This window comes from Amycolatopsis dongchuanensis (assembly GCF_039542405.1).
In the GTDB taxonomy this organism is placed as follows: domain Bacteria; phylum Actinomycetota; class Actinomycetes; order Mycobacteriales; family Pseudonocardiaceae; genus Amycolatopsis_E; species Amycolatopsis_E sacchari.
In genome coordinates, this window is sequence record NZ_BAABIB010000075.1 from 338,091 (window position 1) to 394,493 (window position 56,403).

Here is a 56,403-nt window from a genome sequence, read left to right on the forward strand (position 1 = left end):
TCAGCACGGACATCGTGTAGCGGGCCAGCGCGCGGGCGTCGGTGTCCTCCGGCAGCCTGCCTGCCGCCACGTCGGCACGGACCTTGGCGGCGAAGGCGGTGACCTTGCTCTCCCGCAGCCGCCGCAGGCACCCGATCACGTCCGCGTCCGTCGTACCCCCGTCGCCGCTGATGACGAGGCAGCCCTTGGGCAGGCCGCGGCGGGTGTAACGCCCGGGCGCCTCCGCGAACACGCGTGCGGCCGCGCGCTCCGCCGTCGGCTCCTCCGCCAGCGCCGCCTCGATGAAGCCGCCGTACTGCGCGTCGTACACCCGCAGCGCCTCGGCGAACAGCCGCTGCTTGTCCCCGAACGCGGAGTACAGGCTGGGCGCCCCGATGCCCAGCTCCTCCGTCAGGTCCCGGACCGACGTCGCCTCGTACCCGCGCCGCCAGAACAGCCGGATCGCCTTGTCCAGCGCCGCTTCCCGGTCGAAGGAACGCGGCCGGCCGCGGGTTTTCGTCACCATGGCCGCCATTTTATAGCGATCGTTAGCGAACCTGGTACGGTCATTTGTGTAACGACTGCTAGGGAAAGGAGCGACCGTGGGCAGGACCGCACTGGTGACCGGGGCGGGGCGCGGTATCGGCAGGGCGATCGCGCTGCGGCTGGCGCGCGACGGCGTCCGCGTCGGCGTGCACTACGGCAGCAGTGCCGACGCCGCGAAGCAGACCGTCGAGGAGATCACCGCGGCGGGCGGCGAGGCCTTCGCGATCCAGGCGCGGCTCGGCGCCCCCGGCGACGCCGACGCGCTGTGGACCGCGTTCGACGAGCACGCCGACGGCCTCGACATCCTCGTCAACAACGCGGGCGTCCTCGGCGGCCGGATCCCGTTCGCCGACGTGACCGAGGCGACCTACGACGAGGTCTTCGCCGTCAACACCAAAGCACCGTTCTTCGTGACGCAGCAAGGCCTTTCGCGGCTGCGGGACGGCGGCCGGATCGTCAACGTCTCCACCCGGATCACCCACGGGGCGCACACACCCGAGCTGATGGCCTACGCCATGTCGAAGGCCGCCATCGACACCTTCACCGCGACGCTGGCGAAGGAGCTGGGACCGCGCGGGATCACGGTCAACGCCGTCGGGCCCGGCGCGACGGACACCGACATGAACACCACCCGGCTCGCGACCGAGGAGGGCCGCGCCGCGATCGCCGCCCAGTCCCCGCTGCGGCGCGTGGCACAGCCGGCCGACATCGCGGACGTCGTCGCGTTCCTGGCGAGCGACGACGCCCGCTGGGTGACCGGGCAGTGGCTCGACGCGAGCGGGGGGTCGATGCTCTGATGCCCGTCGCGGTTCTCGTGCTCGGGTTCGCGATCTTCGCCCAGGGCACCAGCGAACTGGTGCTCGCCGGGCTGTTGCCCGAGCTCGCCGCCGACCTCGGGGTGAGCATCCCGCAGGCGGGCCTGCTCGTCTCCGGGTTCGCGCTCGGCATGCTGGCCGGGGCACCCGTGCTGGCCGTCCTCACCCTGCGCTGGCCACGGCGGCGCGCCCTGCTCGCGTTCCTGGCCGTCTTCGTGCTCGTCCACGTCGCCGGGGCGCTGACCACGAGCTACGCGGTCCTGTTCGCCACCCGGTTCGCCGGCGCCTTCGTCTACGCCGGGTTCTGGGCGGTCGGCGGCAGCACCGCGATGGCGCTGGTCCCGGCCGACCGCCGTGCGCGGGCCATGAGCGTCGTCGCGGGCGGGCTCACCGTCGCGACCGTCCTCGGCCTGCCCGCCGGGACGTGGATCGGGCAGCACGCCACGTGGCGCGGCGCGTTCTGGGCCGTCGCCGCACTCAGCGCGCTCGCCGCCATCGGTGTGCTGCTCGCTGTGCCGGACCACCGGCCGGCACACCCGCCGCGCGTGCGGGACGAGCTGCGCGGGCTGCGCACGGGCAGGCTGTGGCTGTCCTACGCGATGACCGCCGTCTCCACTGCCGCGTTGCTGGGCACCTTCACCTACCTCGGCGCGATGCTCGTGACGACCACCGGCCTGGCCGAGCGCTGGGTACCGGCCGTGCTGCTGACCTACGGCGTGGGCGCGCTCGCCGGGATCACGTTCGGCGGGCGGCTGGCGGACCGGCACCCCCGCGGCGTGCTGGTAGCGGGCTTCACCGGCCTGCTCGCCGTCTCGGCCGCGCTCGCGCTGACGGCGGCGCACGCGGTCGCGGTCGTGGTCCTGGTGTTCCTGCTGGGGCTGGCCGGGTTCGCCACGAACCCCGCGCTCAACTCGCGGGTGTCGGTGCTCGCACCCGGCGCCCCGACGCTCGCCGTCGCCGGGAACATCTCCGCCTTCAACACCGGGATCAGCGTGGGCCCCTGGCTCGGCGGCCTCGCGCTCGGCGCGGGCCTCGGCTACCCGTCGGTGGCCTGGCTCGGCACCCTTCTGGCGGCGGTGGCACTGGTCCTGGTGGGCGTTGACGCGACCCGGCAGCGTGTCCACAATGTGGGAAGCGAGTTCCCTCACATGGCGGAATCTCGCCGGGTTTCTTAAGGTCCGGTGGTCCAGTCCAGACAGACCCGCAGAGGAACAGTTGTCCGACATGCTGTCGCCGGGCGGCGCGCCCGTGCCCGCCGCCGCTCCGGCGTCACGCGGCCTGTGGCGCTCCCTGCGGCGTGACCGGTGGGCGCAGGCCAGTGCCGTCGTCATCGTGCTGGTGATCGTGACCGCGCTCGCCGCGCCGCTGCTCGCCATGATCGAGGGGCAGGACCCGTACACCTACCACACGGACCTGCTCGACCCCGCCGACGGCACGGGCGCCGGCGCGCTCGGCGGCATCAGCGGCGCCCACTGGTTCGGCGTCGAGCCGCTGACCGGGCGGGACCTGTTCTCGATCGTCGCCTACGGGGCACGCACGTCGTTCCTCATCGGACTCGCGGCGACGGTGGTGTCGGTGGTCATCGGGGTGCTGCTGGGCGCGAGCGCCGGGTACACCGGCGGCTGGTGGGACACCGCGGTCAGCCGCGTGACCGACGTGCTGCTCGGGTTCCCGCAGCTCATCTTCATGATCGCGGTCGGTGCCGTCGCCCCGGCCTCGATCCCCCGGCCGCTGCTGCTGATCGCGGTGATCGGCCTGTTCGGCTGGCCGCGCGTCGCCCGTGTCGTGCGCGCCCAGACGCTCAGCCTGCGCAACCGCGACTTCGTGCGTGCCGCGCGGGCGCTCGGCGCGGGCGGGGTGCACGTGTTCCGCCGCGAGCTGCTGCCGAACCTGTGGGCGCCGATCATCGTGCTGACCACGGTCACCATCCCGGCCAACATCGGCCTGGAGGCGGCGCTGTCGTTCCTCGGGGTCGGGATCCCGCCGCCCACGCCGAGCTGGGGCCGTTCCATCAGCGACGCGATCAACTGGGTGCAGACCGATCCGATGTTCCTGATCTTCCCCGGCGCCGCGCTGTTCCTCGCGACGCTGGCGTTCAACATGCTCGGCGACGGGCTGCGGGACGCGCTCGACCCGAAGACGGCGGTGCGCCGGTGACCCGCACGCTGCGTTTCGTCGGTGCCCGGCTGGGCGGCATGGTCGTCGTCCTGCTCGTGGTCAGCTTCGGCATGTTCGCGGTGTTCTACCTGCTGCCCACCGACCCCGCGATCATGTCGTGCGGCAAGCCGTGCACGCCGGAGAACCTCGCGCTGGCACGGCAGTTCATGGGCTTCGACAAGCCGTGGATCCAGCAGTACCTCGACTTCCTCGGCGGGATCTTCACCGGCCGCACGTTCGGCACCGGCGCGACGGCGATCGTCTGCGCCGCACCGTGTTTCGGCTACTCCTTCCAGCAGAGCGAACCGGTGCTGACGCTCATCGGCGACCGGCTGCCGGTCACCGTGTCGCTCGCCGTGGGCGCCGCGGTGCTCTGGCTCGCCACCGGGGTCGCCACGGGTGTGCTGTCGGCGCTGCGGCGGGGCAGGGCGACCGACCGCATCGCGATGACGGTGACGCTGGCCGGGGTGTCGGCTCCGGCGTACCTGGTGGGGCTGCTGGGGATCCTGCTGTTCGGGTTCACGCTCGACGTGGTGCCGGTCAACGGGTACGTGCCGCTCGCGGAGAGCCCGGTCGACTGGGCGTGGCACCTCGTGCTGCCGTGGCTGGTGCTGGCGTTCATCAACGCCGCCGTGTACGCGCGGCTCTCGCGCGGCCAGATGCTGGAGGTCCTCGGTGAGGACTTCATCCGCACGGCGCGGGCGGTCGGCCTGCCCGAGCGGACGGTCGTCGGGAAGTACGCGCTGCGCAACGTGCTGCTGCCCGTGGTCACGGTGTTCGCCATCGACCTCGGCTCCCTGCTCGGCGGCGCGGTGATCACCGAGCGGGTGTTCGCGCTGCCCGGCCTCGGCGGGCTGCTGGTGGACGCGGTGCACCAGGTGGACCTGCCGCTGCTGATGGGCGTGTCCGTGTTCGCCGCCTTCTTCGTCGTACTGGCGAACTTCGTCGTCGACGTCCTCTACGGAGTCCTCGACCCGCGCGCGCGGGTCAGGTGAGGAGGAGGGAAATGGTTGCTTGGGTGGCGGAGCCGGCTGACGGCCCGCAGCAAGCGGCTCCGCCGCTTCGAAACCAGGAAGGAAACTTGATGGATCGCAGGGATTTCCTCAGGGCAGTGGGACTGGCCGCGGGGGTGTCGGGCGCCGGCGCGCTGCTGGCCGCCTGCAACGCCAACGAGCGCTCCGGTGGCGGCGCGCTCACCGTCTCCCCCGGTGGCACGCTCCGCATCCTCTACGACGGCACCTCCCAGCGCCTCGACCCGGCCAGGAGCCAGAGCCTCGCGATCACCTTCTCCGGGCTCATCCACCGCCGCCTGACCGCGTGGAAGACCTCCGCCGACGGCCCCACGACCGTGGTGCCCGACCTCGCGACCGACACCGGCCGCGCGAGCGCCGACGGGAAGACGTGGACGTTCACGCTCAAGGACGGCCTCAAGATGTCCGACGGCACGCCGATCACGAGCGCGGAGATCAAGTACGGCATCGAGCGCTCGTTCGACCCGGCGTTCGCCGGCGGCCTGGGCTACCACAAGACCCTGCTGGAGGGCGGCCCGTCGTACTCGGGGCCGTTCAAGAGCGGTGACCTGGCCTCGATCGAGACGCCCGACGCGAAGACGATCGTGTTCCACCTCGCACGGCCCTACGGCGACTGGCCGTGGATCGTGAGCATGCCCGCGTTCGCCCCGGTGCCCAAGGGCAAGGGCACCGACGCGACGTACGACTCCAGCCCGGTCGCGTCCGGCCCGTACCAGGTCGCCTCCTACACCAAGGGCGTCGAGATCCGGCTGACCCGCAACCCCAACTGGGACCCCAAGACCGACGTCGCCCGCACCGGCCTGCCCGACGAGGTCGTGATGCAGCTGGGCCAGGACACCGGCGTGATGTCCCAGCGGCTGCTCGCCAGCGGCGGGGACGACGCCCACGCGTTCGGCGCGGCGTTCGTCAACCCCGCGCAGCTCGCCCAGATCCGCACCAACCCCGCGGCGAAGGACCAGCTCGTCACCTCGAAGTCCGGGGCGCTGGCCTACCTGGCGCTCAACACCCGCCGCGGCCCGCTCGCGAACCCCAAGGTGCGCCAGGCCTTCCAGTACGCGGTGGACAAGACCGCGTACCAGATCGCCACCGCGGGCACCGCCGACCTCGCCGGCCCGGTCGCCACCACGCTGATCACCGAGGGCATCGTCGGCCGCGAGGTGTTCGACCTCTACCCCGCCCCGCCGACCGGTGACGTGGCCAAGGCCAAGCAGCTGCTCGCCGAAGCCGGGTACCCGGACGGCATCCAGAACCTGGACTTCCCGGTGTCCACCGCGAACAACTACGCCGACAAGGCGCAGGCGATCCAGGCCGCGCTGCGGCGGGCGGGCATCGAGACCAAGCTCCGCCCGCTGGACGACGACGCCTGGCAGGCCGTCGCCACCGGCAACGACGACAACGCCTACGACCTCACCCTCACTTCCTGGCAGCCGGACTTCCCCAGCGCCAACGCCAACATCCAGCCGCTGTTCGGCACGTCGGAGATCGGCAACAACGGGTACAACATCTCGCGCTACTCCGTGCCCGAGGTGGACGCGCTGATCGCGCAGGCGCAGGGCACCGTCGACCCGGCGGCGGCCGGGAAGCTGTGGGCGCAGGCGGACCGGCGGATCCTGCAGGACTCCCCCATCGTGCCGCTGATCTACACGCGCAACTCGTTCCTGCACGGCTCGAAGGTGGGCGACTTCGCCATCGGCGAGTTCCCCGCCTACCCCAACTACCTGCAGATGGGGCTGGCGAAGTAAGTGGCCGACGCGCTGCTCGCACTCCGGGACGTCTCGATCCGCTTCGGGGACACCGAAGCGGTCCGGGACGTCGCGTTCGACGTGTTCCCCGGCGAGGTCGTCGCCCTCGTCGGGGAGTCCGGTTCCGGCAAGTCGGTCACCGCGCTGTCCCTGCTCGGGCTGCTGCCGGACACCGCGACGGTGACGGGATCGGCGACGCTGTCCGGCCGCGATCTGTACACAGTGGACGGTGGTGCGCTGCGTGCGGTGCGGGGCGGCGAGATCGGCATGGTGTTCCAGGAGCCGATGAGCGCGCTCAACCCGGTGTTCCGCATCGGCACCCAGCTGGTGGACGCGGTACGCGCGCACCGGAAGGTGTCGCGGGCGCAGGCCCGGGAGCGCGCCAGGGAACTGCTCGAACTCGTGGAGCTCGACGCCACGCGGGTGCTGCGGTCGTACCCGCACGAGCTGTCCGGCGGGCAGCTGCAGCGCGTCGTGATCGCGGCGGCGCTGGTGCACGAGCCGGCGCTGCTGATCGCCGACGAACCGACCACGGCGCTGGACGTGACGGTGCAGGCCGGGATCCTGCAGTTGCTGCGGTCCCTGCGGGACCGGCTGGGCACGGCGATCCTGCTCGTCACGCACGACATGGGCGTGGTCGCCGACCTCGCGGACCGGGTGGTGGTGCTGCGCGAGGGCCGGGTGGTCGAGCAGAACACGGCCACGGGGCTGTTCGCCGCCCCCAAGGCGGACTACACGCGGGAGCTGCTGGATTCGGTGCTGTCACTGGGTTCCGGCTCGCCGGGCAAGGCGGTGCCCGAGGCCGGGCCGCTGGTTTCGGTGCGGGACCTGGAGGTCACCTACCGCGGCGGTGTGCGTGCCGTGGACGGCGTGTCGCTGACCATCGCGGCCGACGAGGTGCTGGGGCTGGTCGGTGAGTCGGGTTCGGGCAAGAGCACGATCTCGTCGGTGCTCACCGGCCTGGTGGCGCCGTCGGGCGGTGAGGTGCGGATTGCCGGGGTGGACCTGGGGCGGGCGAACGCGCGGCAGCGGCGTGAGGTGCGGCGGCAGATCGGTGTGGTGTTCCAGAACCCGGCCTCGGCGCTGAACCCGCGGGCGACGATCGGCGCGAGCATCGCGGAACCGCTGGTGGTGCACGGGGAGCGTGGCGACCACCGGGCGCGCGTGGCCGAGTTGCTGGAGGCGGTGCGGCTGGACCCGGGCTGGAGCGGGCGGTACCCGCACGAGCTGTCCGGTGGCCAGCGGCAGCGGGTCGGCATCGCGCGGGCGCTCGCGCTGCGGCCACGGCTGCTGATCGCGGACGAGCCGACGAGCGCGCTGGACGTTTCCGTGCAGGCCTCGGTGCTGGCGCTGCTGGCCGACCTGCAGCGGGAGCTGGCGTTCGCGTGCCTGTTCATCTCGCACGACCTCGCGGTCGTCGAGCGGGTGGCCGACCGGGTGGTGGTGCTGCACCAGGGGCGGGTCGTGGAGGAGGGCCCGGTGGCGGCCGTGCTGGGCGCCCCGAAGCAGCCCTACACGCGACGGCTGGTGGCGGCCGCCCCGGTCGCGGACCCCGCGCGGCAGCGGGAACGCCGGGAGGCGTGGCGGGCGCTGACCTCCTGAGGGTGTGTGCCTTCGGGGCCGGGCGGCGTTGCGCTTACCCTGTGGGGCGGGCGGTCTCCTGAGGCAGGGGTCGCGGCCCTCGTGGCGCGGTGCTGGCCCTGGCGAAACCGCACCGTCCTCTGAACGGCGGAGCCGCGCTCTCCCACGGCGCGCCTTGTCGGCCTCCCGGGCTGGGCCGGGCTGTCCCGCGGCGCGCCTTGTCGGCCTCCCGGGCTGGGCCGGGCTGTCCCGCGGCGCGCCTTGTCGGCCTCCCGGGCTGGGCCGGGCTGTCCCGCGGCGCGAGTGTTGGCTCCCCGGGGCCGGGCGGCGAGCCCACCCGCCGCTCGAAGGCACACGCGGCCTCCTGAGACGCGCGCTCCCTGCCAACGCGCCGCCTCCCCCGTCCCGCCGCCGCCCCCAAGCCGCGCCGCCGCCCCTCTCCCACCGCCCCTCCCGCGCGCCGCCTCCCCCGCGCCGCCGCGCTGCCGCCCCTCTCCCGCCAAGCCGCCCTGCCTCCCGCCGCGCCGCTGCCCCTCCCGCGCGCACCCTCGCCCGTCCCGTCTCCCCGGCCAAGCCCTCCCCTGCGCCGCGCCGCTTCCCGCCAACTCCTCCCCGGCCAAGCCGCCCTGCCTCCCCGGCCAAGCCCTCCCTGCCCCACCCCGCCACCGCCCACCCGAAACTCCCGACCTTCGTCGGGTTGACGCTCCCCTCCCCGGCCCGAAAGGATCAAAGCACGCAGATTGACAACGTTGTCACAGGAGGAAACGGAATGAGAGCGCGCAAGCGCGTCCTTGCCGCCCTGCTCGCCGGGGTCGCGACCGTCGCCGTCGCGACGCCCGCCGTCGCGCAGGAGCGGGGGCCGCGGTTCGCCGGCGACCCGACCACGCTGGTCGACACGTCGATCGGCAACAACGGCGACGGCACCACGTTTCCCGGTGCCACCACCCCCTTCGGGATGGTGCAGCTGAGCCCCGACACGCAGCTCAAGAAGTACGCGTCCTACGACTACGCGCAGGACACGATCCTCGGCTTCAGCCACACCCACCTCTCGGGCGTGGGCTGCCAGACCATGGGCACCTTCCGCTTCATGCCGACCACCGGCGCGGTCACCACGTCCGACCCGGCGCAGTACGGCGCGAAGTTCAGCCACGCCAACGAAACCCGGCAGCCCGGCTACTACGGCGTCAAGCTGGACAACGGCATCACCGCCGAGCTGACCGCCACCCAGCGCACCGGGCAGCACCGCTACACCTACCCCACGGGCGCCGCCGAGAACGTCCTCATCGAGGTCGGCGAGGCCAACGGCTACACCTACGCCGGCGACGTGCACGTGGTCGGCGACGACACCGTCGAGGGCTGGGTCGAGGGCGGCAACTTCTGCTGGGAGACCCAGAAGGAGCGCTACAAGATCTTCTTCAGCGCGCACTTCGACCGGAAGTTCACCGGTTTCGGCACCTGGACCGACTCGACGCTGACCGCGGGCAAGCGGGACGCCTCGCTCGGCAGCCAGCGCACCGGCGCGTGGCTGAGCTTCGACCCCACCCGGAACGGGCAGGTCGGCGTCTCCGTCGGCGTGTCGTACACCTCGATCGACGGCGCCCGGCTCAACCGCACCGCGGAGCAGCCGAAGTCCTTCGACCGGGCGCGGAACGCCGCGCACGACACGTGGCTCGACGAGCTGAACCGGATGCGCGTCGCGGGCGGCACCACCGCCGACCAGCGCACCTACTACAGCGCGCTGTACCGGTCGCTGCTGCACCCGTCCGTCGGGTCCGATGTGGACGGTTCCTACCGCGGCTTCGACGACCGCGTGCACCGCAGCCGCGACACCTACTACCAGATGTTCTCGCTGTGGGACACCTACCGCTCGCAGAACCAGCTCGTCGCGCTCCTGCACCCGGACAAGGCCGCGGACATGACGAAGTCGGTGCTCAAGATCTACTCCGACGGCGGCTGGCTGCCGCGCTGGGCGCTGGCCAACGGCGAGACGAACGTGATGAGCGGCGACCCGGTCACCCCGTGGGTCGTCGACAACTACCGCCGCGGCCTGCTCGACGACCGCACCGCGCGGCAGCTGTTCGACGCGCTGTGGCGCAACGCCACCGAGGTGCCCGCCGACCAGTCGATCTTCCGCGGCCGGGACGGCAATCCCAGCTACGTCCAGAACGGCTGGATCGGCTACCAGGACGTCCCCGGCTACACCTTCGGCGACACCCGCCAGGCCGGGTCCGCGACGCTGGAGTACGCGCTCGGCGACTGCGCGCTGGCCACGATGGCGCAGGGCCTCGGGTACGCGGACAAGGCGAAAACCCTGCGCGGCCGCTGTGACGACTTCGCCAACCTGTGGGACCGGAGCGTGACCTCACACGGCTTCACCGGGTTCCCGCGCGCCCGCGCCGCCGACGGCACCTTCGTCGGTGACGCCGACCCGGCGCAGTCCGTCGGTTTCCACGAGGGCACGCCGTGGCAGTACCAGTGGCTGGCCCAGCAGGACCCGGCGACGTTGTTCGGCCTGATGGGCGGTGCGGGCCAGGCGGAGCAGCGGCTCGACACCTTCTTCGACATGCCGCTGCTGCTGACCGACCCGGCGAAGGCCGCGAGCGAGTCGTGGGTGCACGGCGCGTACGACTACCACAACAACTTCGCCTTCAACCCCAACAACGAACCCGACCTGCACGCGCCGTGGATGTACGCGTGGACGGGCGCGCCGTGGAAGACGTCGGCCGTGCTGCGCGCGGCGCGGACGCTGTTCACCGACACCCCCTACGGCATGCCCGGCAACGACGACCTCGGCACCATCTCGTCGTGGCTCGTGTTCGGCATGACGGGGATCTTCGAGGCGCAGCCCGGTTCCGGTACCTACCTGCTGAGCACCCCGATGTTCGAGAAGGTCGAGATCCGGCCCGCCGGCGGCCGGCGGATCGAGATCGAGGCGCCCGGCGCCGGCGCGTCGAAGTTCCAGTACACAAAGGACGTCCAAATCGGACACCACGACTACGACCGGTCGTGGATCTCGCACGCGGACCTCCTGCGCGCGGGCAAGATCCGGTTCGAGCTGAGCGGCACGCCCACGAACTGGGGCACCCGCTCGGCGCCGCCCGGCGTCTGAGGCGTCAGCGTGGTCCCGGCCGGAACGACCCGGCCGGGACCACGTCAGCCGTCGGAACGCGCGCCGGGCGACAGCCGGAAGACCGGCCAGCCGATCTCCGTGCGCCACGAGTCCGGGTCCGGGTCGTCGCGCGGGCCGCACAGGTAGGTCTCGTGCACCGGGCCGTCCACGGCGAGCGCGTGCTCCACCACCCACTCACCGAGCCTGCCGTACGTCACGTCGATGTCGTCGTGGGACCCGCGGTGCACCGTGACCGCCAGCTCCACCGCGGGCAGGACGTGCCTCGCCACGCGCCCGGTTTCCGGGGCGTCGGCGACGGGGCGGTAGACCAGCACGCGCCCGCGTCCGGCGGTGAACAGCTCGTTGTCGTACAGGCCGCCCGGCGGTCCGGCGGGCTCGTGCCCCCGTACGGCCGTGTCCAGTTCCGCCATCGCGCCGTCGTACCAGGCCAGCACGTCCTCCTCGGCGACCGTGCCGCTCACCGCCGCGACGGTCCGGGCGGGCACCGACCGCAGCTCCACCTCCAGCCGCTCGACGTCGGGGCGCAGCAGCTGCCGCAACGACGTGACCGCGGCCCGCGTGCGGTCCAGCCGCTCCTCCAGCCGCCGCAGGTGGGCCGCGGTCAGCTCGGCGCGCGCCTCCGGGTCCCCGGTGGCGAGGATCTGCTTCACGTCGGCCAGCGGCATGTCCAGTTCCCGCAGCCGGTGGATCACCTGGGCCTGCGGGATCTGCGCCCCGGTGTAGTACCGGTAGCCGCTCGCCGGGTCGACCGACGCGGGCTCGAGCAGGCCCGCCTCGTGGTAGCGGCGCAGCGTGCGTACGCTCAGGTGGGTCAGCTGGGCGAACTCCCCGATCGTCAGTCCGTGGCGCATACCGTCCACTGTGCACCCTCTCCCCGCGGGAGACTCCAGCCGGTTTGACCCTCTCCCCGGGAGAGGCCACACGCTGGCGGCATGACACACCAGAAGACCGACCGCCTCGACGGCAGGCGGGCCGTGGTCACCGGCGCCGGACGGGGCACCGGCGCCGCGATCACCGCCCGGCTGCGTGCGGCCGGCGCGACCGTACTGGGGGTCGCCCGCACCCGCCCGCCGGACGCGGGCCTGTTCCTCCCGGCCGACCTCACCACTGACGAAGGCATCGCCGCCGTCGCCGACGGTGTGCGCGAGCACCTCGGGGCCGCCGACATCCTCGTGCACACCCTCGGCGGTTCGAGCTCCCCGGCCGGCGGGTTCGCCGCGCTGACCGGCCGGCACTGGGATGACGAACTGCGGCTCAACCTGCTCGCGGCCGTCCGCCTCGATCGCGCCCTGCTGCCGGGGATGCTGGAGACCGGATCCGGTGCCGTCGTGCACGTGTCGTCGATCCAGCGCCGCATGCCGCTCTACGACGGGACGCTCGGCTACGCGGCCGCGAAGGCCGCGCTGACCGCCTACAGCAAGGGGCTGGCCAACGAGGTCGGACCGCGCGGGGTGCGGGTCAACGTCGTCTCCCCCGGCTTCATCCGCACGTCGGCCGCCGACGCCCTGATCGAGCGCATGGCCGCCACCCACGGCGTCACCCCCGGGCAGGCGCTGGACCGGCTCATGGACTCCCTCGGCGGGATCCCGCTCGGCCGCCCCGCCGAGCCCGCCGAGGTCGCCGAACTCGTCGCGTTCCTCGTGTCGGACCGCGCCTCCGCCATCACCGGCGCCGAACACACCATCGACGGCGGCACCGTGCCGACCGTCGGCTGAAAGGAGAAGGACCTTGTCCCTGCCCGAAACCATCACCGCGTACCTGGCCGCGCACGAGGCCCACGACACCGATGCCGAGCTGCGCCTGCTCGCCCCCGACGCGACGGTCACCGACGAGGGTCACACCTACCGGGGCCACGCCGAGATCGCGGCCTGGCTCCGGCGCTCGGCGAGCGAGTACACCTACACCTCGACGCTCACCGGCACCGAACGCGTGGACGACGACCACTACGTGGCGACCCACCACCTGGAGGGCGACTTCCCCGGCGGGGTCGTCGACCTGCACTTCCGGTTCACCCTCCACAACGGACTGATCGAGCGGCTGGTGATCGGACCCTGACGTCACGGGGCCGCCGGGTGCGGCTCGCCGGTGGTGACCAGTGCCGCCAGCACCCGGCCCACCACCGGCAGGACCGGCAGCCCGCGCCCGGCGAGCCCGCACGCAACGACCACCGGGCCACGCCGGTCCAGCACCGCGTCCGAGACGAACTCGCACCGCGGGGCGGACAGCGTCACCGAAGCGGGGTCCGCCCCCGGCAGCCACTCCTCGACGTAGCGGGCGAGCGCCCGCGTCCGGGGCGCGTCGGCGCGGCAGTCCACCTCGGCCGCCGCGGGCTCGGCGAAGTCGACCTCGGTGCCCGCCCCGCGGACGCCGCTCGCGTAGCCGTGCGCCGCCAGCGCGGGCGGGTCGAGGTAGTGCTGGAACACGGGCCATTCCAGGTCCGGCCGCACCGGCGCGAACCGCACCGAGCGCGTCCACATCGGACGCAGCGGCGGCAGACCGGGGACGAGCGCGGCGGAGCGCACCCCGGCCGCGACGACCACCCGGCGCGCCCGGTAACACCCTTGACCCGTCCTGACCTCCACCAGATCGGACTGCCGGGGGCGCACCTCGGTCACCGGTTCCCCGTAGCGGATGATGCATCCGCTCTGTGCTGCCGCGCCACGCAAGGCCCGCAGCGCGGCCGACGCGTCGAGCCGGCCCGCGAGCGGGTGGAAGAAGATCCGGTCCTCGCACCGGAGCCCGGGCCAGCGCTCGACCGCCTCCTCCGGCGGTACCCACCGGCCCGGTTTCCCGACCGCGTCGGCCGTCCACGCCAGCACGTCCAGCTCCGCCGACCGCCCGTGGGCGACCGCGCCGGTCAGTGTGAGCACCGGGACGCCGGTCTCCTGCTCGGCCTCCCGCCACAACGGCAGCGACCGCAGCGCGGCCCGGTTGCCCGCGAGTTCCCCGTCCGCGACGCGGAAGGCGAGCGTCCCGGACGCACCGCACCCGGGACGACCCGCCTCCAGCACGACCACCCGCGCCCCGCCGGCGGCGAGCTGCCACGCCGCGGCGGAACCGGTGCCCCCGGCTCCCACCACGATCACGTCGGCATCCCGCCCGGCCACCGCCAGCACGACCTTCCCTCTGCTGTGGATTGTCCGCACAGCATGGGGCAGCCGGGCCCGGTGTGCCCAGCCCGGTCCACATCGTGAGCGCGCTACTCCAGGTGCCGCGCGAAGAACCGGTTCACGTCGTCGCCCTCGAACCCCGGCACGCCGGTGTGCCCGCCCATGTTGGCGTGCAACGTCTTTTCCTTCGAGCCGAAGGCGTCGAACAGGTCCAGCGCCAGTTGCCGGTCGTTGTTTTCGTCGTCCCACTGCAGCAGGACGAGCAGCGGGATGGTGACCCGCCGGGCCTCCTCGAACATGCGGCGCGGCACGTAGCTCCCGGCGAACAGGACGGCGGCCGCGACGCGCGGCTCGACCACCGCCAGCCGGAGACCGATGCCGATCACCCCGCCGGAATACCCGACCGGGCCGCGGATCCCGGGCAGCGCGAGGAGGGCGTCCAGCGCCTCCTGCCATTCCGGGACCGCCGCTTCGACCAGCGGGAGGACGAGCCGCTCGACGATCCCGTCGTCGACCGGTTTCCCGGCCCGCACCGCCCGTTGGAGGTCGGCGCGGGCCTGCTCGGCGGCGTCGGAACGGGGCCGCTCCCCGCTGCCGGGGAGTTCGAGGGTGGCCGTGGCGTAGCCCTGCGCCGCGGAATGCCGGGCCCTGGCCGACAGCAGGGGGTACATCCTGGCCAGTCCGCCGGGGTGGCCGAGCAGGATCAGCGGGGCTGGCGAGGAATCCGGCGTCCAGAGGATGCCGGGGATCTCGCCGAGGGTGAATTCGCGTTCGAGGACGCCGTCTTCGAGGCGGCGTTCGGAGGTGAAGTGCATGGTCGTGCCTTTCGGGAGTGCTCGGAAACGGCGCTCCCGGACGACCTACCGCCCGACCGTGACCCCTGAGGGGAGCACCCATGTCGCAGTGTTCACGGGTACCACCTCCTCGGTCTCTCGCACGGCCTCCGGCAAGGTAGCAGCGGCGGGTCCGCTCCGCCAACGGGTTTTCCGCTACGCGTGGGCGGGGCTCATCTCCCACGGCGCCTGGGGCAGCACGTCGCCGGTTTCGAGCAGCGACTTGAGGTTCGCCAGCACGGCGGGCCAGCCGCTGGAGATCCCCTTCAGCATGTCGTGGTCGGGCAGCTTCTCGTGGGTCACGGTGAGGCGCACGATCTCCGCGTGCGGCTCGACGAGGAACGTCACGACCGACGGTTCCCGCGAGCTGTCCGGCGAGTCCTCGAACGTGATCACCAGGCGCGTCGGCGGTTCGGCTTCGAGCACCTTGCCGACGACGTCGACGGCACCCGAGCCGTCCGCCCGCCGGTGCTCCCAGTCCGAACCCGGCTGCCAGTCGGAGACGTTGTGGTGCCCCCAGTAGCGCGCGGTGAGCTCGGCGTCCGTCAGCGCCTGCCACACCTGCTCGGCACTGGCGTGGATGTAGGTGACGTAGACGTAGTCCGGGACGGTCATGGCGTACTCCTCTGCTCGGGTCTTGATGGCGTGCAGCGCCCGCAGCCGGGGCTGGTCGAACTCGGAGATCCAGCGCCGCTCGATCTCGGCGAGGGGTGCCGGGTTGAGGTAGTGCAGCCGTTCCCGCCCGCGCCGCACGACGGTCACGAGGTTCGCCCGCACCAGGACGTCGAGGTGCTGGGTCACCGACTGCCGTGCCATGTCCAGGTGCTCGCACACCTGGCGCAGCGTCTGCCCGTTCCGCTCGCGCAGCCGGTCGAGCAGCAGCCGACGGGTGGGGTCGGCCAGTGCCTTGAAGACGGCGTCCAGCTCTTCGGCACTCACCCGGCCATTATGCAGGTATTTGCCTGCCTATTGTCAAGGACGGGCGGTCAGCGCTCCTTGCCCGCCAGCGCGAGCCGCGCCGCGAGCTCGGCAACGCCCTCGGGGCCCAGGTTGCTGTAGCTGACCCGCACCGTGCCCGGGTCGCCGGGCCAGAACGCCGTGCCGGGGATGACGAGCGTGTCGTACTCCGCGATGAGCTGCCGCACGACTTCGCCGGTGGGGCGGTCGCGGAACGGGTGCCGCACCCAGCCGAAGAACGCCCCGGCCGACAGCAGCGTGAACCCGCCCGGGCGGTCCGCCATCACCGCGGCGAACGCGTGCCGCCGCCGGGCGATCTCCGCCACGCGCTCGCGCCGCCACGCCCCGGCGGAGGTGAGCCCGGTCAGCACGGCCTCCTGCCCGGCACGGGGCGCGCAGATCGCGGCGCAGTCGAGCAGTTTCAGCACCTCGCGGTTGAGCGCCGGAGACCCCACGATGGCCCCGACGCGGTAGCCGGGGATCGCGAGGTCCTTGGAGAAGCTGTGCAGGCTGACAACGGTGTCCTCCCAGCCGGGCTCGGTGAACAACGCGTGCGCGGGCCCGTCGTCCTCCCGGAAGGACCGGTAGGTCTCGTCGACGATCAGGGCAATGCCGTGCCGGCGCGCCAGCGCGGCGAAGGCGGCCAGTTCGGCGCCGCCGATCGTGGCACCGCTGGGATTTCCCGGCGTGACAAGCACTATGGCCCGCGTACGGGAGCTCAGCAGTGCCTCCGCCGCCTCGGCGCGGGGCAGCAGGTCCGGCCCCGGCTCCAGGTACACCGGCACGATCTCGTTGAGGCGCAACCACATGTCGTGGTTGAAGTAGAACGGCAGCACCAGCACGACCTCGTCGCCGGGCCCGGCGAGCGCGGAGATCGTCATGGCGAACGCCTGGTTGCACCCGGACGTGATGACGACGTTCGCGGCGTCGACCTCGGCCCCGTAGTCACGGGAAAGCTCGGCGGCGAAGGTCTCCCGCAGCAGCGGCAGCCCCGGCACCGGCGTGTACGCGGCGCCGTGCGGGTCGGCCGCGACCCGTGCCAGGCGCTCGGCGACCTCGGGCGCGGGCGGGTACGGCGGTGCCGCCTGCGCCAGGTCGAGCAGGTCACGCGCGCCCCCGCGCTGCGCCAGCAGCGAGTAGGCCTCGCCCATCGGCGAATCGACTTGCTGCCGCGTCACCTCTCGCAACCGCATGTGTGCTGTTCCTTCCCTCCGTGCCGGAGAGTTCAGGAAAGCACACCGAAGTCGACGTCGGCGCTGTCCACGGTGCCGGCGGTCCGGCCCGGCGCGCGGTGGTAGCGCCAGTACAGGTTCGTGTGCGCGATGACCTGCTCCGGCGGCGGCGCACCCCAAGCCGAATGGTCCTCGGTGGTGTGCGCGTCCGCGACCAGGAGCGCGTCGTACCCCTTCACGATGGCGGTGTGCAGCGTCGCGCGGATGCACTCGTCGGTCTGCGCCCCGGCGAGGACGAGCCGCCCCGCCGCGAGACCGGCGAGCTCGTCCTCGAGGGTGGTGCCCTCGAACGCGTCGGCGTAGTTCTTGCCGAGGCACGGCTCGCCGTCCCGCGGCGACAGCTCCGGCACGATCTCCCAGTCGTCGCTGCCGTACACCACGTTCTCGTCCGAGTGCTGCACCCACACGACGGGCACGCCCTCGCGCCGCGCCTTCTCGACCAGCCCGCCGATGGTCGCGACGACCTCGTCCCGGCGGTGGCAGCCGCCCACGACGCCGTTCTGCACGTCGACCACGAGCAGGGCGGTGTTCGGCCGGTTTTCCAGTGTTGTCATGGTCCCCCCAGCGCCTCCGGCGAAGACCGCAGCTTATCGCCGGGGACGCTCAATCGGCCACCGGCGCCGCCTTCGCCTCCACCACCGCCGCGTCCTCCGCACGCGCCCGCCGCGTCAGCGGAGCGGTGTGCGCGAGGAACGCCGCGACGCCCGAGACCACGGTCAGCCCGGCGAGATAGACCCCGATCAGGAACGAACTGCCGCTCCCGGCGAGGATCCCGGTCGCGATGATCGGCGCGAAGGACCCGCCGACGATGCCGCCGATCTGGTAGCCCAGCGACGATCCGGTGTACCGCACGTTCGTGGGGAACAGGTCGCTCATCACCGCGGGCAGCGGCGCGTACTGGGCCACGTTGGAGGCCGCGCCGAACGTGCAAGCCAGCAGCGCGAGCACCCACACCCGCGTGTCCAGCAGCGGGAACAGCAGCAGCGACGCCGCGACCTGCAGCACCGTGCCGATCACCATCGTGCGCCGCCTGCCGAAGCGGTCGGCGACCGAACCCGCCCACGCCATCGCGAAGATCTGCACCAGGCTCGCGAGGATGCCCATCAGCAGCACGTCGTTCCGGGTGAAACCGTCCGCCTTGGGCGCGTAGGACAGCGTGAACGTCAGCACGGTGTAGCCGATCGCCGAGGACGCCGCCGTCGCCAGGACGGCCGTCACGACACCGGCCGGGTACCGGCGCAGCACGTCCAGCAGCGGCACGCGCGCCGGACCGGTCCGCACCGCCCTGGTGAACAGCGGGCTCTCGGTCAGCCGCCGCCGGACCACCAGCCCGTACACGACGAGCACGATGCTGGACACGAACCCGATCCGCCAGCCCCAGTCGGTGAACGCCGGGCCGGTCAGCCAGGACAGCACGAGCATCATCAGGTTCGACAGGATCGCGCCCGCCGGCACGCCCAGCTGGGTGGACGAGCCGTAGAGCGCCCGCCGCTTCGGTGGCGCGTGCTCGACCGCCATCAACGCGGCGCCACCCCATTCCGCGCCGACGGCGAGGCCCTGCGCCAGCCGCAGCAGCACGAGCAGCACCGGGGCGGCGACGCCGATCTGCGCGTAGTTGGGCAGCAGGCCGACGAGCACCGTCGAGCCGCCCATGACCAGCAGGGACAGGATGAGGATCCGCTTGCGGCCGAGGCGGTCGCCGAAGTGCCCGGCGATCACGCCGCCGAGCGGCCGGGTGAGGAAGCCGATCGCGAACGTGGCGAACGAGCCCAGCTGGCTGACGACGGGGTTGCCGACCGGGAAGAACTGGGGGCCGAAGACCAGCGCGGCCGCCGCTCCGTAGAGGAAGAAGTCGTACCACTCGATGGTGGTGCCGAGGAAACTCGCTGTGGCGACCTTGCGCGCCTCGCGCGTGCCGCCGGAGTGCAGGTGCGTCATTGGGGGCCTGCTTCCGATGTCAGGTTTCCTGATGTGATCCAGGTAACAGGATCCCTGATACCGTGTCAAGCATGAGCCGTTCCGAGCTGCCGCCGCGCACCGCCTACCTCGTCAAACAGCTGGAGCTGGCGATGCGGTCCCGGCTGGACGCGGCGGTGCGTCCCCACGGGCTCACGACGATCCAGTACACGGCGCTCGCGGAGCTGCGGCGGCACCCGGGGCTGTCGTCGGCGCAGCTGGCGCGGCGGGCGTTCGTGAGCGCGCAGACCATGCAGGAACTCGTCGCGCGGCTGGAGCACCAGGGCCTCGTGCGGCGGCGGCCCGCGGAGCACAACAAACGCGTCCTGCGCACCAGCCTCACCGCCGAGGGGGAACGGATCCTCGCCGAGTCCGACTCCGCCATCGACGAGATCGAGCGCGACATGCTCGCCGATCTCGAACCGGCGCAGGTCACCGAATTCCGCGCCACACTGCGGTTGTGCACGCAGCGCCTGCTCAAGGACGAGCGGTGAGCGTGCCAGACTGGACCCATCACCCCGGCCGCGACTGGAGGAACCGCTGATGGAGGGGATCGACCCGACGGTGCCGCCGAGCGGCACGGGTTGCGCCGAGTGCGACGCCGCGAGCCCCCAGGGCTGGTGGTTCCACCTGCGGCGCTGCGCGCAGTGCGGGCACATCGGCTGCTGCGACTCCTCCCCCGGGCAGCACGCGACGGCGCACGCCGAGGAGACCGGGCACCGGCTCGTGCGCAGCTTCGAACCCGGCGAGGAGTGGTTCTGGGACTACAGCGCCCAGGTCATGTACGAAAGCGGCCCCGCGCTCGCCGCCCCGGCCCACCACCCCCTGGACCAGACCGCGCCCGGCCCCGCGGAACGCGTCCCCGCCGACTGGACGCAGCGCCTCCACCGCTGACCGGTTTCCAGTCGAAACCGCCCCGGCGGCACCTCGACGGTTTTCCCGTCCAAAGTGGACGATCCTCGCGGCGCCCAACCCCTCAGCCGTCCACCAGCAGGCCCCGCAGCGGGCCCTGGAGGCGTTCGGCCCGGCGGGAAACGCCGGGCAGCAGCACGAGCCGGTGCGTGCGGCGCTCGCCCCGGCGTTCCCGTTCCGCCTGCTCCTGCGCGACCGGACGCCACACGTGGTCGACCACGTCGGCGGGATCGCCGTCCAGCTCCGCCTCCGCGCGCCCCAGGTGCTCGGCCCACAGCCGCAGCCGCGTCGCCCTGATCAGGTCCCGGTCGTCGGTCGCCACGTTGACCTCGGTGTCGTTGAACAGCGAGTGCTCGTTGAGGTTCGCCGAACCCACGGTCAGCCACGCGTCGTCGACGATGCCGAGCTTGGCGTGCACGTACACCGGCGCCGACGTCCCGCCGTCGTGGGCGCTGATCGTGGCCGCGACCAGGCGCCGGTTGCCGTCGTCCGCATCGAGGAGCCTGCCCAGCTGGCCGCGGGTGGTGTCCGCGCCGTTGCTGGGTTTGCGGGGCAGCAGCAGGACGACGCGGAAGCGGTCGTCCGGGGGGTTGCGCAGCTTGCCGATCAGCACCTCGGCGATCTCCGGTGACCACAGGAACTGGTTCTCCAGGTACACCAGCCGCCGCGCCGACCGCAGCGCCCGCAGGTAGGCGTCGAGGACGGTGAACTCCCCCTTCGGGGCGAAGTCGTACGTCCCGTTCGGCACTGTGCGCAGCAACTGCACGTTCGTGCCCCCGGCAGGCTCCGGGACGCGCGCCGGGGGCAGGTCCTCCCCGGCGACCTCGGTCCAGCGCTGCCGGAAGTGCTCCGCGACGTCCGCCACGACCGGCCCTTCGAGCCTGCTCACCAGGTCGTGCCAGCCCATCGGCCGTGGCGGGTGCCCGGGGCTGTCGTGCCGGTCGCCCTGCAGCGCGGTGAAGTCCACGCCACCGACGAACGCGACCTCGTCGTCGACCACCACGACCTTCTCATGGTGGCAGTGCAGCGTGCGCTCACGCGAGTCCAGCACGCACCGCACGCCGGTGTCCTCGACGAGCTTCCGCCGCTCCTCCCGCGCCTGCCCGCGGGTCGGTTCGAACGCGGGCACCGGCGGGCCCGCCCACACGAGCACCCGTACGGCGACGCCACGCCCGGCCGTCTCGGCGAGCAGCGTGCGCAGCGTCGGCGCGCCCGGGTCCCGTGACAGCCGGAAGTCCGCGCTGGCGTGCCAGTTGGCGATGTGGACGTGCGAGCGCGCACCCCGGATCGCGGCTTCGATCGCGGGCAGCGCCTCCTCCCCGTCGACCAGGACGTCCATCCGGTTGCCCGCGCGGACCGGCGCGCGCCCGCCCAGCGGGTCCCCCGCCCCGCCTTCGAGCACCTCGCCCCAGCCGAGCCGGCGCAGGCGGCGCCCGTGGTGGGCGCACAACACCCGCTCCAGCCCGTCGCCGAGCTTTTCGTCCACCTTGTCCAGCAGTGTGCGAAATGTCTTCACGTCCTACATAGCACTACAGATCGCCCGGGTTCGCCGTGCGAAGCCCGTACCACGCGTGGACACCCGCGGTGATCCACTCCGGGCGTTCCCACGTGCTCCAGCGGGCACGGGCGGCCTCGCCGATCGTCGCCGCGGCGTCGTCGGCCGGCACTCCCGCGGCTTGCAGCCGGGCGGTTTCGTCACGGAGGTGGACGAGGTAGTCGTGCACGTCGCGGAGCAGCGTGCGGTCGCCGACCTCGCCGTGCCCCGGTACCACCACGTCGGGTCCGTCGGCGGCGAGTCGCGCGAGCAGGTCGATCCACCGGTCCGGGTCGACATCGGTGTCGTGCGGCGGGAAGTACGGCAGGATCGGGAAGATCCGGCTCTCGAACAGGTCTCCGCCGAACACCACGTGGTCGTCGACGAGGACGAGCTGGTCGCCCGCCGTGTGGGCCGGGCCCACCGCCCGCAGGACCACCTTCCGGCCGCCGAGGTCCAGTTCGGCCTCACCGTCGTAGACGAGATCGGGCTCGACCAGCTCGACGTCCGCCAGCGCGGCCGCGATCGCTTCACCGAACCCCGAGAACATCCCGAGGTAGGCCGCGCCCTTGCGGCGCAGCTCGTCCCGCTGCGCCCGGTTGCCGACGATCGCCGCGGCGCCCCGGAACGCCTGCGCGCCGAACGCGTGCTCGGGGTGGAAGTGCGTCGTCGTCAGGTACAGCGGCCGTGACCCGGCCAGCCGCCGCGCCTGGCCCAGCACGTACTCCCCGTTCGACGGGCCGAGCCCGGTGTCGACGACGAGCGCGGCCCGCTCCCCCACGACGAACCCGACGTTCGGCACCAGCTCCGCCCGCCGGTCCGGCAGCACGAAGACCCCTTCGGCCACCCGCACGGGCTCGCCGCCCACCGTCGGGACCGCCTCGCTCACGTCCGGTCTGCTCATGTCCCACTCCGATCTGATCGGTGTTCAGATCGCCTACCCTACCGGAGATCTGAGCACTGTTAAGATCGGTTCATGGCAAAGGCGCGGTACCACCACGGCGAGCTGCGCGGCGCCCTGCTGGACGCCGCCGAAGCGCTCGTCCGCGAGCGCGGGGTCGGCGGCTGGTCCCTGCGCGAGGTGTCCTCAGTGGTGGGTGTGAGCGCGAGCGCCGCCTACCACCACTTCGCCTCGCGCGAGGCGCTGGTGCGGGCGCTGGCGGCCCGCGTGCTCGCCCAGCTCGGCGAACGCATGGGGCAGGCAGCCGCCGCGGAGCCCGGGCGAGGCCTGGTCGCCGCGTGCCGTGCCTACGTCCGGTGGGCGCTGGAGGATCCCGCGGTCCGCCTGGCGCTGAACGCCGGAGGCGGCGGCACCCCGATCGCCCCGCACCCGCACGACGTGCTCGACGCGGAACTGGACCGGCTCGTCGCCGAGGGCGAACTGGGCGCCCCTTCCCGGCCCGGCGCGGAATTCGTGGTGTGGGCGGCCGTGCACGGCCTGACCACCCTGCTCGCCGACGGCCTGGTGACGCTCGACGAACCCGACGGCGTCGAGCGGGAGACCGAACGCGTCGTGCAGGCCGTGCTCACCGGTCTGGCACGGGAAACCCCGCCGCCGAAGCCCTGGCCGGCCCCGCACTCCGCGCACACGCGGCGCCGGTCCGCTCAGCCGGGGACCGGAGGTTCGTGAGCCCGCACCGGCGGCACCTCACCGCGGAACGCCACGACCTCGACCCGCGTGAGCTGGCCGGTGCACCCCTGCGCGAGCCGTGAAGAGCCAACGTCGCGGGTCAGCGCGTTCGGGTTGCCGTGCACGCACGTGGCCACTTCCGGCGCGGTGGGGTCGAACCACGCACCGGTGGACAGCTGGACGACACCCGGCCGCACCGCGTCGGACACCACGAGCCCGGCCAGCGCGCTGCCCCGCGGGCTCCTGACCAGCACCACGTCTCCCGTGGACAGCCCGCGAGCGGCCGCGTCGCCGGGGTGCATCCGCACAGGTTCGCGGCCCGCGACCTTGGCTCCCGCGCTTTCGGCACCGTGGTCGAGCTGGCTGTGCAACCGCGTCGCGGGGTTGTTGGCGACCAGCGTCAACGGGAAACCCGGCTCCTCCTCCGGTTCGAACCACGTGGGGTGGCCGGGGCAGTCGTCGTAGCCGAAGGACGCGATCCGCCGCGAGAACAGCTCGATCCGCCCGCTCGGCGTCGGCAGCCGGTGCCGGTGCGGATCGGCGCGGAAGTCCGCGTACAGCACGTGTTCCGGCCTCGCCTCACGCAGTTCGATGCGGCCCTTCCGCCAGAACTCCGCGAAGTCGAGCCCGGGATCGGCCTCCGGCGGCAACTTCGCGCGCCAGCTCTCGTACAGCCACTCCAGCCACTGCCGCTCGTCGCGTCCCTCGGTGAACTCGTGCTCGACGCCGAGCCGCTTCGCGAGCCCGCTCAGGATCTCGAAATCGGACTTCGCCTCGCCGAGCGGCGGGCTCACGCGGGCCATCGCCACCAGTGCGGCGTCCTGCCGCGCGGCGCCGAGGTCCTCACGTTCCAGCGTCGTCGTCACGGGGAGCACGAGATCGGCGTGCCGGGCCGTCGCCGTCCAGAACTGCTCGTGCACGAGCACGGTGTCCGGGCGCGTGAACGCCCTGCCGAGGCGGGCGAGGTCCTGGTGGTGGTGAAAGGGGTTCCCGCCGGCCCAGTGCACGAGCCGGATGGCCGGGTACCGCAGCCGCTGCCCGTTGTAGTCGTACTCCTCGCCGGGGTGCAGCAGCATGTCCGCGACGCGCGCGACCGGGATGAACTCGCGCACCGGGTTCAGGCCCCGCCTCAGCGTCGGCAGCGGGAACGGCAGCGAGCCCGCGCCGATCCCGGCCATCGACGCGTATCCGTGCCCGAAACCGCCGCCTGGCAAGCCGATCTGCCCCAGCACGCAGGCCAGCGCGACCCCGGCCCACAGCGGCTGCTCGCCGTGCCGTGACCGCTGGAGCGACCAGCTCAGCGTGATCATCGTGCGGTGCGCGGCCATCGACTCCGCGAGTTCGACGATCTTCCCCGCCGGGATCCCGCAGCGCGCCTCTGCCCATTGTGGACTCTTCGGCACGCCGTCCACGCTGCCCGACAGGTAGCGCCACAGCTCCGGGAAACCCTCGCAGTGCGTGTGCAGGAACTCCTCGTCGTGCAGGCCGCGCTCGACGAGGGTGAAGCACAACGCGAGCATCAGCGCGGTGTCGGTGCCCGGGGCGAGCGGGAGCCAGTCGGCGCCCAGGTCGTCGGCGAGGTCGTCGCGCAGCGGGCTGACGAGCGTGAACCGGGCACCCCGCCGCTTCGCCCGGCGCAGCTCTTCCGCCATCCCGTGCCGGGTCACGCCCCCGGCGTTGACCTGCGCGTTCTTGTCCGGCAGGCCACCGAAGCACACGAAGTGCCCGGTGTGCTCGGCCAGCACCGCCCACGTGGTCGGGCGCTCGATGGGCGCGTGGTCGCCGACCACGTGCGGCAGCAGCACCTCCGCGGCGCCCGAGCTGTAGGTGTTGACCGACCGGACGTAGCCGCCGGCCACGGCGAGGAACCGGTGGAGCTGGCTCTGCGCGTGGTGGAACCGGCCCGCACTGCCCCACCCGTACGAGCCGCCGAAGATCGCGGTGTTGCCGTACCGGGTGCGGACGCGGTCCAGCTCGGCGGCGGCGCGGTCGAGCGCCTCGGCCCAGCTGATCCGCACGTACTCGTCCCGCCCGCGGTCGGGATCCGGGCCGGGGCCGCGCTCCAGCCAGCCCCGGCGGGCGTACGGCGCGAGCACGCGCAGCCGTTCGTCCAGCGCCGCGGGCACGTTGCGCAGCAACGCGGCGGGCGCCGGGTCACCGGCGTCCGGATGGACGGCCAGCCCGGCGGGGGTGAGCGCGGCGTCGAAGGCGCCCCAGTGCGAGCTGTGCGAACGGAAGGCGGCCGGCTCGGGCATGTCCCCGAAACTGCCTGCGGCAACGGGAAGGTGTCAAGCCGGTTTCGGCACCGTGGCACGGGAACCGGCTGGCTACGATCATCGTCGATCCCGCGTCAGCGTCCCCGCCCCAGGAGAACCATGCCAGCCGAGACCTTCGGTCCCTACCGCATCGAAGCGCTGCTCGGCCGGGGCGGGATGGGTGAGGTGCACCGGGCCTTCGACACGGCGCACGACCGCGTGGTGGCGCTGAAACGGCTCACCGAGCCGTACGTGACCGATGCCGCGTTCCGGGCGCGTTTCCGCCGGGAATGCCAGATCGCGGCGCGGCTGCGCGAACCGCACGTCATCCCCATCCACGCGTTCGGCGAGATCGACGGCCGCCTCTACCTCGACATGCGCCTGGTGGAGGGCACGGACCTCAAGGAGCTGATGGCCGCGGGCCCGCTGCCGCCGCGCCGCGCGGTCGCGCTGCTGGCGCAGGTCGCGAGCGCGCTCGACGCCGCGCACGCCGAACAGCTCGTGCACCGGGACGTCAAGCCGTCGAACATCCTCGTCACCCCGGGCGACTTCGTGTACCTCGTGGACTTCGGGATCGCGCGGGCGACCAGCGCGGAAGCCACGTCGCTCACGCTGTCCGGCGACGTGATCGGCACCCTCGACTACATGGCACCCGAGCGCTTCGGCGACGGCCCGGTGGACGGCCGCGTCGACGTCTACGCGCTCGCCTGCGTGCTGTTCGCGTGCCTCACCGGCCGCCGCCCGTTCGCGCAGACCGAGCCCGCCGCGCAGGTCCTCGCGCACCTGCGGGACCAGCCGCCCGCCGTGTCCGCGCTGAACAGGGCGCTCCCCCGCGCGCTGGACGACGTCGTGTGGCGTGGCATGGCGAAGGACCCCGGACAGCGCTTCCCCACCGCCGGTGCGCTCGTCGCGGCGGCATCGGCCGCGCTCGACGCGCCACCGCCGCCCGCCTGGGTGCCGCCACCGCCGCCGCCTCGTCCCAGCAGGGCGCCGTGGCTCGTCGCGCTCGCGGCCGTACTGGTGATCGCCGCCGCGGTGGTCACGACGGTGCTGGTGTCCCGCTCCACCGGGGCGAGCGGCACCACCCCGACCCCCACCCCGCCACCGAGCACCAGCGCGACCACGACCACCACCACCAGCAGCAGCAGCAGCACGCCGACGCCCGTACCGGACAACGGCGCCGGGGACCGCCTGCTCGCCGCGCTGCCGCCGGTCTACCACGGGAACGCGAGCTGCCGCGCCGACGACGGTTACCGCCAGCCGGGCAGCCAGGCGGCGGTGCTGTGCACCACGCCCAACCACCAGAACCCGGACTTCGCCGCCCCCACGGAGGCGTACTTCTACTCCTTCGCCGACCGCGCCGCGCAGGACGCGTTCTTCCAGCAGCTCGTCACCGCCCGCGGCCTCAAGCGCGACGACACCTACGGCGGCTGCAGCCCGCTCAAGCGCACCGGCGTGTACGGGCTGTACTACCGCGGCACGTCCGGCCCGCTCCCCGGCGACTACCTCACGTGCTTCGTGCTCGCGGGGGCCGGGCAGCTGTGGTGGGTGGACACGCGCGGGCTCACCGTCGGTGAGCTGTCCTCGCCCGAGGCGGACACCAACGACGGGCTTGACCGGCTCTACTACTGGTGGAACGAGGAGATCGTGCAAACCCTCGGCTGAGGTCGCGCACCGGGGCGGATCATCACTTCCCGTGACGGTCACTACACTGATCATCACTCGTTCAGCCGGTAGACAGTGCCGGGCCGAAATGATGGCGTGACATCACTCGGGGCCGGTACCGGTCCAGCGCGGGCGTCACGGCGTCCGAACTGCGGCTGGCCTGGCCTTTGTCCGTTCAACAAGAGGTGAAGCGTGCCGGAACCTGGTGGGGCGCCAGGCTTGGTCGACGTCGTCCGCCGCTGGACGGCCCAACTCGCTGACACGGATGGGGTAGGTCTTTCCGCCGACAGGCTGGAGGAGCTGCTGCACCAGGTGGTCCGCGACGCGGTGGCGACCGCGGAGTCCGCCAGGGAGGCGGCCATCCGCCGCTTCAGCGCGCTCTTTTCGACCTCGCCGATGGGCATCGCGCTCGCGGGCCCCGACGGCGCGATCGTCGAGGCGAACGCGGCGCTCGCCACGTTCCTCGGCGGCAAACCGGAGGAGCTGCGCGGCAGGCACGTCGCCGACCTCGGCTTCACCCGCCGCGACGCCGAGCGGCTGCGCACCGGGCTCGAAGAGATCGCCGTGACCGACGTCGAGCAGTACAGCGAACGCCTGCAGCTCACCCACGCCGACGACGCGGGGGTCTGGGCCGAGGTCACGCTGACGACGCTGCCCGCCGACCGGCCCGGCGTCAGCTACCCGGTGCTGATGGTGCAGGACGCCAACGAGGTGCACTCCCTGCAGGAGACGCTGCGCCACCAGAGCGTGCACGACGCGCTGACCGGCCTGTCCAACGGCTCCCGCTTCAACACGCTGCTCGAAACGGCGCTGAGCCCGGCCGCGCGCGACCAGATCGCGCTGGTCTACCTCGACATCGACGGGTTCAAGGTCATCAACGACGGCCTCGGCGCCGGGGTCGGCGACCAGGTGCTGCGCGGCATCGCCCGCAAGCTCAAGGACGTGTTCGCCGCGCCGGACACCGTCGTCGCGCGGCTCTCCGGCGACGGGTTCGGCATCCTGCTGCGCGGCAAGCTCCAGGCCAGCGAGGTCATCGGGCTGGTCGAGCGGGCGCTGGAGGAGCTGGGCGAGCCGATCTACCTCGGCGACCACGGCATCGGCGTGAGCGCGAGCGCGGGCATCGTCGTGCGGGACGTCGCCGAAGGCGGGCCCGAGGACCTGCAACGGGCCGCCGAGATCGCCCTGCACCGCGCCAAGGAGGCGGGCAAGGCGCAGTGGATGTTGTTCGACCCGGAGCTGGACGCGCGCGACCGCGCCCGCTACCGGCTCGGCGCCGAGATCGCCGGTGCCCTGGAGAACGGCGAGTTCACGCTGATCTACCAGCCGACGGTGAAGCTGGACAACCACGAGGAGCTGGCCGCCGTCAACGCGGGGCTGCGCTGGCACCACCGCGAGCTCGGGCAGCTGGACTCGGCCGAGTTCTACCCGCTCGCCGACACCACGGGCATGACCATCCCGCTCGGCAAGTGGCTGCTCACCCGGTCGCTGGCGGCCGCGGCGCGCTGGCGGGACCGCTACGGCGACGCGGCCCCTGACGTGTGTATCCGACTACCGCGGCGGCTCGCGATCGACCCCGACCTGGTGCGGCTGGTGAAGGACCAGCTCGACGAGCACCACCTGCCCGCGAAGACGTTGCGGCTGTGCACGGACAGCGCGTCGCTGCTCGACCCGCGCGGCGAGGTGCTGGAGTCGCTGTCCGTGCTGTCCGACCTCGGCGCGAAACTGGTGCTGACGGTCAGCGGTACGGCGGACCTGGAGCTGATCCCGCGGCACGACCTGAAGGTGCAGCATGCCGTGCTCAGCGGCGGGGTGGTGGAGGCGCTCGCCGACAGCCCGGACGAAGCCGCGGTGCGCCACCTCGACCAGCTGATCACCCGGGCCCGCGAGCTGAAGCTCCGCATCGGCGCCGAGGGGGTCGTGACTGCCGAGCAGGCCGGGCTCCTGCGGGCACACGGCGTCCTCGCCGCCCGCGGCCCCTTCGTGGCGACCTCCGCGACCGACGACGAGGTCGACGACATGATCGAGAGGCACTCCGGCTGACCGGGAACCGCACCGGACGTCACGACGGGCCGGAAAGGTCCGCCACCGTCTTCGCGATGCGACGCTGCCGGGTCGGTTCCGTCTTCGCTTCGCCTATCCACAGGACGTAGCGCCGCTGGTGGCTGTAGGACAGCTTGTCGAACGCCTGTCGTGAGACGGGCACGGCGTCGAGCGCCCGGGCCAGGTCAGGCGGCAGGTCCACCGTGCGGGGCTCGGTGTCGAGCACGAGCTCGACATCGACCTCGTCTCCGGCCGCGACGCCTGCCCCCGCCCGGATTTCGGCGCTCACCGGCAGCAGCGACCGGCCGCCCATGCTGCCCACGCTGCTGCGGTACTCGTACCCGTTGAGCCGCACCCGCACCTTCGGCCGTTTGCCGCCGCCGAGTTCCGCCAGCACCTCCGGCGGCACCTCGATGCCCGTGGCGGATTTCCCGTTCAGCTCGACCTTCGCCCGGAATCTCACCGGTCCACCTCCGTTCCGTACAGGTGCGCCGAGACGACCGCGAGCCACGCCCAGCCCACGACCACCGCGACGGTGAACGCCACTGTCGCCACTACCTGCCCGGGTCCCGCCACGATCCCGGCGAACCCGGCCAGGAACACCACGCCGGAGCCTGCGGAATACCACGCCCGCCCCCGCTGTCCCCGTCTGGCGAACCGCCGCGCGAACACCAGGCACGCCGCGACGAGCGCGAGGAAACCGAGGCCGCCCGCGACGAGGTGGGCCAGCCCGTGCCAGCTGACCTCCGCCGGCCCGGCCGGGGTGCCGGGCGGGAAGCCGTACGCCGGATCCGCGGGGAAGACGCCCGCGAGGGCCAGACCCGCGCCGTATCCGCCGACCAGGACCGGTCCCGTCAGCCCGTGGCGGGTGCGCGCCATGCCCACCGCGGCCGCGACCACCATCAGCCCGGTGACCACGAAGTTGGCGGTCTGGATCCACCCGGCACCGCCGTTGGCCAGCAGGCTCACGTCGTGGCGGAGCGGGTCGTAGCCGGTCTTGACCCCGGCCTGCACGGCCGCGGTCACGACGTAGAGCGGTCCGGCGAGGACGCCGTAACCGAGCAGGCTCCGGGTCACGCGGAGCCGGAGTGGCGGACAGACCGCCGCGGTACTGGAATGCATCAGAACCTCCTCGAACGGGAACTGGACGGTACGGTACTCGCAGCAGTACTGAGCCGTCTAGTACTATCGCTACCGTGGACGAGACCGAGGGCCGCAGCGCCCGCAAGCGCAACGCGATCATGGCCGCGGCGACGGAGCTGTTCCTGCAGAACGGCTACCAGGGCACGAGCATGGACCAGGTCGCCGCACGCGCGGCCGTTTCCAAGCAGACGGTGTACAAGAACTTCGCCGACAAGGAGCGCTTGTTCAGCGAGATAGTGCGCGGGGTGGCGGACAACTCGGACCGCATCGTCGAGCTGCTGGGCGAACCGCTCCGTGCCGGCATCACGAGCCGGGCGGACCTGGAGGCCGCGCTCACCGAGGTGGCCCGGCGTTACCTCGACGCGGTACTGCGGCCGAACGTGCTCCAGCTGCGCCGCCTGGTGATCGCCGAGGCGGACCGCTTCCCCGGCCTCGCCCGCGACTACTACGAACGCGGCCCGGAGCGCGGGATCACGGTGCTCGCCTCGGCACTGGAGCACTACGCGACCCGCGGCCTGCTCCGCGTCGACGACGCCCGGCTCGCCGCCGCCCATCTCGCGTACCTGGCCCTGGCCATCCCGCAGGACAAAGCCCTGTTCTGTCCGGGGGAGAACCCCGGCGCGGCGGCCCGCGAGCACATCGCCCGCTCGGCGGTGCGGGTCTTCCTGGCCGCGTACGGCTAGCCGCGCCGCTCTCCGGCGGCCGAGCGCAGCTCCACGCAGCACTCGCCGGCGCGGGGGTCCAGGACGGCTTCGACCGTGGTGGCCTGGAGACCGTCAAGCAGCCCGCTGAGGAACGCCTGGTTGATCCCGCACACGAGCTCGGGCGCCTTGGCGGCCAGCGGGTGGAACGGGCAGTTGCGCAGCCGCAGGCAGGCCGGGGTCTCCCGGTCCGGCTCGAAGCCGTGGCGCTCGACGACGGCCGACGCGAGCGTCAGCGCCCGTTCCACACCGAGGCGCCCTGGCCGGACCTGGTCGCGTTCCGTCGCGCCCAGCGCCTCGCCGTGGCGGTGTGCCGTGCGCAGCGCGGCGTCCCGCGCGGTCTCCCCGCCACCTTCGTCGAGGACGGCGTCCAGCAGGATCTCGGCCAGGACGTCGTGCTGGCGCGGCGGGATGCTGACCCGCACCTCCAGGTCGGAGGGCTCGTACACCTTCGGCGCGCGGCCGACCTTGCGGACGCCGCCCGCGAACTCGTAGCGCGTCCGCAGCAGCCCGGCCGCCACCAGCTTGTCCAGGTGGAACGCCGCCAGCTTGCGGGAGATCCCGACCGCCTCGGCCGCCTCGTCCCGCGTCACCGGGTGCCGGGCCTGCCGGATGTGGGTGTACATACCGCGCCGCAACGGCTCCTCCAGCGCGGCGAGCGCACTGATCGGCTCCGCCTCCATGCCCGCAGGCTACACCGAATTTTCTCGTCGCAGCTCCGATCGGGTGTCGCTCACCAGGTGCACTTGACCGGCACCCGGCAATAAGTCCAAACTTCGTTGGCGAAAAGGAGGCGACGTGGCCCACGACATGGAGCAGGCGAAACAGCCGGTGAGCGCGGCGCTGGCCGGTCCGTACGGGCACCCCCTCCACCCGGCACTGGTGACCGTCCCCATCGGCGCGTGGGTGTCGAGCCTGGTCTTCGACATCGGTTCGCGGATCGTGGCCGACCCGGGCTTCCTGAACCGGGGATCGCTCTGGCTCGTCGCGATCGGGGTCGTCGGCGCGCTCGCCGCGGCGCTGGTCGGTGCGCTGGACCTGCTGGCGCTCCCGGCGGGCACCCCGGCGTTCCGCACCGGGCTGACGCACATGAGCCTCAACCTCGCGGTCACCGCCGCCTACGTCGGCGGGTTCTTCTGGCGCCGTCCGGCCACCGCGGGCCCGGTCGCGATCGGCCCGCTCGTGCTGTCCGCCGCCGCCCTGATCGTGCTCGCCGCGTCCGGCTACCTCGGCGGGAAGCTGGCCTACCGCTACGGCGTCCGCGTGGCCGCCGAGTCCACCCAGGCCGAGGGCTACCGGTCCGCCCCCTGACTCGTCCCACCACCACATCGAGGAGAACGACCATGGACATCGCCGCGCTGATCGCCTGGCTGGTCACCGCCGGGGGCGGTTTCGTCATGCTGGGCACCTGGATCGCCAAGGGCGGCACCCGCGAACCGGGGAGCAGCCGGTTCTCCCCCGGGCTGGTCTTCGGGCACTTCGCGCTCGCCGCGGTGGGGCTGGTCCTCTGGATCGTCTACCTGGTGGCGGGCGGCGCGGTGCTGGCGTGGATCGCGTTCGCCCTGCTCGTGCCCGTGGCGTTGCTGGGCTTCACGATGCTGGCCCGCTGGATCCCCGGCCGCCGCGCCCGCACGGCGTCCGCGCCGGACGGGAAAACGGCGCCGGAGCAGCACTTCCCGGTCGTGGTGGTCGGCGCGCACGGGCTGGTCGCCGTCGCGACCGTGGTCCTCGTCCTGCTCGCGGCGCTGGGTCTGGGGAGCTGATCGGTGATGTCGTCGACGTATGTGATCATCGGCGCCGGACTGGCCGGCGCGAAGGCCGCCGAAGCGTTGCGGGACAAGGGTTTCGACGGGCGGGTGGTGCTGCTCGGCGACGAGCACCACCGCCCGTACGAGCGGCCCCCGTTGTCCAAGGACATCCTCACCGGGAAGGCCGAGCGCGAGAGCGCGTTCGTGCACCCGGAAAGCTGGTACGCCGACCACGACGTGGACCTGCGGCTCGGCACGCGGGTCACGGCGGTGGACCGCAGTGCCCGTGAAGTCGTGCTCGCCGACGGCAGCCGCGTCGGCTACGCCAAGCTCCTGCTGGCCACCGGCGCCGAACCCCGTGTCCTGCCGGGTGCGGAGAACACGGTGCGGCTGCGGCGTTTCGGCGACACCGAGCGGCTGCGGCAGGTGCTGGAAACCGGTTCGAAGCTCGCTGTGGTGGGCGCCGGGTGGATCGGTCTCGAAGTCGCGTCGGCGGCCCGGCAGGCCGGCCTCGACGTCGTCGTGCTGGAGGCACTGGAGCTGCCGCTGCTGCCCGCGCTCGGCCGGGAAGCGGCGCGGGTGTTCGCGGACCTGCACCGCGAACACGGCGTCGACCTCCGGCTCGGGGTGCGGGTCGCCGAAGCCGGCCTGGACCACGTCCGGCTGGGCGACGGCGAACGGATCGAGGCCGACGCGGTCCTCGTCGGCATCGGCGCGGTCCCGAACACCGCGCTGGCCGAAGGCGCCGGGCTGACCGTGGACAACGGGATCCAGGTCGACGCCCACCTGCGCACCAGCGATCCCGATATCTTCGCCGCCGGCGACGTCGCGAACGCCTACCACCCGTCGCTGGGCCGCCACCTGCGCGTCGAGCACTGGGCCAGCGCGCTGAAACAACCCGCCATCGCCGCCGCGGGAATGCTTGGTCTGGAAGCGGTCTACGACGAACTGCCGTACTTCTACACCGACCAGTACGACCTCGGGATGGAGTACACGGGTCTCAGCGACGGCTACGACCGCGTCGTCTTCCGCGGTGACGTCGAAGCCCGCGAGTTCATCGCCTTCTGGCTCAAGGACGGCAAAGTCGTCGCGGGGATGAACGTGAACGTCTGGGACGTCACCGACCCGATCAAGGATCTCATCCGTTCAGGGTCCACAGTGGACAGCGCGCGGCTCGCCGACCCGTCCGTGCCGCTCACGGAGGTCGGCGCAGCCTGATCAGGAGGTTCCGTCATCCCACCGCGGAACGCCGGAACGCGCTCGGCGTGACGCCGCGGACGCGCTTGAACGCGGCGCTGAAGCCGAACGCGTCGGAGTAGCCGACGGTGCGGGCGACCTCCGCGAGCGTCGCCGTGTGCCGGCCGGCCAGCAGGTCCGCCGCGAGCGTCATGCGCCAGCGGGTGAGGTAGGTCAGCGGCGGTTCGCCGACCAGGTCGGCGAACCGCTTGGCGAGCGTGGCACGCGAAACCCCGCACCGCGCGGCCAGTGCCGCGACCGTCCACGGCGCGGCGGGTTCGGTGTGCAGCAGGCGCAGCGCCTCCCCGACGACCGGGTCCCGCTGGGCGGCCCACCACGCCGGGGCCTCGCCGCCGGGCCGGTCGAACCACTCGCGCAGCGTGCAGACCAGCATCCAGTCCAGCAGCCGGTCGAGCACCACCTGCTGCCCCGGGGTGTCGAGGGCGACCTCGGCGGCGAGGTGGTCCAGCACCGCGTCGCCCGTGCCGCCGCCCGGGACGCGCAGCACGGCGGGCAGCGCGTCCAGCAGCAGGCGGCTCACCTCCCCGCGGACCGGATAGGCACCGACGATCAAGGTCGTCGCGCCGGGGCCGTCCCCCGCGGTGTCGTGCCAGCCGAGCCGGTGCCGGGTGCCGCCCTGCTCCGGTGTCGCGCAGAATTCACCGCACGCGACCGGTTCTGCGCGGGTGCCGACCTCGTCGACGAAGGTGAACGTCTCCGGCCCGCGCACGACGACCGTGTCCCCGGCGCGCAGCGGCTCGGGCGGGTGGTTCTCCCGCACGATCCATCCCCCGCCGCCGAGCACGGTGCACAGCGTCAGCGGCGCGCCGTCCACGAAGTGCAGTGCCCAGGGCGGGGTGAGCACCGAGCTGCCGAACAGCGACCCGTGCGCCCGGACGCCGCGGATCAGGTCGTCGAACACGTCCACCTTGTCAGGTTAGACGAATGGACAGGCAATCCAGCCTTTTACCCATGGGCTCGTCCAGCGCGGCGGTGTTCAATCGGGATCATGAGCACCGACCTGACGCCCGATGACCTCGAGTTCCTGCGCCGCCCGCTGCACGGGTTCCTGTCCGTGGCCGCCGGACCGGTTCCGCCGCAGCCACGCCCGGTGTGGTTCGAGGCGGCCGAAGACGGCACGATCCAGCTGTTCAGCGAGGCCGACGCGCTCAAGGTGCGGCGCCTGCGCCGCGATCCCCGCGCGTCGCTCGTCGTCGCGGCGCCGGTCGGCGAACGCGAGCGCTGGGTCGCGGTCACCGGCCGCGTCACGGTCGAACCCGACGGCGCACACGAACTCGCCGCCCGCCTCGCCGCGCGTTACTGGGACCTCGAAGACCCGCGCCGGGCCGAGGACCTCGCCGGAATCCTGGCCACGGCCCAGGTCCGGCTCGTCATCCACCCCGAGGCCGTCAGCCGCTACGCGTACTGAGCCACTCCTCGGCGGTGATCCGCCAGTACACGTGCACCCCGGTGCTGGCCACGCCGCCCGGCAGGTCCGCGGGGCCACTGCCGACGCGCGTGAACCCCAGGCGCTCCGGCACGAGGCCACTGCGCTCGTTCGCCGCGTCGTGGCGGATCTCCACCCGGTTCGCCCCGACGCGGAACGCCTCGGCCGTCAGCAACGCCGCAGCGCGCGTGACGAGGCCGCGGCCGGTGTGCTGCTTGCCCAGCCAGTACCCGATTTCGAGGCCGCCGTCGCCGATGCGCGTCATCAGCGAGGCCGCACCGAGGATCTCGCCCTCGGCGCTCACGATCGCGTAGCTGTAGGCCTCGCCGTCACGCCACTCACGCACGGTCGTGCGCAGGAACTCGGCGGCGTCGGCCTCGCTGTAGCCGCCCACCGCCCACGGCATGAACGGCTCCAGGTGGTCCAGCGAATCGTGCACGACGTGGTGCAACGGGATCAGGTCGTCCTCCCGCCAGCGGCGCAGCAGGACTTCGCCGTCGGACAGCTCGGGTGCGGGTTCCTCCATGCCCCGAATGCTGCCCGACGGCGCCCGGTGCGCGCACCGGGTTTAGTTCATGATCGCGCTGTCCGGGATCTGCGTGTCCCCGCGCAGCGCGTCGAACAGCTGCTTGGACTTCGTCTTGTCCCAGTTCTCCGCGGAGCCGGACGTGACGGGCACGGTGGTGGTCACGACGCCGCCGTCGGAGATCCCCCGCATCGCCCACGCCAGCCCCACGAGGTTGTGCAGGTGGTCGCCGGAGTCCATGGTCAGCGCGTCCGGCGCCGCCGACAGCAGCGGGAAGAAGTGGAACGGGTTGAGGATCGTGCCCGCGGTCGCGATCTGGCTCACCAGCGCGCCGATGAACTTCCGCTGGTTCTCCACGCGGTCCAGGTCCGAGCGCGGTGTCGCGGCGCTGTGCCGCATCCGCACGAACCCGAGCGCGTGCGCGCCGTCGAGGGACTGGCAGCCCGGGGGGATCGTGATGTTGGTGAAGTCGTCGTGCATCTCCTTGTCGATGCACATGTCCACGCCGCCGATGGCGTCCACGATGTTGGCGAACCCGCCGAAGCCGATCTCGGCGTAGTGGTCGATGCGCAGCCCGGTCGCCTGCTCCACGGTCTTGACCAGCAGCGCGGGGCCGCCGATGGAGAACGCCGAGTTGATCTTGCCGCGGCCGTGGCCGGGGATGCTCACCTGCGAGTCGCGCGGCAGGCTCAGCAGCGTCGGCTTGGTGCTGTTGTCGGTCAGGTGCGCGACCATGATCGTGTCGGTGCGCGAGCCGCCGCCCGCCGCGGCGCTGTCGCCCGTGGCGAGCTGCTGCTCCTGCTCGGGGGTCAGCCCGTCGCGGCTGTCGGACCCGACGATGAGCCAGTTCGTGCCCGAGGCCGCTGCGGGCCGCCCGTCGTAGTCGGCGAGGGCGTCGACGCGGTTGATCGACGTGTCGAGGTAGATCCACACACCGGCGACGAAGACCACGAACAGCACGACCAGCGTCAGCAGGATCTTGCCGACACCGAACTTCCGCTTGCGCCGCGGGCGCTCCGGCAGCGGCTCCCTGTCGTACCGCGGCGGCTCGGACGGCGGGGGCGGCGGGGCGGCGCTCCGCCGGGACATCGGGCGCGTCGGCCCCTCCCGGCCGGGCACGGGCAGCATCTGCGCCGCCTGGTGCTGCCGCGGACCTCGCGCCCGCGGGTAGTCGCCCCCGTAGTTCCCGCCATAGCTCATGCGATCACCCGTCCCCGATCTCGGCCTGCGGAGCCTAGTGAACCGCAAACCTCACATTCTGGGACGCCCGGCTCCCCGAAAGGGTTGTGTCCGCTCAGACCGGCAATCGCAGCCGCTGGTCAGGTTCCTCATCCCAGGCCGGCAGCGGCTCGGCCCCGAGCGCGTCCAGCACGAACCGCCGGGCCAGCCGGTGCCACGCCGGGGCCCGCAGCAGCATCGCGTGCGCCTCGGACATCAGCTCGAACCGGACGAGCCGCCGCGCCACCGCGCGCGCCCGCTCGGCGTAGGCGTAGGACTCGGCCGGGTTCGTGATCCGGTCCAGCGTCCCGTGCGCGAGCACGACACTGCGGTCACGCACGGGCTCGACCGGCTCCCCCGCCGGCGTCCACGGGGCGAGCGCGAGCACCGACGTCACGGCGGGATCGTCGGCGACGCGCAGCACCACGCGGCCGCCCATCGAGTGCCCGACGAGGAACACCGGTACGCCGGGCCGTTCCGCCCGGATGCGCGCCAGTTCCGCGCGGGCGTCGGCCACCGGGTGCAGCTCCGGGTCGTTCCAGCCGCGGATGCGGTTGCGCAGCAGGCGGACCTCGACGCCGTGCCGTGCGGTGGCGGCCGCGATCGCGCGGGCGACCGGTAGCATCCGCAGGTAGGCCAGCCCCCAGGGGCGCACCGGCTGCCTCCCGGTTTCGGCACCTCCGTGCAGCACGAGCGTCACGGCGCGGACGGGGCCCCGCGCCGCCCAGGTCCTGGTGGCGGCCTCACGAGCGATCACTTCGTGAGCAACGCTCACGGCCGGGGTTTCTTCCCGATAGGGTGCGCCGCGTGATCGGAGATCTGGTGACTGAAGCGGTGCGCGCCGCCGAGACGAACAACGCCGAGCAGGTCGCCAAGGCGGCCGAGCTGGTCGTGCGGACCCTGCGGGCCGACGGCCTGGTCTTCACCGCGGGTGCCGGGCACTCGCTGGCGGCCGTGGCGGAGACGTTCTACCGCGCCGGCGGCCTGGCCTGCGTGTACCCGCTGTACCACCCGCAGCTGCTGCCGCTGCACGGCGCGCAGTCGAGCACGACGGCCGAGCGCCGCAGCGGGCTGGCCGCCGAGGTGCTCGAACAGCGGGCGCCGGGCCCCGACGACGTGCTGGTCGTGTTCTCCACCTCCGGCGTCAACCCCTACCCGGTCGAGCTCGCGCAGGCCGCGCGCGCCGCCGGTGCGCCGGTGATCGCGGTCAGCTCCCGGCAGTCGGTCGCCGCCGCGCCCCGGCGGGCCGGCCGCACGCTGATCGAGGAGGCCGACGTCGTGCTGGACACCGGTGTCCGCCCCGGCGACGCGAGCTTCCCCGTCGACGCGCCCCGCACGGCCGCCCTGTCGACGATCCTCAACGCGCACCTGTGGAACTCCGTGCTGGCGAAGGTCGTCACGCTCGCCGAGGACGCGCCGCTGTGGCGCAGTTCCAACGTCGAAGGCGGGGACGAGGCCAACGCCGCGTTGTTCGCGCGCTACCAGCCGCGCGTGCCCGCGCTGGCCTGACCCGCCCCCGGCGGCGCGGCGACGACCGCCAGCGGGTCGTCCAGCAGGGGGGCGAACGCGAGCTCGCCCGCCCCGATCAGGGTGGCGTCGTCGCCGAGCGCGGAGACGCCCAGCCGCACGCGTTCCCTGGCGACGGGGAGGACGTGGCTGACTATGCGGCCGCGCACCTCCGCCGCCACGGCGGGGTAGACGTCCCGCAGCATCCCGCCGAAGACCACCATGCCGGGGTTGAACAGGTTGATCAGGTTGGCCACGCCGATGCCCAGCCAGTCGCCGATCCGCCGGAGCGCGTCGCGGGCGGCGGGATCGCCGCGGCCGGCGTCGTCCACCACGGCTCGCACGGCCTCGCGGCCGAACAGGTCCGCGGGCCTGCCGGCGGCGTCGAGCAGGGCCCGCTCACCGACCTCCGCCTCCAGGCAGCCCCGGGAACCGCAGCCGCACGGGCGCCCGTCCACCGGGTTGACCACGATGTGCCCGACCTCGCAGCCGTAGCCCGTCTCGCCGTCGAGCAGCTTGCCACCGGCGATGATGCCGCCGCCCACGCCGACGTCGCCGTGCAGGTAGATCAGGTTCCGCAGGCCCGCGCCGGCCCCGCGGCGCTGCTCGGCGACCGCGCCGAGGTGCGCTTCGTTGCCGACCCGGACCGGCAGGCCCAGCCCCAGTGCCCGGGACAGCTCGGCGCCGAACTCCTGGTCGACCCAGCCCAGATCGGGCCCGAAGCGCACCGTCCCGCCGCCCGGCTCGATCATCCCGCAGTACGACGCGCCGGCTCCCACGCAGATCGACGCCGGGGGCGCGGCCCGGTGCAGCTGCCTGCCGAGCCGGGCGAGGACGTCCACCACGTACTCGAGATCCGGCCCGGCGCGCGCTCGCGGTGCCACCACGCGGTCGAGTACCACCCCGCCCAGGCCGATGCGGGCCGCGACCAGGTGGTCGACCGCGACGTCGAAGGCCAGCACCTGGATCCGCTCCGACTCGGGTAGCACGACCAGCGAGGGACGCCCCTGCTGGTGGCTGTCCCGCGGGAGCTCCTCCCGGATCAGCCCTGCCTCGGTCAGTTCGGCCGTCAGCGCCAGGATCGTGCTCCGGTTCAGGCCGAGCTCCCTCGCCAGGCCCGCACGGGACATCCCGCCACTGAGGTGGACACTGCGCAGGAGCGCGGCGACGTTGCGCCGCCGGATCCCGTCCCGGTCCAACCCGGCCTCCCAGCAGTCCGGCTCTGCGGCGTCACGAATCGTACCGCCTACGCCGCGGTCGGCTCCTCGGCGAACTGCGTGTGGTACAGCTCCGCGTACCGCCCGTCCGCCGCGAGCAGCTGGTCGTGCGTGCCGCGCTCGACGATCCGGCCGTCCTCGACCACGAGGATCTGGTCGGCGGCCCGCACGGTCGACAGCCGGTGCGCGATCACCAGCGCGGTCCGCCCGGCCAGCGCGTGCGTGAGCGCCTCGCCCACGGCGGCCTCGGACTCCGAGTCCAGGTGCGCCGTCGCCTCGTCGAGGACGATCACCCGCGGCTGCGCGAGCAGCAGGCGCGCGATCGTGAGCCGCTGCCGTTCCCCGCCGGAGAGCCGGTAACCGCGCTCCCCCACCACCGTGTCGAGCCCGTCCGGCAGGCTCTGCACGAGCCGCGCGAGCCGCGCCTGCTCCAGCGCGTCCCAGATCTCGTCGTCGTCCACGTCCGGCCGCGCGTACGCCAGGTTCGCGCGGATCGTGTCGTGGAACAGGTGCCCGTCCTGCGTCACCACGCCGACGGTTTCCTTGATGGACGCGAAACTCAGGTCCCGGACGTCCACACCGGACAGCCGGACCGCACCCGAGTCGACGTCGTAGAGCCGCGGCAGCAGCGTCGCGATCGTGGACTTGCCCGCACCGGACGAGCCGACCAATGCCACCATCTGCCCCGCCTCGGCGCGGAAACTCACGCCGTGCAGCACCTCCTCGCCGCCGCGGTTGTCCAGTGTGGACACATCCTCCAGCGAGGCGAGCGAGTACTTGTCCGGCGCCGGGTAGCCGAACCGCACGTCCTCGAACTCGACCGAAACCCCGCCCGGCGGGACCTGCCTGGCGTCCGGCTTCTCGGTGATCATCGGCTTGAGGTCGAGCACCTCGAAGACCCGCTCGAACGACACGAGCGCCGTCATGACGTCGACCCGCACGTTCGCCAGCGCCGTCAGCGGGGTGTACAGCCTGGTCAGCAGCAGGGCGAGCGCGACCACCGTGCCGGGCTGCAGCTGCCCGCGGATCGCGAGCCACCCGCCCAGCCCGTACACCAGCGCCTGCGCGAGCGCGGAGACCAGCGTGAGGCTCGTGAGGAACCACCGCGTGAGCATCGCCGTCCGCACGCCGATGTCCCGCACCCGCCCCGCGCGGGCGCCGAACGCGGCGGTCTCCTCCTCCGGCCGCCCGAACAGCTTCACGAGCGTGGCGCCCGGCGCCGAGAACCGCTCGGTCATCTGGGTCGTCATCCCGGCGTTCAGCTGCGCCGACTCGCGCTGCAGGTCGGCCATCCGCCGCCCCAGCGTGCGGGCGGGCAGCACGAACACCGGCAGCAGCACCAGCGCGAGCAGGGTGACCTGCCACGACAGCGTCAGCATCACGCCGAGCGAGAGCACGAGCTGGATGACGTTGGTGACCAGCCCCGACAGCGTCGCCGTGAACGTCCGCTGCGCGCCGATCACGTCGTTGTTGAGCCGGCTGACCAGCGCCCCCGTGCGGGTACGCGTGAAGAACGCGATCGGCAGCCGCTGCACGTGCTCGAACACCGCGCGGCGCAGGTCGAAGATCAGCCCCTCGCCGATGCGCGCGGACTGCCACCGCTCGACGAGCCCGAGCCCCGCGTCCGCGATCGCCAGCCCGGCGACCACCACGGCGAGCATGATCACCAGCCCGGCCTCGTGCCCGCCGACGATCGTGTCGACGACCTTGCCCGCCAGCAGCGGCGTGGACACCGCGATCACGGCCGAAACCACGGTCAGCACGAGGAAAACGGCGAGCATCCGCCAGTACGGCCTGGCGAACCGCGCCACCCGCCGCACGGTCCCCGGCGCCAGCCCGCGCGGTGCGTCGGCGCGGCGCATCGCCGAGCTGAGCAGTGACCAGGTGTTGTCCAACACTGCCTCCCAGTCCGTCCCGAAGCTTCACATTACTTCAGGTTTCGTGCACAGATGTCCTGGACAACGCCGGGTGCGGACGCAAGCTTCCCGAACAGCTCCGGCTTTTTCCCGCCGGGTAACCTACGTGCTCATGGGTGCTGGAGGGGTCGTGTCGCAACGCGCCCGCAGCCTTCTCCCGCCGTTGGCGCTGGACCTGCTCTTCTACGCGGCCTGCCTGGTGTACGCGCTGGTGACCGCGTTCGTCTCCGAGTTCTACGGCTTCCGCGTGTGGGGCGCGTTCGCGGCGATCGGCTACGGGCTCGCGGCGGCGCACACGGTGTGGTTGTGGCGGCAGCCGCGTGGCCCCGGCTGGTGGCGCTCGCGGGGTGCGGGCCTGGCCGCGGTGGTGGTGTTCGCGATGCTGGTGCCGCTCGCCGTGCTCGTGGTGCGGCGGCTGACCGGGGTGGACTGGCTGATCACGCCGTTCTCGTGGAGCGCGCAGCCCGAGGTGTGGGTGATCGAGCGGTCGGCCGAGCTGTTGCTGCGGCACGGCACGCCCTACGTGGACGTGACCGCGCTCGGCCGTCCGCCCGAGGTCAACGACTACACCCCGTACGGGCCGGTGATGGCCGTGTTCGGCCTGCCGCGCGCGTTGTTCGGCGGCAGCCCGGTGGCCGACGCGCTGACCGACGCACGGCTGGCCTTCGCCGTGACCGCGTGCGTGTGCGCGTGGCTCACGCTGCGGATGATCGGCATGCCCCGGGTGCCGGTGCGCGCGGCGCAGCTCGCCGTGGCGTGCCCGCTGACCGCGCTGACGTGGTCGGTGGCGGGTCCGGACCTGGCGATCGCCGGGCTGATGCTCGTCGCCGTCACCCTCGCCGCGACCGACCGCCCCACCGCGTCCGCGATCGTGCTCGCGGCCGTGGTCAGCGCCAAGCTCATCGTGGCGCCGGCCGTGGTGGTGCTGGCCGTGCTGGTCGCGGCACGGCTCGGCGCCGGCGCGCTGGTGCGGTTCCTCGCCACGCTGGTGGCCGCGGGCGCGGTGCTGACCGTGCCGGTGCTGCTGGTCGATCCGGCGGCGTTCACCGAGCACGTGCTGCGGTTCCCGGCCGGGCTCGGCGTGGTGCGCTCACCCGCCGCGAGCCCACTGCCCGGGCACCTGATCGCGAGCACCGGGCCCGTGGGCAACGCGCTCGCGTTCGTGCTCCTGGGAGCGGCCGCCGTCGCCGTGCTGGTCTGGCTGCTGCGGCGGCCGCCGGTGCTGGGTTCGGACGCGATGCTGCGGATCGCCGTGGGGCTCGGGGCGTTCACCCTGCTCACCCCGGCGACCCGCTACGGATATCTGGTGTACCCGCTCGTGCTGCTGGGCGCGATGCTGTGTTTCCGCCGCGCGGAAGACGGGAACCCCGCTATTGGTACTACTTCTTCTTCACCCGGGTAGCCCCACCGCGCCCCCGGAGCTGAACTCCCGATTCCGAAAGCACGCGGTGCACGAAACCGTACGAACGGCCCGTCGACTCCGCGAGTGCACGAATACTGGCCCCCTTCTCGTATTTCTTCTTCAGGTCAGCGGCCAGCTTGTCACGGGTGTTGCCGGTGATGCGCGCGCCCTTCTTCAGGTCAGCCACGTCTTTCCGCCTTCCTAGACAGTGTTCGGGGCCCTGGCGCGGCCCTGCAAAGGCAATGATCGAACACCCGGCGGCGGATTGCCAGGCGACGGGCGAAAAAATCCTCGGAATCGGCCGATATTGGGCCATTTCAGTGTGGTTGCCTACAACAACTAAGCACCTGGACACACTTTTCGGGCACAGGCGGCTTTTGTTGGCGACCAGCGACGGCTCCGCGTGCTCGATAGTCGAGCCGGGCGGGAAATCTTAGGCAGGGCTAACTACGAATGGTTTCGCCGCAGAACCAAATATAGCGGAACGGTCGCCGGAACGCCTCATCTCCGGAGGGGGCGGGGCCCGGCGGGGCTTTGGGTGGGATGGGCGGCGATGGGGGTGGGCGGCGGAGTTCGAGCGGCAGGGGGCACGCTGCCGCGGTCCGGCGGCGGCTGCCGGACCGCGGGGCGGCCGTCGTGGCCCGGATGTGACCGAGGTGGCTGCCGCGTTGCGGGGCGGCTGCCGGTTCGCGGGGGCAGCCGCCGTGGCCCGCGGGGTGACTGGGCTGGCTGCCGCATTGCGGGGCGGCTGCCGGACCGCAGGGGCAGCCGCCGTGGCCCGCGGGGTGGCTGGGGTAGCTGCCGCGTTGCTGGGCGGCTGGGCGCATCGCGGAGGCAGCTGCCGTGGCCCGGGGGTGGCTGCCTTGTGGCGGATCGCGGGGGCGGCCGTGGTAGCGCGGGGCGCTGGGGTGGCTACCACATCGGGAGGGACTTGCCGCCGCTTCCCGGGCCGGGATGCGACCGCCCCTCACGGGGCCGGGCAGCGGGAACCCGCGCCAGCAGACAGCCACCGCCGCCCCGCGCTCCCACCCCGCCCGACACGAAGCACAGGCGACAGGCCACGCCGCCCGGCAGGCGCCCGCCGGGCGGGCCACCCCGCCCGACACGAAGCACCCGCGACGGGGCCCTTGGCAGGCGCCCGCAGCAGGTCACCCTGCTCGGCAGGGGGGCACCCGCGACAAGGCCCTCGGCAGGTCGCCCCGCCGGGCAGGCCACCTCGCCCCGCAGCCACCCGCGACAAGCCCACCTCGCCCCACAGGCACCTCGGCAAGCCACCCCGCCCGGCGGGGCGCACCCACGAGAGGCCCGCCCACCGCTTCCACCCAGGCGGTGACATCAGCCGGGCGGCCCGGCCATCACCCCCGGCCCAGCACTCACCCCGGCGGCCAGGCCATCACCCCCAGCCCCGCAGCACCACCCCCGCCCCCGCGACAGCACCACCGCCGCGCGGGGTCAGGCCAGCTGCACCAGCTCCAGGTAGTCCGCCGACCAGTGGTCCTCCGTGCCGTCGGGCAGCAGGATGACCCGCTCCGGCTCCAGCGCCTCCACCGCGCCCGGGTCGTGCGTCACCAGCACCACGGCACCCGTGTAGCTCCGCAGCGCCTCCAGCACCTGCGCCCGGCTCGCCGGGTCGAGGTTGTTCGTGGGCTCGTCGAGCAGCAGTACGTTCGCGGCGCTCGACACCAGGCCCGCGAGCGCGAGCCGCGTCTTCTCGCCACCCGACAGGGTGCCTGCGGGCTGGTCGAGCTGCTCACCGGTGAACAGGAACGAGCCCAGCAGGTTGCGCAGCTCCTGCGCACCCGTGTCCGGCGCGAGGTGCCGGATGTTCTCCCACACGCTGGCCTCGTGGTCGAGCGTCTCGTGTTCCTGCGCGTAGTAGCCCAGCCGCAGCCCGTGACCCGCGACCACCTGGCCGGTGTCGGGCTTCTCCATCCCGCCGAGCAGGCGCAGCAGCGTCGTCTTGCCCGCGCCGTTGAGGCCCAGCACGACCACCTTCGAACCGCGGTCGATGGCGAGGTCCACGCCGGTGAAGATCTCCAGCGAACCGTACGATTTGGACAGTCCCTCGGCGGTGAGCGGGGTGCGCCCGCACGGGGCCGGCGCGGGGAACTTGATGTGCGCGACCTTGTCCGCCTGGCGCGTCTCGTCGAGGTTCGCCAGCATCTGCTCGGCACGCCGCGCCATGTTCTTCGCCGCGACCGCCTTCGTCGCCTTCGCGCCCAGCTTCGCCGCCTGCTGCTGCAGCGCCGCGGCCTTCTTCTCGGCGTTCGCCCGCTCACGGCGGCGGCGCTTCTCGTCCGTCGCCCGCGCCTCCAGGTAGCGCTTCCAGTTCATGTTGTAGTGGTCCAGCTCGCCGCGCGTCGCGTCGAGGAACCACACCTTGTTGACCACTTCGTCGAGCAGGTCGACGTCGTGGCTGATCACCACGAGCCCACCGTCGTGCGACTTCAGGAAGCCCCGCAGCCAGTTGATCGAGTCGGCGTCGAGGTGGTTGGTCGGCTCGTCCAGCAGCAGGATCGTGTCCGACCGCCCCGACGCGCCCACGTCGGACGCGGCGAACAGGATCCGCGCCAGCTCCACGCGGCGCCGCTGCCCGCCGGACAGCGTCCGCAGCGGCTGCGCCAGCACCCGCTCGGCCAGCCCGAGGTTCGAGCAGATCCGCGCGGCCTCGGACTCCGCGGCGTACCCGCCGAGCGCGGCGAACCGCTCCTCCAGCCTGCCGTAGCGGCGGATCGCCTTGTCCCGCGCGTCCTCGTCGACGAGCTCGGACATCGCTGTCTGCGCCTTCTCCATGTCGCGCAGCAGCGCGTCCAGGCCCCGCGCGGACAGCACGCGGTCCTTCGCGGTGACGGACAGGTCGCCCTCACGCGGGTCCTGCGGCAGGTAGCCGATCTCGCTGCCGTGCCGGACCTCACCGGCGTAGGGCTGCCCCTCACCGGCCAGCACCTTCAGCGTGGTCGTCTTGCCCGCACCGTTGCGGCCGACGAGACCGATGCGGTCGCCGGGCTGGATGCGGAGGGTCGTGTCGGCGAGCAGGATGCGCGAACCGGCGCGCAGCTCGAGGCCGGTGGCCGTGATCAAGGGAACTCCCGGGAACGGGGGTGGATGAGGACAGGCTTCGACTGCCCGGCACCAGGCCGGGCGGGAGCGCTACTCCAGCTGGATCTCCTCGAACCCCACGAAACCCAGTGTAACGAGCGGAGGCCACCGCTTTTCCGCCGGTGGCCGGGCTCACGCGTCGCGGACGAGGATCTCCACGTCACGCGCCCGCTCCGCCGCCTCGTCGAGCACGGCCCGCCGCGGCTCGACGATGTCCAGCACGCGCTGCGAAGCCAGCTCGAACAGCGGGGCCAGCCGCCGGTCGGCGCGGAGCTCGTCCAGCGCGCGCCGGTCCCCGCCCAGCACGACCGCGTCCAGCTCCCCCACTCGTGGCACCAGCACCTCGTAGGCGTCGTCCGCGGCGTCACGCAGGGCCTGCCGCGCCTGCCCCTCACGACGCCGGGCGAAGCGCTGCTGCGACCAGCCGCCCGCCGCCGCCCGGCCGTGCACGTGGTGCCGGTCCGTGCGCGACACCACGACCTTGCCACCTTCCGCGACGCCGACGCTGTGCGCGCCCAGCCGCACCAGCAGCAGCCCGATGCGACGGGATCGCTTGGCGTGCACGGCGAGCCGGACCGTCGGCGGGCCCGAACCGGTCAGCGGCGGGAACGGCACCACCGCCGTCGCCGTCGTCCCGTTGGCCGCCGTCACCACGACCTCGGTGTCGGTCGCCGCCGTTTCGCGGATGCCGCCGTTGCGGGTCGCGAACCGGTCGAACCAGCCGCCGAGCCGTTCCGGCGCGACCTCGACCACCCTGCCGCCCCCGGCGGCGTCCCGCACCCTGCTCACAGCACGAACGAATCGGACCAGGGCTGCGACGACCGGCCCGACAGGGCGTCGAGCAGCGAAACCGCCTGCCGGTCGGTCAGCGAGGACACGAAGTCGATCACCGCGCGGCCCCGCGCCAGGCTGCGGATGGCGTCGGCGCCGGTGACCTGCTCCCCCGTCGCGCCGACGAGCAGTTCGGGGGCGTTCGCGGCCAGGTCGGTGAACTCGGCGTGCGCCAGCTCCACGAGGTCGTGCAGGCGGCGCGGCAGCCGGGACTCCTCGTCACGGTCGCCCAGCCACGCGTCGAGGGCGTCCACGAGGGTGGTCACCAGGCTCGCCTGGCCGCGCTGGTGCAGCGCGAGTTCGGGGCGCAGCAGCACGAAGGTGCGGTGCACGAACTTCAGCACCTGCACCTCGTGCCACTGAGCAGTCCGCAGCGTGACGTGCCCGGAGCGGGTGGTCGGTGACTCCAGCACGACCACCCCGCCGACGAGCCGCGAGGTCCAGCGGGCCGAGAACGCGGCGATGGCCTGCTCGGCCTCGATCGAGCCGTCGAAACCCCGCGCCAGCAGGCCGTCCACCAGTTCGGTGCGCACGCGGGACACGGCGTCGGCGAACGCGTCGTCGTCCACCACCCACGCGTCGCGGACGTGCATGCGGCGCCGCAGCAGTTCCAGCGACCGGCCGGGCCGCCGCGTCTGCGCCGCCAGCGTCGCGTCGTCCAGCCCGGCCAGTTCGAGCGCGTTCGCCAGCCACTGCCCCAGCTCCGTGGCCACCGGGGCGTGCTGCAGCACGCCGATCCGGTGGAAGTCCTGGATGTCGTGGATCGCGTAGGCGATGTCGTCGGCGGTGTCCATCACGGACGCTTCGACGGTCTGCTGCCACGGCTCGATCACGCCGGCGTAGGGCTCACGCGCCTGCACCACGTCGTCCAGTTCCGTGCTGTAGGCCGAAAACTTCGCCGAGCCGGTGCCCGGGGCGCCGGGCGGTTCGGCCGCGCCACGTGGCGGGTTCGGCATCGTCGCCGGGTGCGGGTCGGGCCGGTGCAGCCGCGCCCACGGGTACTTCAGCACCGCCGCCCGCACCGCGGCGGTCAGGTCGAGCCCCACCGCGGACGGACCGCGCACGTCGGTGGTGGTCAGGATGCGGAAGGTCTGGGCGTTGCCCTCGAAGCCGTCGGCGAGCCCGAAGCGGTGCCGGGCGATGCGGTCGAGCACCTGCTCCCCCAGGTGCCCGAACGGCGGGTGACCGAGGTCGTGCGCCAGCGCGGCGGCCTCCGCGACGTCGGGTTCGAGCCCGCCGAGCTTGCCGATCAGCTCGGCGCCGTCGGGCGCCGCGAGCAGGCGGTCGCTGATGGCGCGCGCGACCTGGGCGACCTTGAGGCTGTGGGTGAGCCGGTTGTGCAGCAGCCCGGATCCGGCGGCGCTGACCACCTGCGTGACGCCGCCGAGGCGGGCGAAGAACGGGGAGACGACGATGCGGTCGCGATCGGCCCGGAACGGGTTGTCCGCCAGGTCCGGCCAGCTGGCCGCCTCCGCCTGTTCGTCACGGCGGCGCGTGCGCGGATCGTGCATGCGTCGAGGCTAACCGTGCCGGTCGCGGCCGGTTCGGCGACGCCCCGGTGAACATCAGCCGACAAGTCTGGAGAAACGCCGTCTGACCGGCGAGTATCGGTCCGTGCGCGAATCATCGAGGTCCGTCCGGTTCGCCTTCCAGCCGTTGTACAGCCTGCACACCGGCGGTGTCGTCGCGCTCGAGGCACTCGCCCGCCCCGGCCGGGGTTCGGTCGCCGAGCTGCTCGACCGCGCCCGGCGCGAACAGCGCCTGCCCGAGGTCGACGTGGCGCTCGCCGCGGAGGCCGCCCGCGCCGAGGCCGACCACGAGACCCTGCTGCCGCTGCACCTCAACCTCACCGCCACCACGGCCGCCGCGCCCGGCGCGGTGTTCGACCCGCTGCTGGACGCGCTGGCCTCGGTGAACCGCCGCCCGCGTGAGGTCGTGCTGGAGATCGGGCCGCCGTTCGCCCAGGTGTGGCCCGAGCAGCTGCTGGCCGGGCTGCACCGGCTCGCCGAACTGGGTTTCCGCCTCGCGCTCGACGGCCTCGGCCGCGCCGACCTGCCGTTCGCCCTGCTCGCGGCCGCCCCGGCCGACCTGCTCAAGCTCGACCGGACCGTGCTGGGCGGGCTGCCGGCGGACCCGGCGTCCGTCGCCGTGGTCGAGTCGCTGCTGCACTACGCCGCCCGCAGCGGCACCCGGCTCGTCGCGACCGGGATCGAGACGGAGGCGCAGCTGACGGCGGTGCGGAAACTGGGGGTCCGCATCGCGCAGGGCAACCTGTTCGCCCCGGCCGCCGACGGCGTGTCGTGGACCCACCTGCTCACCCCGGCCACGCCCGAGCCCGGGGAGCTGCCGGGGCCGGGTCCGCTGACGGCGCCCCGCGTCCGGGACTTCCTGCGCCCCGCCGCCACCCTGCCTGCCGACGCGACGTGCGACGACGTCCGCACGGCGCTCGCCGCGGGCGACGGCCCGTCCGGCATCGTCGGCGTCGACGAGCATCACCGTCCACAGTGGTCGGTCGACCGGACCCGGTTCCTGGTCTCCGTCACCGGTCCGTACGGGCACGCGCTGCACGCCAAGCGCCCGGCCGCCAGGCTGGCCGACCCGCCGCACGTCATCTCGGCCGACGCGGGCGCGCTCGAACTGCTCGAGCTCGTGACCGACGCCGACTGGAGCCGCACGGGCGACGACGTGGTCGTGGTGGACGAGCGGGGCCGCTGCGTCGGGGTGGTGCTGGTGACCGAGGTCGTGCGGGGCGTCGCCGAGGCGAAGGTCGAGGAGGCGGCCGCGTTGAACCCGCTGACCAGGCTGCCGGGCAGTGACACGGTGGCGCGGGACATCGAGCGCCGGATCGCGTGCCGCGAACCGTTCGTCACGGCGTGGCTGGACGTGGACTCGTTCAAGGCGGTCAACGACAACGCCGGGTTCGCGGCGGGCGACGACCTGATCCGCGCGCTCGGCCGCACCCTCACCGACCTCGCGGCGCGGCTGAAGCGGACGACGGTCAGCCACGTCGGCGGCGACGACTTCCTCATCGCGTGCGACGTGGACGAGATCGGCACGATCGCGGCGGCGCTGCTGGACACGCCGTGGTCCGCGGACGGCCTGCCGGTCACCGTGTCACTCGCGACGCTGGTGTGTGCGACCGCGACGATCTCCTCCTACCGCGAGGCGTCGCGGCGGCTGGCGCCGCTGAAGAAGCGGGCGAAGGCGGTGCCGGGGTCGAGCTGGGTGCTCGGCAGGCCCGACACCGAGCACGTCGAGATCCTCCGTGGCCGCAGGCTGTTCCCCGAGCAGCGAGCGCCGCTCGGTCACTCCGCCTGACGCACGTCCCCCGCCGCGAAGCCGTCGGCCCAGTCCTGCTGCACCTTCGCGGCCTCCGCGGCGTCGGGGACGGCGTTCGTGCACGACGTGCCGGGGCCGTGCCCGGACATCAGCTCCGAGCAGGGGCCCGAGTAGTGGTCGGGCAGGCCGAGGTTGTGCCCCAGCTCGTGGGCGGCGATGCGCGTGACCGCGAAGCCCTCGGCGACCTGCTGCTTGTCGAGGTAGATCCGGCCGTGCCCGTGGCCGTCGGTGTTCGTGTACGAGCCCCGCCCGTCGTCGGTCTCGGCGAAGACGATCGTGGCGGTGCCGCCCTTGACCAGCCGCACGTCGGTGACCGCGGCGTTCCAGTTCGCGGCGGCCTGGTCGATCTGCGTCACGTAGTCCGGCGCGCCGGAGGAGCTGTAGTGGAGCGTGGTCACCGGCGCCGCGTTCGCGCTCGCCGTCACGAGCTGGACCGCCAAGGTCGCGGTCACCGCCAGTGATGCGGCGAGTGCCTTCCTGTGCCTCATGCGCCGACCCTAGGGGCGCCGCGGGCGGCCCGAGTACCCGCGAAAGTCGGAAGCCGTGCCGTATAGGTCGTTATACACCGCTCGGCGCGAAAAAAGCCCCTCCGGAGAGGGGCTTTTCCGTCCAGCCGGTTCAGACCGTGAAGCCGAGCGCGCGCAGCTGCTCGCGGCCGTCCTCGGTGATCTTCTCCGGGCCCCACGGCGGCATCCACACCCAGTTGATGCGGAAGTCCTTCACCACACCCGCGTTGCCCACCAGCACCGAAGCCGTCTGGTCCTCGATCACGTCCGTGAGCGGGCACGCCGCCGACGTCAGCGTCATGTCCAGCGTCGCGGTGTTGTCCGGCTCCACGCGGATGTCGTAGACGAGGCCGAGGTCGACGACGTTGATGCCCAGCTCGGGGTCGACCACGTCGCGCATGGCCTCCTCGATGTCCTCGATCTTGGCCACGTCGGCCGCGGGCTGCGCCTGCTCAGGCAGGTCGGCAGCCGTGCGGCCCTCACGGGTCGTCGTTTCCTCACTCATGCCTTCGCTCCCTCGGTCTTGACGAGCGCGTCCTTGAAAGCCATCCACCCCAGGAGAGCACACTTCACGCGCGCCGGGTACTTGGCGACGCCCGCGAAGGCGATGCCGTCCTCCAGCACGTCCTCGTCCGGCTCGACCTGGCCGCGCCCCTGCATCAGCTCGACGAACGCGTCCATCGTCTTCAGCGCCTCGCCCACCGGCCGCCCGACCACGAGGTCGGTCAGCACCGAGGTCGACGCCTGGCTGATCGAGCAGCCCTGGCCCTCGTACGAGACGTCCGCGACCGTTTCGCCGTCGAGCTTCACGCGCAGCGTCACCTCGTCGCCGCAGGTGGGGTTCACCTGGAACGACTCGCCGTCGAACGGCTCACGCAGGCCGCGGCCGTGCGGGTTCTTGTAGTGGTCCAGGATGATGTCCTGGTACATGCTCTCCAGGTTCACCGTGCCACCCCGAAGAACTTCTGGGCCTCCCGCACGCCGTTGGCCAGCGCGTCCACTTCGGACAGATCGTTGTACAGGTAGAACGTCGCCCGCACCGTGGCCGGCACCTGGCAGACCCGGTGCAGCGGCCACGCGCAGTGGTGCCCCACCCGCACCGCGATGCCCAGGCTGTCCAGCACCTGCCCGGCGTCGTGCGGGTGCACGCCGTCGATCACGAACGCGATCGTGGCGCCGCGGTCCTTCGACTCGGACGGCCCGATGAGCCGCACCCCGTCGATCTCCGCGAGCGCGGCGACAGCGGCTTCGGTGAGCGTGTGCTCGTGCGCCTCGACGCGGTCCATGCCGATCGCGGTGAGGTAGTCCACCGCCGCGCCGAGGCCCACGGCCTGCGACGTCATCGGCACCCCGGCCTCGAACTTCTGCGGCGGCGGCGCGAACGTCGTGCGCTCCATCGTCACCAGCTCGATCATCGAGCCCCCGGTGAGGAACGGCGGCATCGCTTCCAGCAGCTCGCGGCGGCCGTAGAGCACGCCGATGCCGGACGGCGCCAGCATCTTGTGCCCGGAGAACACCGCGAAGTCCACGCCCAGCGCGGAGAAGTTCACCGGGAAGTGCGGCACCGACTGGCACGCGTCGAGCAGCGTGAGCGCCCCGACCTCCTTGGCCCGCGCCACGATCGGCGCGACCGGGTTGACGGTGCCCAGCACGTTCGACTGGTGCACGAACGCGACGATCTTCGTGCGCTCGTTCACCAGTTCGTCCAGGTTGGACAGATCCAGCCGGAACCCGTCGGTCAGGTCGAGCCAGCGCAGCGTCGCCCCGGTCCGCTGGCAGAGCTGCTGCCACGGCACGAGGTTCGCGTGGTGCTCCATCGCGGTGATGACGATCTCGTCACCGGGACCGACGCGGAACCGCTCGGCCTCCGGGCCCGCGGTGGCCGCGTTGCTCATCGCGTACGCGACGAGGTTGATGCCCTCGGTGGCGTTTTTGGTGAAGACCAGTTCCCCCGGGTCGGCCCCGACGAACTCGGCCGTCCGTGCCCTGGCGTACTCGTAGGCGTCGGTCGCCTCCTCGGCCAGCTGGTGCGCCCCTCGGTGCACCGCCGCGTTGGAGGTCTCCAGGAACCGGCGCTCGGCGTCGAGCACCTGCACCGGCCGCTGGGACGTCGCCCCGGAGTCGAGGTACACCAAGGGTTTCCCGTCGCGGACGGTGCGCGACAGGATGGGGAAGTCGGCGCGCACGGCAGCGACATCCAAAGGCGTGTTGGCCGTTGTGGTGGTCACGCGCCAACTCCTTCCTGGTGTCAGTTCGGGTGTGGGAGGCTCAGACCGAAGCGGGCTCGGCCTTGCCCACGTACTTGACGTAGCCGTTCTCCTCCAGCTCGTCCGCCAGCTCCTTGCCGCCGGACTCGACGACGCGGCCGCCCGCGAAGACGTGCACGAAGTCCGGCGTGATGTGGCGCAGGATCCGGGTGTAGTGGGTGATCAGCATGACGCCGACCTCGTTGTTGGCCTTGTAGTCGTTGACACCCTCGGAGACGATCCGCAGCGCGTCGACGTCCAGGCCCGAGTCGGTCTCGTCGAGGATCGCGATCTTCGGCTTGAGCAGCGCCAGCTGGAGGATCTCGTGGCGCTTCTTCTCACCACCGGAGAAGCCCTCGTTCACGCTGCGCTCGGCGAACTCGGGCGAGATCTCCAGCTTGGCCATCTCGTCCTTGACTTCCTTGACCCAGTGGCGCACCTTCGGCGCCTCGCCGCGGACGGCGGTGGCGGCGGTGCGCAGGAAGTTCGACATCGACACGCCCGGCACCTCGACCGGGTACTGCATCGCCAAAAAGATGCCCGCTCGACTGCGTTCATCCACGGTCATGTCGAGCACGCTCTCGCCGTCCAGCAGCACCTCGCCCGAGGTCACCTCGTACTTGGGGTGCCCGGCGATCGCGTACGACAGCGTCGACTTGCCCGAACCGTTGGGGCCCATGATCGCGTGGGTCTCGCCGGAGCGGATGGTCAGGTTGACGCCCTTGAGGATCTCTTTCGTGCCCTCGTCGGTCGTGACGCCGGCGTGCAGATCCTTGATTTCCAGTGTGGCCATGAGGTCTTCTTCTCGTCCTTCGTGGTGAAAAGTCAGCTGCCGACGGCTTCGAGCTCTTTTTCGATCGCCGCTTCGAGGCGCTCCCGCACCTCGGGGACGTCGATCTTCATCAGGATCTCGTGGAAGAACCCGCGGACGACCAGCCGTCGCGCCGCCTCCTCCTCGATACCGCGCGACTGCAGGTAGAACAACTGCTCGTCGTCGAACCTTCCCGTCGCGCTCGCGTGCCCCGCCCCGGCGATCTCCCCGGTCTCGATCTCGAGGTTCGGCACCGAGTCCGCGCGGGCGCCCTCGGTCAGCACGAGGTTGCGGTTGAGCTCGTAGGTGTCGGTGCCCTCGGCCGCGGCGCGGATCAGCACGTCGCCGATCCACACGGCGTGCGCGTCCTCGCCCTGCAGCGCGCCCTTGTACATCACGTTCGACTTGCAGTTCGGCACCGCGTGGTCGACGAACAGCCGGTGCTCCTGGTGCTGCCCCGCGTCCGCGAAGTACAGCCCCAGCAGCTCGACCTCGCCGCCCTTGTCGGCGAACGTCGCGGTCGGCGAGACGCGCACCAGGTCGCCGCCCAGGGTGACCACGATGTGCTTGAGCGCGGAGTCCTTGCCCAACTTGAGGTGCTGCTCCGAGACGTGCACCGCGTCGTCGGCCCAGTCCTGCACCGACACGACCGTCAGCTTCGCGCCCTCGCCGAGCAGGAACTCGACGTTGTCGGCGTACGTGCCCGAGCCGAGGTGGTCGAGCACGACCACGCCCTCGGCGTACGCCTCGGCGCGCACCTGGACGTGCCCGTACGCGACGTGGCCCTCGCCGGGGCCGGTCAGCCGCAGCACGGTCGGCTTCGACGCGCGGGTCTCCTTCGGCAGGGTGACGACCGTGCCCGTGGTGAAGGCGGAGTACGCCTGCGCCGCAACGCGGTCGCTGGGCTCCCCCGCCTTGCCGAGGCGCTCGTCGTCCCGGCCGACGGTCTCGACGCGCACCTCGGGAGCCGCGTCCACGTCGACCTTGACCTCGCCGTCGGCGACCGCGGTGCCGTCGTGCAGGCCGCGCAGGCGCTTCATCGGCGTGAAGCGCCAGTTCTCCTCGCGGCCACCGGGCACCTCGAAGGCCTCGACGTCGTACCCGGTGAAGCGCTCCGCGCGCGACGCGGCCGGGACGGTGACCTCCGCAGCCTCGGAGACGTTGTTGCTTGCCACCGTCATGTCAGCCGACGGCTCCTTCCATCTGCAGTTCGATCAGGCGGTTGAGCTCGAGCGCGTACTCCATCGGCAGCTCGCGCGCGATGGGCTCGACGAACCCGCGCACCACCATGGCCATCGCCTCGTCCTCGGTGAGGCCGCGCGACATCAGGTAGAACAGCTGGTCCTCGCTCACCTTCGACACCGTCGCCTCGTGCCCCATGGACACGTCGTCGTTGCGGATGTCGACGTAGGGGTAGGTGTCCGAGCGCGAGATGTTGTCCACCAGCAGCGCGTCGCACTTCACCGTCGACCGCGAGTGGTGCGCCCGCTTCGCGACCCGGACCAGGCCGCGGTAGGAGGTGCGGCCACCGCCGCGCGCCACCGACTTCGACACGATCGTCGAGGAGGTGTGCGGCGCCAGGTGCTCCATCTTCGCGCCGGCGTCCTGGTGCTGGCCCTCGCCCGCGAACGCGACCGACAGCACCTCGCCCTTGGCGTGCTCGCCCATCAGGAAGACCGACGGGTACTTCATGGTCACCTTGGACCCGATGTTGCCGTCGATCCACTCCATCGTCGCGCCCTCTTCGCACTTGGCGCGCTTGGTGACGAGGTTGTAGACGTTGTTCGACCAGTTCTGGATCGTCGTGTAGCGGCAGCGGCCGCCCTTCTTCACGATGATCTCGACGACGGCCGAGTGCAGCGAGTCGGACTTGTAGATCGGCGCGGTGCAGCCCTCGACGTAGTGCACGTACGCGCCCTCGTCGACGATGATCAGCGTGCGCTCGAACTGGCCCATGTTCTCGGTGTTGATCCGGAAGTAGGCCTGCAGCGGGATGTCCACGTGCACGCCCTTCGGCACGTAGATGAACGAGCCGCCGGACCACACCGCGGTGTTCAGCGCGGAGAACTTGTTGTCCCCGGCCGGGATGACCGAGCCGAAGTACTCCTGGAACAGCTCGGGGTGCTCACGCAGGCCCGTGTCGGTGTCGAGGAACACCACGCCCTGGGACTCGAGGTCCTCGCGGATCTTGTGGTACACGACCTCCGACTCGTACTGGGCGGCGACACCCGCGATGAGGCGCTGCTTCTCCGCCTCCGGGATGCCCAGCTTGTCGTAGGTGTTCTTGATGTCCTCGGGCAGCTCGTCCCAGCTGGCCGCCTGCTTCTCGGTCGACCGGACGAAGTACTTGATGTTGTCGAAGTCGATCCCGGACAGGTCGGCGCCCCAGTTCGGCATGGGCTTGCG

Annotated in this window: 53 protein-coding genes (2 of these 53 running past the window's edge); 22 read left to right on the plus strand and 31 right to left on the minus strand. The window is 72.5% G+C overall.

The genetic code is table 11. The features are described from left to right. A protein-coding gene (locus ABFX51_RS19195; RefSeq protein ID WP_177228694.1) for a TetR/AcrR family transcriptional regulator crosses the window boundary here: on the minus strand, window positions 1–505 show its 5' portion. Its footprint begins 86 nt before the window's first position; the window shows 505 of its 591 coding nt (coding positions 1–505); the start codon lies at window positions 503–505; its stop codon lies off the left edge, out of view. A 76-nt stretch (window positions 506–581) separates the two neighbouring features. Between ABFX51_RS19195 and ABFX51_RS19200 the strand changes: the two genes are divergently transcribed. The 7 genes from ABFX51_RS19200 (at window position 582) to ABFX51_RS19230 (ending at window position 10,960) form a co-directional block, all read left to right on the plus strand. After that, a complete protein-coding gene (locus ABFX51_RS19200; RefSeq protein WP_218153460.1) occupies window positions 582–1,322 on the plus strand; it encodes an SDR family oxidoreductase in 741 nt (246 codons plus the stop codon). Further along, window positions 1,322–2,515, plus strand: coding sequence for a Cmx/CmrA family chloramphenicol efflux MFS transporter (locus tag ABFX51_RS19205; RefSeq protein WP_346054435.1), 1,194 nt, complete (start codon window positions 1,322–1,324; stop codon window positions 2,513–2,515). The genes ABFX51_RS19200 and ABFX51_RS19205 overlap by 1 nt, the downstream gene beginning before the upstream one ends. A gap of 40 nt (window positions 2,516–2,555) precedes the next feature. Beyond that, complete coding sequence (locus ABFX51_RS19210; protein ID WP_091507339.1) at window positions 2,556–3,497, plus strand: ABC transporter permease; 942 nt, start codon at window positions 2,556–2,558, stop codon at window positions 3,495–3,497. Then, window positions 3,494–4,492 (plus strand): ABC transporter permease, encoded by a 999-nt coding sequence (locus ABFX51_RS19215; RefSeq protein WP_346054436.1) that lies wholly within the window; start codon window positions 3,494–3,496, stop codon window positions 4,490–4,492. Before ABFX51_RS19210 ends, ABFX51_RS19215 begins: the two co-directional genes overlap by 4 nt. A gap of 89 nt (window positions 4,493–4,581) precedes the next feature. Next, entirely contained in the window at window positions 4,582–6,270 is a 1,689-nt protein-coding gene (locus ABFX51_RS19220) for an ABC transporter substrate-binding protein (protein WP_346054437.1), read from the plus strand. Next, window positions 6,271–7,872: a dipeptide ABC transporter ATP-binding protein gene (locus tag ABFX51_RS19225; protein ID WP_346054438.1), complete on the plus strand. Its 1,602-nt coding sequence runs from the start codon at window positions 6,271–6,273 to the stop codon at window positions 7,870–7,872. A 748-nt stretch (window positions 7,873–8,620) separates the two neighbouring features. Further along, window positions 8,621–10,960 (plus strand): GH92 family glycosyl hydrolase, encoded by a 2,340-nt coding sequence (locus tag ABFX51_RS19230; RefSeq protein ID WP_346054439.1) that lies wholly within the window; start codon window positions 8,621–8,623, stop codon window positions 10,958–10,960. 44 nt (window positions 10,961–11,004) lie between these two features. Here ABFX51_RS19230 and ABFX51_RS19235 read toward each other — a convergent pair whose 3' ends face one another. Continuing rightward, entirely contained in the window at window positions 11,005–11,832 is an 828-nt protein-coding gene (locus ABFX51_RS19235) for a MerR family transcriptional regulator (RefSeq protein ID WP_346054440.1), read from the minus strand. 81 nt (window positions 11,833–11,913) lie between these two features. On the opposite strand from ABFX51_RS19235, the gene ABFX51_RS19240 reads away from it, so the two are divergent. Continuing rightward, on the plus strand, window positions 11,914–12,696 hold the full coding sequence (locus ABFX51_RS19240) for an SDR family oxidoreductase (RefSeq protein ID WP_346054441.1): 783 nt from the start codon (window positions 11,914–11,916) through the stop codon (window positions 12,694–12,696). A 13-nt stretch (window positions 12,697–12,709) separates the two neighbouring features. After that, window positions 12,710–13,036 (plus strand): nuclear transport factor 2 family protein, encoded by a 327-nt coding sequence (locus ABFX51_RS19245; RefSeq protein ID WP_346054442.1) that lies wholly within the window; start codon window positions 12,710–12,712, stop codon window positions 13,034–13,036. 2 nt (window positions 13,037–13,038) lie between these two features. On the opposite strand, the gene ABFX51_RS19250 is transcribed toward ABFX51_RS19245, so the two are convergent. From ABFX51_RS19250 to ABFX51_RS19275, 6 genes are all read right to left on the minus strand, one after another. After that, the gene (locus tag ABFX51_RS19250) at window positions 13,039–14,097 is read right to left on the minus strand and encodes an NAD(P)/FAD-dependent oxidoreductase (protein WP_346054443.1); all 1,059 of its coding nucleotides are present in this window, start codon (window positions 14,095–14,097) and stop codon (window positions 13,039–13,041) included. An 83-nt stretch (window positions 14,098–14,180) separates the two neighbouring features. Further along, complete coding sequence (locus ABFX51_RS19255) at window positions 14,181–14,906, minus strand: dienelactone hydrolase family protein (protein ID WP_346054444.1); 726 nt, start codon at window positions 14,904–14,906, stop codon at window positions 14,181–14,183. Between the two features lie 174 nt (window positions 14,907–15,080). Continuing rightward, window positions 15,081–15,863, minus strand: a complete 783-nt coding sequence (locus ABFX51_RS19260) for an ArsR/SmtB family transcription factor (protein WP_245783056.1) — start codon at window positions 15,861–15,863, stop codon at window positions 15,081–15,083. 47 nt (window positions 15,864–15,910) lie between these two features. After that, window positions 15,911–17,074 carry an aminotransferase gene (locus ABFX51_RS19265; RefSeq protein WP_091507363.1) on the minus strand — a complete coding sequence of 388 codons (1,164 nt, stop codon included), beginning with the start codon at window positions 17,072–17,074 and terminating at the stop codon, window positions 15,911–15,913. Window positions 17,075–17,106: 32 nt separating this feature from the next. Then, complete coding sequence (locus ABFX51_RS19270; RefSeq protein WP_091507365.1) at window positions 17,107–17,667, minus strand: isochorismatase family protein; 561 nt, start codon at window positions 17,665–17,667, stop codon at window positions 17,107–17,109. 49 nt (window positions 17,668–17,716) lie between these two features. Further along, window positions 17,717–19,051 (minus strand): MFS transporter, encoded by a 1,335-nt coding sequence (locus tag ABFX51_RS19275; RefSeq protein ID WP_091507368.1) that lies wholly within the window; start codon window positions 19,049–19,051, stop codon window positions 17,717–17,719. Window positions 19,052–19,122: 71 nt separating this feature from the next. Between ABFX51_RS19275 and ABFX51_RS19280 the strand changes: the two genes are divergently transcribed. Both ABFX51_RS19280 and ABFX51_RS19285 read left to right on the plus strand, forming a co-directional pair. After that, on the plus strand, window positions 19,123–19,563 hold the full coding sequence (locus tag ABFX51_RS19280) for a MarR family winged helix-turn-helix transcriptional regulator (RefSeq protein ID WP_091507371.1): 441 nt from the start codon (window positions 19,123–19,125) through the stop codon (window positions 19,561–19,563). A 49-nt stretch (window positions 19,564–19,612) separates the two neighbouring features. Next, window positions 19,613–19,963 (plus strand): UBP-type zinc finger domain-containing protein, encoded by a 351-nt coding sequence (locus ABFX51_RS19285; RefSeq protein ID WP_091507373.1) that lies wholly within the window; start codon window positions 19,613–19,615, stop codon window positions 19,961–19,963. An 82-nt stretch (window positions 19,964–20,045) separates the two neighbouring features. Here ABFX51_RS19285 and ABFX51_RS19290 read toward each other — a convergent pair whose 3' ends face one another. Together ABFX51_RS19290 and ABFX51_RS19295 are read right to left on the minus strand one after the other, a co-directional pair. Further along, on the minus strand, window positions 20,046–21,497 hold the full coding sequence (locus ABFX51_RS19290; RefSeq protein ID WP_346054445.1) for a phospholipase D-like domain-containing protein: 1,452 nt from the start codon (window positions 21,495–21,497) through the stop codon (window positions 20,046–20,048). A gap of 13 nt (window positions 21,498–21,510) precedes the next feature. After that, complete coding sequence (locus ABFX51_RS19295; protein ID WP_091507375.1) at window positions 21,511–22,419, minus strand: MBL fold metallo-hydrolase; 909 nt, start codon at window positions 22,417–22,419, stop codon at window positions 21,511–21,513. 72 nt (window positions 22,420–22,491) lie between these two features. On the opposite strand from ABFX51_RS19295, the gene ABFX51_RS19300 reads away from it, so the two are divergent. After that, window positions 22,492–23,145, plus strand: coding sequence for a TetR/AcrR family transcriptional regulator (locus tag ABFX51_RS19300; RefSeq protein ID WP_091507377.1), 654 nt, complete (start codon window positions 22,492–22,494; stop codon window positions 23,143–23,145). Here ABFX51_RS19300 and ABFX51_RS19305 read toward each other — a convergent pair. Continuing rightward, window positions 23,121–25,400 carry a molybdopterin-dependent oxidoreductase gene (locus ABFX51_RS19305; protein ID WP_346054446.1) on the minus strand — a complete coding sequence of 760 codons (2,280 nt, stop codon included), beginning with the start codon at window positions 25,398–25,400 and terminating at the stop codon, window positions 23,121–23,123. The genes ABFX51_RS19300 and ABFX51_RS19305 overlap by 25 nt on opposite strands. A gap of 120 nt (window positions 25,401–25,520) precedes the next feature. Between ABFX51_RS19305 and ABFX51_RS19310 the strand changes: the two genes are divergently transcribed. Both ABFX51_RS19310 and ABFX51_RS19315 read left to right on the plus strand, forming a co-directional pair. Further along, entirely contained in the window at window positions 25,521–27,065 is a 1,545-nt protein-coding gene (locus ABFX51_RS19310; RefSeq protein WP_346054447.1) for a serine/threonine-protein kinase, read from the plus strand. 192 nt (window positions 27,066–27,257) lie between these two features. After that, a complete protein-coding gene (locus ABFX51_RS19315; protein ID WP_346054448.1) occupies window positions 27,258–29,105 on the plus strand; it encodes a diguanylate cyclase domain-containing protein in 1,848 nt (615 codons plus the stop codon). A 19-nt stretch (window positions 29,106–29,124) separates the two neighbouring features. On the opposite strand, the gene ABFX51_RS19320 is transcribed toward ABFX51_RS19315, so the two are convergent. Together ABFX51_RS19320 and ABFX51_RS19325 are read right to left on the minus strand one after the other, a co-directional pair. Further along, window positions 29,125–29,568: a YdeI/OmpD-associated family protein gene (locus ABFX51_RS19320; RefSeq protein ID WP_346054449.1), complete on the minus strand. Its 444-nt coding sequence runs from the start codon at window positions 29,566–29,568 to the stop codon at window positions 29,125–29,127. Next, window positions 29,565–30,227 (minus strand): DUF998 domain-containing protein, encoded by a 663-nt coding sequence (locus ABFX51_RS19325; RefSeq protein WP_346054450.1) that lies wholly within the window; start codon window positions 30,225–30,227, stop codon window positions 29,565–29,567. Before ABFX51_RS19325 ends, ABFX51_RS19320 begins: the two co-directional genes overlap by 4 nt. A gap of 74 nt (window positions 30,228–30,301) precedes the next feature. Between ABFX51_RS19325 and ABFX51_RS19330 the strand changes: the two genes are divergently transcribed. Next, window positions 30,302–30,931, plus strand: a complete 630-nt coding sequence (locus ABFX51_RS19330) for a TetR/AcrR family transcriptional regulator (RefSeq protein ID WP_346054451.1) — start codon at window positions 30,302–30,304, stop codon at window positions 30,929–30,931. Here the strand turns inward: ABFX51_RS19330 and ABFX51_RS19335 are convergent. Further along, a complete protein-coding gene (locus tag ABFX51_RS19335) occupies window positions 30,928–31,632 on the minus strand; it encodes a helix-turn-helix transcriptional regulator (protein WP_346054452.1) in 705 nt (234 codons plus the stop codon). The two genes, ABFX51_RS19330 and ABFX51_RS19335, sit on opposite strands and share 4 nt — an antisense overlap. A 115-nt stretch (window positions 31,633–31,747) precedes the next feature. On the opposite strand from ABFX51_RS19335, the gene ABFX51_RS19340 reads away from it, so the two are divergent. The 3 genes from ABFX51_RS19340 to ABFX51_RS19350 are packed head-to-tail and all read left to right on the plus strand — an operon-like array spanning window position 31,748 to window position 33,915. Continuing rightward, window positions 31,748–32,260 (plus strand): DUF2231 domain-containing protein, encoded by a 513-nt coding sequence (locus ABFX51_RS19340; protein ID WP_346054453.1) that lies wholly within the window; start codon window positions 31,748–31,750, stop codon window positions 32,258–32,260. 32 nt (window positions 32,261–32,292) lie between these two features. Further along, window positions 32,293–32,712, plus strand: coding sequence for a hypothetical protein (locus ABFX51_RS19345; RefSeq protein ID WP_091507393.1), 420 nt, complete (start codon window positions 32,293–32,295; stop codon window positions 32,710–32,712). Between the two features lie 3 nt (window positions 32,713–32,715). Continuing rightward, on the plus strand, window positions 32,716–33,915 hold the full coding sequence (locus tag ABFX51_RS19350; protein WP_346054454.1) for an NAD(P)/FAD-dependent oxidoreductase: 1,200 nt from the start codon (window positions 32,716–32,718) through the stop codon (window positions 33,913–33,915). A gap of 13 nt (window positions 33,916–33,928) precedes the next feature. Here the strand turns inward: ABFX51_RS19350 and ABFX51_RS19355 are convergent, their stop codons facing one another. Next, window positions 33,929–34,861 carry an AraC family transcriptional regulator gene (locus tag ABFX51_RS19355; RefSeq protein ID WP_346054455.1) on the minus strand — a complete coding sequence of 311 codons (933 nt, stop codon included), beginning with the start codon at window positions 34,859–34,861 and terminating at the stop codon, window positions 33,929–33,931. Window positions 34,862–34,942: 81 nt separating this feature from the next. Between ABFX51_RS19355 and ABFX51_RS19360 the strand changes: the two genes are divergently transcribed. Then, complete coding sequence (locus ABFX51_RS19360) at window positions 34,943–35,362, plus strand: pyridoxamine 5'-phosphate oxidase family protein (protein WP_346054456.1); 420 nt, start codon at window positions 34,943–34,945, stop codon at window positions 35,360–35,362. Here the strand turns inward: ABFX51_RS19360 and ABFX51_RS19365 are convergent. The 3 genes from ABFX51_RS19365 to ABFX51_RS19375 form a co-directional block, all read right to left on the minus strand. After that, window positions 35,343–35,906, minus strand: a complete 564-nt coding sequence (locus ABFX51_RS19365) for a GNAT family N-acetyltransferase (RefSeq protein ID WP_346054457.1) — start codon at window positions 35,904–35,906, stop codon at window positions 35,343–35,345. The genes ABFX51_RS19360 and ABFX51_RS19365 overlap by 20 nt on opposite strands. 42 nt (window positions 35,907–35,948) lie before the next feature. Continuing rightward, window positions 35,949–37,106 carry an LCP family protein gene (locus ABFX51_RS19370; protein ID WP_346054458.1) on the minus strand — a complete coding sequence of 386 codons (1,158 nt, stop codon included), beginning with the start codon at window positions 37,104–37,106 and terminating at the stop codon, window positions 35,949–35,951. A gap of 94 nt (window positions 37,107–37,200) precedes the next feature. Continuing rightward, window positions 37,201–37,881 carry an alpha/beta hydrolase gene (locus ABFX51_RS19375; protein ID WP_425425810.1) on the minus strand — a complete coding sequence of 227 codons (681 nt, stop codon included), beginning with the start codon at window positions 37,879–37,881 and terminating at the stop codon, window positions 37,201–37,203. A gap of 50 nt (window positions 37,882–37,931) precedes the next feature. On the opposite strand from ABFX51_RS19375, the gene ABFX51_RS19380 reads away from it, so the two are divergent. Next, window positions 37,932–38,633, plus strand: a complete 702-nt coding sequence (locus ABFX51_RS19380; protein WP_177228698.1) for a sugar isomerase domain-containing protein — start codon at window positions 37,932–37,934, stop codon at window positions 38,631–38,633. Here the strand turns inward: ABFX51_RS19380 and ABFX51_RS19385 are convergent. Both ABFX51_RS19385 and ABFX51_RS19390 read right to left on the minus strand, forming a co-directional pair. Beyond that, on the minus strand, window positions 38,603–39,829 hold the full coding sequence (locus ABFX51_RS19385) for an ROK family protein (RefSeq protein WP_218153462.1): 1,227 nt from the start codon (window positions 39,827–39,829) through the stop codon (window positions 38,603–38,605). The genes ABFX51_RS19380 and ABFX51_RS19385 overlap by 31 nt on opposite strands. 47 nt (window positions 39,830–39,876) lie before the next feature. Next, on the minus strand, window positions 39,877–41,742 hold the full coding sequence (locus tag ABFX51_RS19390; protein ID WP_091507796.1) for an ABC transporter ATP-binding protein: 1,866 nt from the start codon (window positions 41,740–41,742) through the stop codon (window positions 39,877–39,879). A gap of 133 nt (window positions 41,743–41,875) precedes the next feature. On the opposite strand from ABFX51_RS19390, the gene ABFX51_RS19395 reads away from it, so the two are divergent. Further along, window positions 41,876–43,165 (plus strand): DUF2029 domain-containing protein, encoded by a 1,290-nt coding sequence (locus ABFX51_RS19395; protein ID WP_091507405.1) that lies wholly within the window; start codon window positions 41,876–41,878, stop codon window positions 43,163–43,165. Here ABFX51_RS19395 and ABFX51_RS19400 read toward each other — a convergent pair. From ABFX51_RS19400 to ABFX51_RS19415, 4 genes are all read right to left on the minus strand, one after another. Continuing rightward, entirely contained in the window at window positions 43,143–43,352 is a 210-nt protein-coding gene (locus tag ABFX51_RS19400; RefSeq protein ID WP_005437638.1) for a helix-turn-helix domain-containing protein, read from the minus strand. The two genes, ABFX51_RS19395 and ABFX51_RS19400, sit on opposite strands and share 23 nt — an antisense overlap. Before the next feature lie 1,265 nt (window positions 43,353–44,617). Then, complete coding sequence (locus ABFX51_RS19405; protein ID WP_091507407.1) at window positions 44,618–46,246, minus strand: ABC-F family ATP-binding cassette domain-containing protein; 1,629 nt, start codon at window positions 46,244–46,246, stop codon at window positions 44,618–44,620. Between the two features lie 150 nt (window positions 46,247–46,396). Beyond that, complete coding sequence (locus ABFX51_RS19410; protein ID WP_346054459.1) at window positions 46,397–47,053, minus strand: acVLRF1 family peptidyl-tRNA hydrolase; 657 nt, start codon at window positions 47,051–47,053, stop codon at window positions 46,397–46,399. After that, window positions 47,050–48,606 (minus strand): deoxyguanosinetriphosphate triphosphohydrolase family protein, encoded by a 1,557-nt coding sequence (locus tag ABFX51_RS19415; protein ID WP_346054460.1) that lies wholly within the window; start codon window positions 48,604–48,606, stop codon window positions 47,050–47,052. Before ABFX51_RS19415 ends, ABFX51_RS19410 begins: the two co-directional genes overlap by 4 nt. A gap of 103 nt (window positions 48,607–48,709) precedes the next feature. On the opposite strand from ABFX51_RS19415, the gene ABFX51_RS19420 reads away from it, so the two are divergent. Then, a complete protein-coding gene (locus ABFX51_RS19420; protein ID WP_346054461.1) occupies window positions 48,710–50,413 on the plus strand; it encodes a GGDEF domain-containing protein in 1,704 nt (567 codons plus the stop codon). Here ABFX51_RS19420 and ABFX51_RS19425 read toward each other — a convergent pair. From ABFX51_RS19425 to sufB, 7 genes are all read right to left on the minus strand, one after another. Then, entirely contained in the window at window positions 50,401–50,922 is a 522-nt protein-coding gene (locus ABFX51_RS19425; RefSeq protein WP_346054462.1) for a snapalysin family zinc-dependent metalloprotease, read from the minus strand. The genes ABFX51_RS19420 and ABFX51_RS19425 overlap by 13 nt on opposite strands. Window positions 50,923–51,052: 130 nt before the next feature. Continuing rightward, entirely contained in the window at window positions 51,053–51,445 is a 393-nt protein-coding gene (locus ABFX51_RS19430) for a metal-sulfur cluster assembly factor (RefSeq protein ID WP_346054463.1), read from the minus strand. Then, entirely contained in the window at window positions 51,442–51,885 is a 444-nt protein-coding gene (gene sufU / locus ABFX51_RS19435; protein ID WP_091507419.1) for a Fe-S cluster assembly sulfur transfer protein SufU, read from the minus strand. Before sufU ends, ABFX51_RS19430 begins: the two co-directional genes overlap by 4 nt. Further along, window positions 51,882–53,168 carry a cysteine desulfurase gene (locus ABFX51_RS19440; RefSeq protein ID WP_091507422.1) on the minus strand — a complete coding sequence of 429 codons (1,287 nt, stop codon included), beginning with the start codon at window positions 53,166–53,168 and terminating at the stop codon, window positions 51,882–51,884. Before ABFX51_RS19440 ends, sufU begins: the two co-directional genes overlap by 4 nt. 40 nt (window positions 53,169–53,208) lie before the next feature. Next, the gene (sufC, locus tag ABFX51_RS19445) at window positions 53,209–53,979 is read right to left on the minus strand and encodes a Fe-S cluster assembly ATPase SufC (RefSeq protein WP_091507425.1); all 771 of its coding nucleotides are present in this window, start codon (window positions 53,977–53,979) and stop codon (window positions 53,209–53,211) included. A 32-nt stretch (window positions 53,980–54,011) separates the two neighbouring features. Beyond that, on the minus strand, window positions 54,012–55,178 hold the full coding sequence (gene sufD / locus ABFX51_RS19450) for a Fe-S cluster assembly protein SufD (RefSeq protein WP_091507428.1): 1,167 nt from the start codon (window positions 55,176–55,178) through the stop codon (window positions 54,012–54,014). Window position 55,179: 1 nt separating this feature from the next. Next, window positions 55,180–56,403, minus strand: partial view of a Fe-S cluster assembly protein SufB gene (gene sufB, locus ABFX51_RS19455; RefSeq protein WP_091507430.1) — the 3' portion only. It continues 222 nt past the right edge of the window; only the last 1,224 of its 1,446 coding nucleotides appear in the window; its start codon lies off the right edge, out of view — the gene reads right to left on this strand; it ends in the stop codon at window positions 55,180–55,182.

What these genes read in the sequence shown, in the direction of transcription:
- ABFX51_RS19360 (WP_346054456.1), top strand. Translation starts at nt 34,943, where the DNA reads ATGAGCACCGACCTGACGCCCGATGACCTCGAGTTCCTGCGCCGCCCG.
- ABFX51_RS19265 (WP_091507363.1), bottom strand. Translation starts at nt 17,074, where the DNA reads ATGCGGTTGCGAGAGGTGACGCGGCAGCAAGTCGATTCGCCGATGGGC.
- ABFX51_RS19240 (WP_346054441.1), top strand. Translation starts at nt 11,914, where the DNA reads ATGACACACCAGAAGACCGACCGCCTCGACGGCAGGCGGGCCGTGGTC.
- ABFX51_RS19370 (WP_346054458.1), bottom strand. Translation starts at nt 37,106, where the DNA reads ATGAGCTATGGCGGGAACTACGGGGGCGACTACCCGCGGGCGCGAGGT.
- ABFX51_RS19235 (WP_346054440.1), bottom strand. Translation starts at nt 11,832, where the DNA reads ATGCGCCACGGACTGACGATCGGGGAGTTCGCCCAGCTGACCCACCTG.
- ABFX51_RS19205 (WP_346054435.1), top strand. Translation starts at nt 1,322, where the DNA reads ATGCCCGTCGCGGTTCTCGTGCTCGGGTTCGCGATCTTCGCCCAGGGC.
- ABFX51_RS19395 (WP_091507405.1), top strand. Translation starts at nt 41,876, where the DNA reads ATGGGTGCTGGAGGGGTCGTGTCGCAACGCGCCCGCAGCCTTCTCCCG.
- ABFX51_RS19345 (WP_091507393.1), top strand. Translation starts at nt 32,293, where the DNA reads ATGGACATCGCCGCGCTGATCGCCTGGCTGGTCACCGCCGGGGGCGGT.
- ABFX51_RS19270 (WP_091507365.1), bottom strand. Translation starts at nt 17,667, where the DNA reads ATGACAACACTGGAAAACCGGCCGAACACCGCCCTGCTCGTGGTCGAC.
- ABFX51_RS19425 (WP_346054462.1), bottom strand. Translation starts at nt 50,922, where the DNA reads ATGAGGCACAGGAAGGCACTCGCCGCATCACTGGCGGTGACCGCGACC.
- ABFX51_RS19295 (WP_091507375.1), bottom strand. Translation starts at nt 22,419, where the DNA reads ATGAGCAGACCGGACGTGAGCGAGGCGGTCCCGACGGTGGGCGGCGAG.
- ABFX51_RS19230 (WP_346054439.1), top strand. Translation starts at nt 8,621, where the DNA reads ATGAGAGCGCGCAAGCGCGTCCTTGCCGCCCTGCTCGCCGGGGTCGCG.
- ABFX51_RS19430 (WP_346054463.1), bottom strand. Translation starts at nt 51,445, where the DNA reads ATGAGTGAGGAAACGACGACCCGTGAGGGCCGCACGGCTGCCGACCTG.
- ABFX51_RS19325 (WP_346054450.1), bottom strand. Translation starts at nt 30,227, where the DNA reads ATGCATTCCAGTACCGCGGCGGTCTGTCCGCCACTCCGGCTCCGCGTG.
- ABFX51_RS19285 (WP_091507373.1), top strand. Translation starts at nt 19,613, where the DNA reads ATGGAGGGGATCGACCCGACGGTGCCGCCGAGCGGCACGGGTTGCGCC.
- ABFX51_RS19275 (WP_091507368.1), bottom strand. Translation starts at nt 19,051, where the DNA reads ATGACGCACCTGCACTCCGGCGGCACGCGCGAGGCGCGCAAGGTCGCC.
- ABFX51_RS19220 (WP_346054437.1), top strand. Translation starts at nt 4,582, where the DNA reads ATGGATCGCAGGGATTTCCTCAGGGCAGTGGGACTGGCCGCGGGGGTG.
- ABFX51_RS19365 (WP_346054457.1), bottom strand. Translation starts at nt 35,906, where the DNA reads ATGGAGGAACCCGCACCCGAGCTGTCCGACGGCGAAGTCCTGCTGCGC.
- ABFX51_RS19300 (WP_091507377.1), top strand. Translation starts at nt 22,492, where the DNA reads ATGGCAAAGGCGCGGTACCACCACGGCGAGCTGCGCGGCGCCCTGCTG.
- ABFX51_RS19415 (WP_346054460.1), bottom strand. Translation starts at nt 48,606, where the DNA reads ATGCACGATCCGCGCACGCGCCGCCGTGACGAACAGGCGGAGGCGGCC.
- ABFX51_RS19255 (WP_346054444.1), bottom strand. Translation starts at nt 14,906, where the DNA reads ATGCACTTCACCTCCGAACGCCGCCTCGAAGACGGCGTCCTCGAACGC.
- ABFX51_RS19335 (WP_346054452.1), bottom strand. Translation starts at nt 31,632, where the DNA reads ATGGAGGCGGAGCCGATCAGTGCGCTCGCCGCGCTGGAGGAGCCGTTG.
- ABFX51_RS19310 (WP_346054447.1), top strand. Translation starts at nt 25,521, where the DNA reads ATGCCAGCCGAGACCTTCGGTCCCTACCGCATCGAAGCGCTGCTCGGC.
- ABFX51_RS19280 (WP_091507371.1), top strand. Translation starts at nt 19,123, where the DNA reads ATGAGCCGTTCCGAGCTGCCGCCGCGCACCGCCTACCTCGTCAAACAG.
- ABFX51_RS19305 (WP_346054446.1), bottom strand. Translation starts at nt 25,400, where the DNA reads ATGCCCGAGCCGGCCGCCTTCCGTTCGCACAGCTCGCACTGGGGCGCC.
- sufC (WP_091507425.1), bottom strand. Translation starts at nt 53,979, where the DNA reads ATGGCCACACTGGAAATCAAGGATCTGCACGCCGGCGTCACGACCGAC.
- sufD (WP_091507428.1), bottom strand. Translation starts at nt 55,178, where the DNA reads ATGACGGTGGCAAGCAACAACGTCTCCGAGGCTGCGGAGGTCACCGTC.